The 57,671-nt window shown below is 50.8% G+C and carries 53 protein-coding genes and 1 tRNA gene (1 of these 54 only partly in view); 28 read left to right on the top strand and 26 right to left on the bottom strand.

Annotation, left to right across the window (positions count from 1 at the left end; genetic code table 11):
- On the top strand, positions 1 to 2,993 hold the 3' portion of the coding sequence (locus H8730_RS08310; RefSeq protein ID WP_249289685.1) for a type 1 glutamine amidotransferase family protein. It extends 94 nt beyond the left edge of the window; only the last 2,993 of its 3,087 coding nucleotides appear in the window; the start codon falls outside the window, past its left edge; its stop codon occupies positions 2,991 to 2,993.
- A 77-nt stretch (positions 2,994 to 3,070) separates the two neighbouring features.
- Here the strand turns inward: H8730_RS08310 and H8730_RS08315 are convergent, their stop codons facing one another.
- The 12 genes from H8730_RS08315 to H8730_RS08365 form a co-directional block, all read right to left on the bottom strand.
- Positions 3,071 to 3,388, bottom strand: a complete 318-nt coding sequence (locus H8730_RS08315; RefSeq protein ID WP_249289686.1) for a hypothetical protein — start codon at positions 3,386 to 3,388, stop codon at positions 3,071 to 3,073.
- An 84-nt stretch (positions 3,389 to 3,472) separates the two neighbouring features.
- A complete protein-coding gene (locus tag H8730_RS08320; RefSeq protein WP_249289687.1) occupies positions 3,473 to 3,700 on the bottom strand; it encodes a hypothetical protein in 228 nt (75 codons plus the stop codon).
- A gap of 93 nt (positions 3,701 to 3,793) precedes the next feature.
- The gene (locus H8730_RS08325; RefSeq protein WP_249289688.1) at positions 3,794 to 4,228 is read right to left on the bottom strand and encodes a hypothetical protein; all 435 of its coding nucleotides are present in this window, start codon (positions 4,226 to 4,228) and stop codon (positions 3,794 to 3,796) included.
- A complete protein-coding gene (locus tag H8730_RS08330; RefSeq protein ID WP_249289689.1) occupies positions 4,210 to 4,443 on the bottom strand; it encodes a hypothetical protein in 234 nt (77 codons plus the stop codon). Before H8730_RS08330 ends, H8730_RS08325 begins: the two co-directional genes overlap by 19 nt.
- The gene (locus H8730_RS08335; RefSeq protein WP_249289690.1) at positions 4,430 to 4,657 is read right to left on the bottom strand and encodes a hypothetical protein; all 228 of its coding nucleotides are present in this window, start codon (positions 4,655 to 4,657) and stop codon (positions 4,430 to 4,432) included. Before H8730_RS08335 ends, H8730_RS08330 begins: the two co-directional genes overlap by 14 nt.
- A gap of 3 nt (positions 4,658 to 4,660) precedes the next feature.
- Entirely contained in the window at positions 4,661 to 4,978 is a 318-nt protein-coding gene (locus H8730_RS08340; protein ID WP_249289691.1) for a hypothetical protein, read from the bottom strand.
- An 88-nt stretch (positions 4,979 to 5,066) separates the two neighbouring features.
- Positions 5,067 to 5,192, bottom strand: a complete 126-nt coding sequence (locus tag H8730_RS17605; protein WP_283243913.1) for a hypothetical protein — start codon at positions 5,190 to 5,192, stop codon at positions 5,067 to 5,069.
- A complete protein-coding gene (locus H8730_RS08345) occupies positions 5,174 to 5,620 on the bottom strand; it encodes a hypothetical protein (RefSeq protein WP_249289692.1) in 447 nt (148 codons plus the stop codon). The genes H8730_RS17605 and H8730_RS08345 overlap by 19 nt, the downstream gene beginning before the upstream one ends.
- A gap of 3 nt (positions 5,621 to 5,623) precedes the next feature.
- Positions 5,624 to 5,833, bottom strand: coding sequence for a hypothetical protein (locus tag H8730_RS08350; RefSeq protein ID WP_249289693.1), 210 nt, complete (start codon positions 5,831 to 5,833; stop codon positions 5,624 to 5,626).
- Between the two features lie 3 nt (positions 5,834 to 5,836).
- Positions 5,837 to 5,995, bottom strand: coding sequence for a hypothetical protein (locus tag H8730_RS08355; protein ID WP_249289694.1), 159 nt, complete (start codon positions 5,993 to 5,995; stop codon positions 5,837 to 5,839).
- A gap of 178 nt (positions 5,996 to 6,173) precedes the next feature.
- Entirely contained in the window at positions 6,174 to 6,881 is a 708-nt protein-coding gene (locus H8730_RS08360; protein WP_249289695.1) for a PIG-L deacetylase family protein, read from the bottom strand.
- Between the two features lie 22 nt (positions 6,882 to 6,903).
- Positions 6,904 to 8,661: a hypothetical protein gene (locus tag H8730_RS08365; protein WP_249289696.1), complete on the bottom strand. Its 1,758-nt coding sequence runs from the start codon at positions 8,659 to 8,661 to the stop codon at positions 6,904 to 6,906.
- A gap of 367 nt (positions 8,662 to 9,028) precedes the next feature.
- On the opposite strand from H8730_RS08365, the gene H8730_RS08370 reads away from it, so the two are divergent.
- The 4 genes from H8730_RS08370 to H8730_RS08385 all read left to right on the top strand — a co-directional run bounded on the left by H8730_RS08370 (position 9,029) and on the right by H8730_RS08385 (position 15,149).
- A complete protein-coding gene (locus tag H8730_RS08370; RefSeq protein ID WP_249289697.1) occupies positions 9,029 to 10,654 on the top strand; it encodes an extracellular solute-binding protein in 1,626 nt (541 codons plus the stop codon).
- A gap of 105 nt (positions 10,655 to 10,759) precedes the next feature.
- Positions 10,760 to 11,719, top strand: coding sequence for an ABC transporter permease (locus H8730_RS08375; RefSeq protein WP_249289698.1), 960 nt, complete (start codon positions 10,760 to 10,762; stop codon positions 11,717 to 11,719).
- A 22-nt stretch (positions 11,720 to 11,741) separates the two neighbouring features.
- On the top strand, positions 11,742 to 12,650 hold the full coding sequence (locus tag H8730_RS08380; protein WP_177718132.1) for a carbohydrate ABC transporter permease: 909 nt from the start codon (positions 11,742 to 11,744) through the stop codon (positions 12,648 to 12,650).
- Between the two features lie 234 nt (positions 12,651 to 12,884).
- Positions 12,885 to 15,149 (top strand): helix-turn-helix domain-containing protein, encoded by a 2,265-nt coding sequence (locus H8730_RS08385; protein ID WP_177718131.1) that lies wholly within the window; start codon positions 12,885 to 12,887, stop codon positions 15,147 to 15,149.
- Between the two features lie 20 nt (positions 15,150 to 15,169).
- Here H8730_RS08385 and H8730_RS08390 read toward each other — a convergent pair whose 3' ends face one another.
- Both H8730_RS08390 and H8730_RS08395 read right to left on the bottom strand, forming a co-directional pair.
- Positions 15,170 to 16,525 (bottom strand): MATE family efflux transporter, encoded by a 1,356-nt coding sequence (locus H8730_RS08390; protein ID WP_177718130.1) that lies wholly within the window; start codon positions 16,523 to 16,525, stop codon positions 15,170 to 15,172.
- 160 nt (positions 16,526 to 16,685) lie between these two features.
- Positions 16,686 to 17,759 (bottom strand): uroporphyrinogen decarboxylase family protein, encoded by a 1,074-nt coding sequence (locus H8730_RS08395; protein ID WP_249289699.1) that lies wholly within the window; start codon positions 17,757 to 17,759, stop codon positions 16,686 to 16,688.
- A 124-nt stretch (positions 17,760 to 17,883) separates the two neighbouring features.
- Between H8730_RS08395 and H8730_RS08400 the strand changes: the two genes are divergently transcribed.
- The 6 genes from H8730_RS08400 (at position 17,884) to H8730_RS08425 (ending at position 24,281) form a co-directional block, all read left to right on the top strand.
- Positions 17,884 to 18,762: a helix-turn-helix domain-containing protein gene (locus H8730_RS08400; RefSeq protein ID WP_177718129.1), complete on the top strand. Its 879-nt coding sequence runs from the start codon at positions 17,884 to 17,886 to the stop codon at positions 18,760 to 18,762.
- Positions 18,750 to 19,346, top strand: coding sequence for a GNAT family N-acetyltransferase (locus H8730_RS08405; protein WP_177718128.1), 597 nt, complete (start codon positions 18,750 to 18,752; stop codon positions 19,344 to 19,346). The genes H8730_RS08400 and H8730_RS08405 overlap by 13 nt, the downstream gene beginning before the upstream one ends.
- Before the next feature lie 25 nt (positions 19,347 to 19,371).
- Positions 19,372 to 21,639: a GH36-type glycosyl hydrolase domain-containing protein gene (locus H8730_RS08410; RefSeq protein WP_177718126.1), complete on the top strand. Its 2,268-nt coding sequence runs from the start codon at positions 19,372 to 19,374 to the stop codon at positions 21,637 to 21,639.
- A gap of 148 nt (positions 21,640 to 21,787) precedes the next feature.
- Positions 21,788 to 22,276 (top strand): RNA polymerase sigma factor, encoded by a 489-nt coding sequence (locus H8730_RS08415; protein ID WP_177718125.1) that lies wholly within the window; start codon positions 21,788 to 21,790, stop codon positions 22,274 to 22,276.
- Positions 22,277 to 22,289: 13 nt separating this feature from the next.
- Positions 22,290 to 23,183 (top strand): hypothetical protein, encoded by an 894-nt coding sequence (locus H8730_RS08420; protein WP_177718124.1) that lies wholly within the window; start codon positions 22,290 to 22,292, stop codon positions 23,181 to 23,183.
- 225 nt (positions 23,184 to 23,408) lie between these two features.
- The gene (locus H8730_RS08425) at positions 23,409 to 24,281 is read left to right on the top strand and encodes a sugar phosphate isomerase/epimerase family protein (RefSeq protein WP_177718123.1); all 873 of its coding nucleotides are present in this window, start codon (positions 23,409 to 23,411) and stop codon (positions 24,279 to 24,281) included.
- Positions 24,282 to 24,451: 170 nt separating this feature from the next.
- Here H8730_RS08425 and H8730_RS08430 read toward each other — a convergent pair whose 3' ends face one another.
- Both H8730_RS08430 and H8730_RS08435 read right to left on the bottom strand, forming a co-directional pair.
- Complete coding sequence (locus tag H8730_RS08430) at positions 24,452 to 25,231, bottom strand: endonuclease/exonuclease/phosphatase family protein (RefSeq protein ID WP_177718122.1); 780 nt, start codon at positions 25,229 to 25,231, stop codon at positions 24,452 to 24,454.
- A gap of 110 nt (positions 25,232 to 25,341) precedes the next feature.
- Complete coding sequence (locus H8730_RS08435) at positions 25,342 to 26,247, bottom strand: helix-turn-helix domain-containing protein (protein ID WP_177718121.1); 906 nt, start codon at positions 26,245 to 26,247, stop codon at positions 25,342 to 25,344.
- Positions 26,248 to 26,398: 151 nt separating this feature from the next.
- On the opposite strand from H8730_RS08435, the gene H8730_RS08440 reads away from it, so the two are divergent.
- Together H8730_RS08440 and H8730_RS08445 are read left to right on the top strand one after the other, a co-directional pair.
- Positions 26,399 to 27,484 carry a Gfo/Idh/MocA family protein gene (locus H8730_RS08440; protein ID WP_177718120.1) on the top strand — a complete coding sequence of 362 codons (1,086 nt, stop codon included), beginning with the start codon at positions 26,399 to 26,401 and terminating at the stop codon, positions 27,482 to 27,484.
- Between the two features lie 11 nt (positions 27,485 to 27,495).
- Positions 27,496 to 28,461: a Gfo/Idh/MocA family protein gene (locus tag H8730_RS08445; protein ID WP_177718119.1), complete on the top strand. Its 966-nt coding sequence runs from the start codon at positions 27,496 to 27,498 to the stop codon at positions 28,459 to 28,461.
- A gap of 125 nt (positions 28,462 to 28,586) precedes the next feature.
- Here H8730_RS08445 and H8730_RS08450 read toward each other — a convergent pair whose 3' ends face one another.
- A complete protein-coding gene (locus H8730_RS08450; protein ID WP_177718117.1) occupies positions 28,587 to 28,961 on the bottom strand; it encodes a metal-dependent transcriptional regulator in 375 nt (124 codons plus the stop codon).
- Positions 28,962 to 29,334: 373 nt separating this feature from the next.
- On the opposite strand from H8730_RS08450, the gene H8730_RS08455 reads away from it, so the two are divergent.
- Both H8730_RS08455 and H8730_RS17610 read left to right on the top strand, forming a co-directional pair.
- Complete coding sequence (locus H8730_RS08455; RefSeq protein WP_177718115.1) at positions 29,335 to 29,532, top strand: FeoB-associated Cys-rich membrane protein; 198 nt, start codon at positions 29,335 to 29,337, stop codon at positions 29,530 to 29,532.
- Positions 29,533 to 29,562: 30 nt separating this feature from the next.
- Positions 29,563 to 29,691, top strand: coding sequence for a hypothetical protein (locus H8730_RS17610; RefSeq protein ID WP_283243914.1), 129 nt, complete (start codon positions 29,563 to 29,565; stop codon positions 29,689 to 29,691).
- A 198-nt stretch (positions 29,692 to 29,889) separates the two neighbouring features.
- Here the strand turns inward: H8730_RS17610 and H8730_RS08460 are convergent, their stop codons facing one another.
- The 6 genes from H8730_RS08460 to H8730_RS08485 form a co-directional block, all read right to left on the bottom strand.
- Entirely contained in the window at positions 29,890 to 30,258 is a 369-nt protein-coding gene (locus H8730_RS08460; RefSeq protein ID WP_249289700.1) for a hypothetical protein, read from the bottom strand.
- A gap of 58 nt (positions 30,259 to 30,316) precedes the next feature.
- Positions 30,317 to 30,754 carry a DUF3795 domain-containing protein gene (locus H8730_RS08465; RefSeq protein WP_249289701.1) on the bottom strand — a complete coding sequence of 146 codons (438 nt, stop codon included), beginning with the start codon at positions 30,752 to 30,754 and terminating at the stop codon, positions 30,317 to 30,319.
- The gene (locus H8730_RS08470) at positions 30,751 to 31,299 is read right to left on the bottom strand and encodes an AAA family ATPase (RefSeq protein ID WP_249289702.1); all 549 of its coding nucleotides are present in this window, start codon (positions 31,297 to 31,299) and stop codon (positions 30,751 to 30,753) included. Before H8730_RS08470 ends, H8730_RS08465 begins: the two co-directional genes overlap by 4 nt.
- Positions 31,300 to 31,342: 43 nt before the next feature.
- Positions 31,343 to 31,807 carry a GNAT family N-acetyltransferase gene (locus tag H8730_RS08475; RefSeq protein WP_249289703.1) on the bottom strand — a complete coding sequence of 155 codons (465 nt, stop codon included), beginning with the start codon at positions 31,805 to 31,807 and terminating at the stop codon, positions 31,343 to 31,345.
- Entirely contained in the window at positions 31,807 to 33,486 is a 1,680-nt protein-coding gene (locus tag H8730_RS08480) for an aminoglycoside phosphotransferase family protein (RefSeq protein ID WP_249289704.1), read from the bottom strand. Before H8730_RS08480 ends, H8730_RS08475 begins: the two co-directional genes overlap by 1 nt.
- A gap of 215 nt (positions 33,487 to 33,701) precedes the next feature.
- Positions 33,702 to 35,018 carry an MFS transporter gene (locus H8730_RS08485; RefSeq protein WP_177713641.1) on the bottom strand — a complete coding sequence of 439 codons (1,317 nt, stop codon included), beginning with the start codon at positions 35,016 to 35,018 and terminating at the stop codon, positions 33,702 to 33,704.
- Between the two features lie 234 nt (positions 35,019 to 35,252).
- Here H8730_RS08485 and H8730_RS08490 point away from each other — a divergent pair, with 234 nt between their 5' ends.
- From H8730_RS08490 to H8730_RS08550, 13 genes are all read left to right on the top strand, one after another.
- The gene (locus tag H8730_RS08490) at positions 35,253 to 36,269 is read left to right on the top strand and encodes a LacI family DNA-binding transcriptional regulator (protein ID WP_177713640.1); all 1,017 of its coding nucleotides are present in this window, start codon (positions 35,253 to 35,255) and stop codon (positions 36,267 to 36,269) included.
- 73 nt (positions 36,270 to 36,342) lie between these two features.
- The gene (locus H8730_RS08495) at positions 36,343 to 37,062 is read left to right on the top strand and encodes a 6-phosphogluconolactonase (RefSeq protein WP_177713639.1); all 720 of its coding nucleotides are present in this window, start codon (positions 36,343 to 36,345) and stop codon (positions 37,060 to 37,062) included.
- A gap of 274 nt (positions 37,063 to 37,336) precedes the next feature.
- Positions 37,337 to 38,299 (top strand): ABC transporter permease subunit, encoded by a 963-nt coding sequence (locus H8730_RS08500; protein WP_177719003.1) that lies wholly within the window; start codon positions 37,337 to 37,339, stop codon positions 38,297 to 38,299.
- A 14-nt stretch (positions 38,300 to 38,313) separates the two neighbouring features.
- Positions 38,314 to 39,234 (top strand): carbohydrate ABC transporter permease, encoded by a 921-nt coding sequence (locus H8730_RS08505; RefSeq protein WP_249289705.1) that lies wholly within the window; start codon positions 38,314 to 38,316, stop codon positions 39,232 to 39,234.
- A 74-nt stretch (positions 39,235 to 39,308) separates the two neighbouring features.
- On the top strand, positions 39,309 to 40,952 hold the full coding sequence (locus H8730_RS08510) for a DUF3502 domain-containing protein (RefSeq protein WP_177719001.1): 1,644 nt from the start codon (positions 39,309 to 39,311) through the stop codon (positions 40,950 to 40,952).
- 169 nt (positions 40,953 to 41,121) lie between these two features.
- Positions 41,122 to 43,497, top strand: a complete 2,376-nt coding sequence (locus H8730_RS08515) for a glycosyl hydrolase family 95 catalytic domain-containing protein (protein WP_177719000.1) — start codon at positions 41,122 to 41,124, stop codon at positions 43,495 to 43,497.
- A 44-nt stretch (positions 43,498 to 43,541) separates the two neighbouring features.
- Positions 43,542 to 44,183, top strand: coding sequence for a GDSL-type esterase/lipase family protein (locus tag H8730_RS08520; protein WP_177718999.1), 642 nt, complete (start codon positions 43,542 to 43,544; stop codon positions 44,181 to 44,183).
- Between the two features lie 142 nt (positions 44,184 to 44,325).
- Positions 44,326 to 45,381 (top strand): response regulator, encoded by a 1,056-nt coding sequence (locus H8730_RS08525; protein WP_177718998.1) that lies wholly within the window; start codon positions 44,326 to 44,328, stop codon positions 45,379 to 45,381.
- 3 nt (positions 45,382 to 45,384) lie between these two features.
- A complete protein-coding gene (locus tag H8730_RS08530) occupies positions 45,385 to 47,181 on the top strand; it encodes a sensor histidine kinase (RefSeq protein ID WP_249289706.1) in 1,797 nt (598 codons plus the stop codon).
- An 87-nt stretch (positions 47,182 to 47,268) separates the two neighbouring features.
- Complete coding sequence (locus tag H8730_RS08535; protein WP_249289707.1) at positions 47,269 to 49,764, top strand: right-handed parallel beta-helix repeat-containing protein; 2,496 nt, start codon at positions 47,269 to 47,271, stop codon at positions 49,762 to 49,764.
- Between the two features lie 18 nt (positions 49,765 to 49,782).
- Positions 49,783 to 50,811, top strand: a complete 1,029-nt coding sequence (locus H8730_RS08540; protein WP_249289708.1) for an SGNH/GDSL hydrolase family protein — start codon at positions 49,783 to 49,785, stop codon at positions 50,809 to 50,811.
- 311 nt (positions 50,812 to 51,122) lie between these two features.
- Positions 51,123 to 52,844 carry a hypothetical protein gene (locus tag H8730_RS08545; RefSeq protein WP_177719529.1) on the top strand — a complete coding sequence of 574 codons (1,722 nt, stop codon included), beginning with the start codon at positions 51,123 to 51,125 and terminating at the stop codon, positions 52,842 to 52,844.
- 46 nt (positions 52,845 to 52,890) lie between these two features.
- The gene (locus tag H8730_RS08550) at positions 52,891 to 55,074 is read left to right on the top strand and encodes a right-handed parallel beta-helix repeat-containing protein (RefSeq protein WP_177719528.1); all 2,184 of its coding nucleotides are present in this window, start codon (positions 52,891 to 52,893) and stop codon (positions 55,072 to 55,074) included.
- A 289-nt stretch (positions 55,075 to 55,363) separates the two neighbouring features.
- Here H8730_RS08550 and H8730_RS17875 read toward each other — a convergent pair whose 3' ends face one another.
- The 3 genes from H8730_RS17875 to H8730_RS08565 all read right to left on the bottom strand — a co-directional run bounded on the left by H8730_RS17875 (position 55,364) and on the right by H8730_RS08565 (position 57,620).
- Entirely contained in the window at positions 55,364 to 56,428 is a 1,065-nt protein-coding gene (locus H8730_RS17875) for an ArsR family transcriptional regulator (protein WP_177719527.1), read from the bottom strand.
- A gap of 165 nt (positions 56,429 to 56,593) precedes the next feature.
- Positions 56,594 to 56,666, bottom strand: a tRNA-Arg gene (locus H8730_RS08560).
- 153 nt (positions 56,667 to 56,819) lie between these two features.
- Entirely contained in the window at positions 56,820 to 57,620 is an 801-nt protein-coding gene (locus H8730_RS08565) for a ZIP family metal transporter (protein WP_177719526.1), read from the bottom strand.
- Between the last annotated feature and the right edge of the window lie 51 nt (positions 57,621 to 57,671).

Raw genomic sequence — 57,671 nt, forward strand, 5'->3', positions numbered from 1 at the left:
TGATGACGCGGGAAGTGGACTATTTTAAAGAGATGGGGCTGGGCGGCTTTCACATGCATTGCCGCACAGGAATGGACACTCCCTATCTGAGCGATGAGTTCATGGATATCGTGCGGGCTGTGGTGCAGAAGGCGGAGAAGGAGAATATGCTGGCGTGGCTTTATGATGAAGATCGATGGCCATCGGGTTTTGCCGGCGGCCTGGTCACTAAGGATGAGCAGTATCGCAGCCGGTATCTGGTTTTTACGCCGGTCAATCAGGATACGCGCCATGACAATAGTCAGATCTTGACGTCTGGGATGTCGACTATGTCCAGCGGACATGGAACCCTGTTAGCGCGTTTCGATGTAAAGTTGGAGGATGGGTTCCTCAAGGGGTATCGCCGGCTCAAGGATGGAGAAGACGGTGAGAATGTCTGGTATGCATATATGGAAATTTCCCTGCCGAGTCCCTGGTGGAACAATTATACGTACTTGGATACGCTGAACCCTAAGGCAGTGGAGCGATTCGTGGAGGTGACCCATGAGCGGTATAAGGAGGCGGTGGGCGATTATTTCGGCACTGTGATCCCCGCAATCTTTACGGATGAGCCGCAATTTGCCCATAAGACGACCCTCGGTTTTGCTGGGGAGAAAAAGGAAGTTATCCTTCCATACACAGACGATATTCCAGATAGCTATCAGGAACAGTACGGCGAGGATTTCTTTGACACACTGCCAGAACTATTCTGGGAGCTGCCTGATGGAAAGATTTCCGTCGCTCGGTACCGGTACCATGATCACATAGCGGAGCGGTTTTCCAGCGCCTTTGCGGACACCGTTGGAGGATGGTGCAAGAGGAACGGCCTGGAGTTGACGGGGCATTTGATGGAGGAGCCGACACTGGAATCTCAGACCCATGCTCTCGGGGAGGCCATGCGGTCCTACCGGAATTTCCAGAGACCAGGAATCGATATTTTGTGTGACAACCGAGAGTATTCCACGGCGAAACAGTGCCAGAGCGCTGTCCATCAGTACGGTTACGCCGGTATGACCAGCGAGCTGTACGGTGTTACCAACTGGGACTTTGATTTCCGCGGCCATAAGCTTCAGGGAGACTGGCAGGCGGCTCTTGGCGTTACCACCCGAGTTCATCATCTGTCCTGGACGAGCATGGCGGGAGAGGCGAAGCGGGATTACCCGGCCTCTATTTTCTATCAGTCGCCGTGGTATAAGGAGTATCCGCTTATTGAAGATCATTTTGCCAGAGTCAACACTGCATTGACCAGCGGAAAACCGGATGTTAAAATTGGGGTGATTCACCCCATCGAGAGCTACTGGCTGTACTGGGGACCGAAGGAGCAGACGGCGGCTAAGCGCCAGCAGATGGAGCAGCAGTTCTCCCAGATTATTGAATGGCTTTTATTCGGCCTTCAGGATTTTGATTTTATTGCGGAATCCCTGTTGCCGTCCCAGCAGCCGGAATTGATGGAGGGGAAGACCTTTGACGTGGGCGAGATGGCCTACGACGTGGTCATCGTGCCGGGCTGCGTCACCCTGCGGTCGACGACCGTTCAGCGGCTGCAAGCCTTCGTCGAGGCGGGTGGTCAGGTGATTTTCATGGGGGAACCTGCGAAATATATGGACGCGGTTCCGTCAACGGTTCCCGCCCAGATTGCAGCCCAAGCGGCGCGCATTCCTTTCGACCGGACAGCGCTGATGGAGATGCTGGAGCCAGTTCGGCAGCTGGACATCCGGACTGAGAGCGGGGCCAGATCCAATCGATATATCTATCAGATGCGGACAGATGCGGAGGGGAAATGGCTGTTTATCGCAAACGGTAAAAAGGCGGAGAAACCAGACCGTCCGCTTGTCAACCAAATCCATATTCTGTTGAATGGCGTGTATACACTGGAGGAATATGACACACTCCGCGGAACCCACCGCACCGCTGCTGTTGGCTATGAGAATGGAAAGACAGAGCTGATTCGGGATCTCTATGAGCATGATAGCCTGTTGCTCCGCTTAGAGCCTGTGACCAAAGCGGCGGATTGCCCGGCGCCCGCTCCAGCAAAGAGCCAGTGGACGCGCCTGGAAAAAGTGTGGGGACCGACACCTGTTACCTTGTCGGAGCCCAACGTGCTGTTGCTTGACATGGCGGAATACTCACTGGACCAGGAAGCGTGGCACGATACGGAAGAGGTACTCCGGATCGACAATATTTTGCGGGCGAGGTTGGGCTATCCGCTGAAGATGGAAGCCTTCGCCCAGCCCTGGTCTGTGGAGAAAACGCGGACCCCAGAGCATTCACTTCGCCTGCGGTTCCACTTTGACGCCAAAGTTGCAGTGGATAAGGCTCAGCTGGCACTGGAGACGCCAGAGCTCTGCACAATCACCTTCAATGGTAAACCGGTGAGCAATACGCCAGTCGGATATTTTACCGACATGTTCATCAAGACTGTGGAGCTGGGCGCCATTCAGAAAGGGGACAATACCCTACTTCTGGAGATGCCCTATATGCAGGAGTCTAATCTGGAGTGGTGCTACGTGCTGGGGGATTTCGGCGTGGAAGCGCGCGGCGCTAGAGCCTGGGTGACGGAGCCGGTGCGGAGTTTGGATTTCAGCGATTGGACCCATCAGGGACTTCCCTTCTATGGAGCGAACGTGACTTATGAGTGGACTGTGGACGTGGAGGATGGCGAGTACGCCGTGGAGATCGATAAGTTCCGTGCGCCGGTCATCGCAGTGGCGGTGGACGGGAAAGATGCAGGTCGAATCGCCTTGCTGCCCTACCGAGTTGAACTGGGGCATCTCAGCGCAGGCCGCCATACCATTTCCATCAAAGTGTTTGGAAATCGGTTTGGCAGCTTTGGACAGCTTCATTGCAGCATGGATACCGTTTACTGGTGCGGGCCAGGCGCATGGCGGACCAAGGATGCGGAGTACAGCTATGAGTATCAATTCCGTAGGACCGGATTGCTTATGGCGCCGGTGCTGTTGAAGAAGTCCATATGAATGCGAAGGGGCTGTCAGGAAAAGGATAGTCCTGCCCCCCTACATATATTGGAAGACTGCCCGTCGGCGTGCATTTTTCATTCAGTATCCCCGCCGGCATGATCGTTTTGGCGCTGGCGGCGGAAAATTTGGCACCGTGTGCCCGCTGGTCGCTGCCGTTGTTCGCCATGCCGGCGTGCATTTTTCGTTTTGTATCCCCGCCGGCATGGTCGTCTCGCCGCTGGCGGCGGAGAATTTGGCACCGTGTGCCCGCCGGCCGCTGCCGTTGTTCGCCTCACCGGCGTGCATTTTTCGTTTTGTATCCCCGCCGGTGTGGTCGTTTTGGCGCTGCCGGCGAGGAATTTACCACCGTGTGCCCGCCGGCCGCTGCCGTTGCTCACCTCGCCGGCGTGCATTTTTCGTTTTGTATCCCCGCCGGTATGGTCGTTTTGGCGCTGCCGGCGAGGAATTTACCACCGTGTGCCCGCCCGTTGTTCGCCTCACCGGCGTGCATTTTTCGTTTTGTATCCCCGCCGGCATGGTTGTCTCGCCGCTGGCAGCGGAGAATTTGGCACCGTGTGCCCGCTGGTCGTTGTCGTTGTTCGCCTCACCGGCGTGCATTTTTCATTCAGTATCCCCGCCGGCATGATCGTTTTGGCGCTGGCGGCGGTAAATTTGCCACCGTGTGCCCGCTGGTCGCTGCCGTTGTTCGCCATGCCGGCGTGCATTTTTCATCCCATTTCCCCGCCAGCTAGTTTGTCTCGCCGCTGGCGACGGAGAATTTGGCACCGTGTGCCCGCTGGTCACTGCCGTTGTTCGCCTCACCGGCGTGCATTTTTCGTTTTGTATCCCCGCCGGCATGGTCGTCTTGGCGCTGGCGGCGGAGAATTTGGCACCGTGTGCCCGCCGGTCGCTGCCGTTGCTCGCCTCACCGGCGTGCATTTTTCATTCAGTATCCCCGCCGGCATGATCGTTTTGGCGCTGCCGGCGGGAATTTGGCACCGTGTGCCCGCCGGCCGCTGCCGTTGTTCGCCATGCCGGCGTGCATTTTTCGTTTTGTATCCCCGCCGGTATGGTCGTCTCGCCGCCGGCAGCGAGGAATTTACCACCGTGTGCCCGCCGGCCGCTGCCGTTGTTCGCCATGCCGGCGTGCATTTTTCGTTCAGTATCCCCGCCGGCATGATCGTCTCGCCGCTGGCGGCGAGGAATTTACCACCGTGTGCCCGCCGGCCGCTGCTCACCTCGCCGGCGTGCATTTTTCGTTTTGTATCCCCGCCGGTATGGTCGTCTCGACGGTGCCGGCGGGGAAATTTGGCACCGTATGCCCGCTGGTCGCTGCCATTCCTCGCCATGCCGGCGTGCATTTTTCGTTTTGTATCCCCGCCGGTACGGTCGTCTCGCCGCTGGCGACGGAGAATTTGGCACCGTGTGCCCGCCGGCCGCTGCCGTTGTTCGCCTCACCGGCGTGCATTTTTTATCCCGTATCCCCGCCGGCATGATCGTTTTGGCGCTGGCGACGGAGAATTTGGCACCGTATGCCCGCTGGTCGTTGCCGTTGTTCGCCATGCCGGCGTGCATTTTTCATTCAGTATCCCCGCCGGCATGGTCGTTTTGGCGCTGGCGGCGGTAAATTTGGCACCGTGTGCCCGCTGGTCGTTGCCGTTGTTCGCCTCACCGGCGTGCATTTTTTATCCCGTATCCCCGCCGGTATGGTCGTCTCGCCGCTGGCGGCGGAAAATTTGGCACCGTGTGCCCGCCGGCCGCTGCCATTGCTCGCCATGCCGGCGTGCATTTTTTATCCCGTTTCCCTGCCGGTATGGTCGTCTCGCCGCTGGCGGCGAGGAATTTACCACCGTGTGCCCGCTGGCCACTGCCGTTGTTCGCCTCACCGGCGTGCATTTTTCGTTTTGTATCCCCGCCGGCATGGTCGTCTTCGCGCTGGCGGCGGAGAATTTGGTACCGTGTGCCCGCTGGTCGCTGCCGTTGTTCGCCTCACCGGCGTGCATTTTTCATCCCATTTCCCCGCCATCTAGTTTGTCTCGCCGCTGGCGGCGGTAAATTTGGCACCGTGTGCCCGCTGGACGCTGCCATTCCTCACCATGCCGGCGTGCATTTTTCATTCAGTATCCCCGCCGGTATGGTCGTTTTGGCGCTGGCAGCGAGGAATTTACCACCGTGTGCCCGCTGGACGCTGCCATTCCTCACCATGCCGGCGTGCATTTTCCGTTTTGTATCCCCGCCGGCATGGTCGTCTCGCCGCTGGCGGCGGGGAATTTACCACCGTGTGCCCGCCGGCCGTTGCCGTTGCTCACCTCGCCGGCGTGCATTTTTCGTTTTGTATCCCCGCCGGCATGGTCGTCTCGCCGCTGGCGGCGGGGAATTTGGCACCGTGTGCCCGCTGGTCGCTGCCGTTGTTCGCCATGCCGGCGTGCATTTTTCATCCCATTTCCCCGCCAGCTAGTTTGTCTCGCCGCTGGCGACGGAGAATTTGGCACCGTGTGCCCGCTGGTCACTGCCGTTGTTCGCCTCACCGGCGTGCATTTTTTATCCCGTATCCCCGCCGGCATGATCGTTTTGGCGCTGGCGGCGGAGAATTTGGCACCGTGTGCCCGCCGGCCGCTGCCGTTGCTCGCCTCACCGGCGTGCATTTTTCATTCAGTATCCCCGCCGGCATGATCGTTTTGGCGCTGCCGGCGGGAATTTGGCACCGTGTGCCCGCCGGCCGCTGTCGTTGTTCGCCATGCCGGCGTGCATTTTTCGTTTTGTATCCCCGCCGGTATGGTCGTCTCGCCGCCGGCAGCGAGGAATTTACCACCGTGTGCCCGCCGGCCGTTGCCGTTGTTCGCCATGCCGGCGTGCATTTTTTATCCCGTATCCCCGCCGGCATGGTCGTCTTCGCGCTGGCGGCGGAGAATTTGGCACCGTGTGCCCGCTGGTCGCTGCCGTTGTTCGCCATGCCGGCGTGCATTTTTCGTTTTGTATCCCCGCCGGTCGCTGTCGTTGCTCGCCTCACCGGCGTGCATTTTTCATCCTATTTCCCCGCCAGCTTGTTTGTCTCGCCGCTGCCAGCGGTGAATTTGTCTTCCGCTGGCCCCCTGCCTTTTCTCATCTCGGCGGCGTGCAAAAAGGGGGCTGCCGGGAAATCGATAGCTCTACACAGAGGGTGTCCCAAAAGTCATGAAATGACTTGAGGGACACCCTTTATCTCGGAAGAAGCCTGTAATCGGCCACAAATCCCAGGGCTTGAAACGCGATAAACCCTTCGGCATAGTGACAGCCGCACTGGTATCCGCGAAAGCGCGATTGGGCCCGCATGGAATCCAGATACTCGTCCTTCAGGAAGCCCTCCATCCAGGCCATTTGACTCTGGTGACAGGCAATCGCCGCGAGCTTTTGCTCCATCATAGGTGTGATGTCCACATAAACCTGTGGTTCAAACTTAAAGCCGCCTGGAATGTCCCAGAAGAAGAGGGCCGGCATTTTATTCATGGGAGGTTCCGCAGTGGGGACCAGCTTTGCTCCCACAACCAACAGGACTTCGGTGATGAGTTTGGAGGTCGCCGCATGGTCCGTGCTGGTATCAGCGGGAGAGTGGGTCAGGATGACATCCGGATTCGCCCAGCGGATGGCGTTGAGAAAGGCGTTTCTAGTCTCCGGTGTATCGCGGAGTTCCTCGTCATCAAAGCGCAGGAATTTGACCTTGGCCTCTAGCGGAGCCGCTGCCTGGAGCTGCTCCTTTTCCCGAATCGCCGCGATTTCTTCCCGGGAGGCGTGACAATTGGAGCCAATGTTTCCGCTGGTGGAGAGGGCAATAAAGATGGTATCTCCCTGGGCGCGGTATTTCATCAGCGTACCGAAGCACATCTCTTCCACATCGTCCGGGTGCGCTCCGAATGCAAGAATATTCATCAAATGTCTCCTCCTTTGCGCTTCAATTCAAAAATGAAAATATCAATATGTCCCCGGGGGCAAGGACAAAGGTGAGACTGCGGTCATCCCGTTTCAGGGATGCGGGGTCGCCAACCAATACATGAATTTGGGTGTGCGAAGAGGGCAGGGTCGCGGTGACACGGATGGCAGCTTCCGGAAGGGTGTATTCGCCTGTGGCGACGGTGCGCTCAACACCCTCGTTGTTGAAGAAGGTGGCAATCCAGCGGCTGGAGGACTTGTTCAGCATCCAAAACGGCGAGCCCTCCACTTGGATCGGCGGCAGCGTCTGGATACGTTCCTTAAGTTCTCTGTGCAGCCGGCCCAAATCGCCGGACGGTAGAATCCGGGACGAGTGTTCTCGGTTTCGGCTTAGGAAGGCGTCGCCCCCGGTCAGATCGATGAGATACGCATAGCGGTGGAAAAGGCCAGGGTCATCCTCATAGACGAGATCAAACAGATCGCCAAATTCCGAATTTGTGATGGCCCTGGCATCGTAGTGCCCCTCTGGGCGCGAATCCACCCTTTGATATACCATGCGCAGGACATCGTACACGTGCTGTTCGATCCGCTGATCCTCCATCAAGGGGAACTCTTCGTAAAATCGGTAGAAATTGCTGCCTTTTGCAATCTGATTCAGATTGACGATTTTCATTTCAGCGGGGAGCACAAAGGCAAAGGGGGTGTAGGGATCTCCAGGCTCCGGGTATTTCTGTGCAAAATCGATGAGTTCCTTTTTGATCAGGCCGTAGGGGGTCAGTTCAAAGTCGTTCCAGTCGTAAAAGGTGTTGCAGGCGCCCCATTCCTCTGCCAGAAATTTCGCCCCCGCCAGAAAGGCGTAGTAAAAGATGCGGCGCAGCAGGGACATGGAGCTGCCGCCGTTTTCTCCGGCAGGGCCATAGGCGGAATTCTCCCGCTCCGTGACGTTCCACTCATTGACTAGCTGCGCCGGCGGATCCTTTTTATAGTAGCAGCAGCTGAAGGGCGTGCCTCCCCACGGCTCCTGGTAGGCGCCGAAGGGGATCCCTCTTGATTTTGACATGCCGCGGACAAGAGCAAGCTGAACCCGCACAAAGGGAGCCTGCGCACCGATCTCGGGCATGGAATGGCGCAGTCCGTTTTCATATTCTAACCGGCTGCACATAAAGCAGGAATCGGCCGCCAACAGATGGCCGTCCACGGAGGCCTGCCGTTTGCGGAATAGTTCGCGGAGGACGGCGATCATAGTGCCGGAGTCTGTGAGCAGCGGCGCGGCGGTCCACTCCTCTGCGGTCAGAGCTTCCAGATAAATCCTTCCATCTTGATCAGGAAAAGCTGACAGGACGGCCTGCTCTATATTGGACACGGTCCACTCCATCCTCCTGGCGGCGGCCGTTGAGGCGTCGAAATTCTCATAGGAATGGAAATCTCCTACGATCTTGTGATAGTCGGAGAGCAAGTTGGAGGCCCACTCGTGCATCTGAAATCCAAGAAACCGTTCCCCCAACAGGAGGTCGTAGTACTCGATCAAATTTGTATCATACTGATAGGGATAGAGAAAAGTTCCGCCCTGTAGGCGGTCCACAAAAAAGGGCCGGTTGGCTTCCTGTATGATTTCATGTAGCCGGCCACCGGGGGAGGCCAGCACATTGAAGCGGTGTTCCGGCGCAATGGTATCGCACTGGATCATTTTGACGCCGCTGGCATCGTTTATCAAGCCCCGTTTAATAAGCCCGTCCCAAAAATTGGTTTGGGGGATATATGTGTGAACAAAATGAAACATGGATGTGATCATTCCTTTCTTTGCGGTTATTTTCTATCCTTTATCTGAAAACCGAAGGTTCTTCTCCCGCCTCCATTATAAAAATTCCTCTTCTAAAAAGAAAGGGAATTTTTTTTGATTTCTGGGACGATTTTTAATGCATTTCTGTCAAAAGGCAGGGATAAAACGACTCAATATAGAGAAAAATAAAAAATGACATAGAATAAATTAAAATATGGACTAGACCAGTTGACTAAATTTTTGTAATATGAAGCCATGTTTTTGTTATTTTTTGTGTACGCATAAGGGCCCAGCCGTAACTCAAAATGCAAAAATTATTTCAATCACAGAACAGAAGATTTCTCAATTTAGGAGGTATCGTTGTACTATGATGAATATGAAAAGGCATCATCGCATACTTGCGGCACTGCTGTGCGCTCTTATGGTCTTGGGAGCAGGAGCCTGCGGCAAATCATCCGACGATAGTTCGTCCGCGTCATCATCGGAGGCATCCGGGACCCAGTCCTCTTCCCCTGATTCTGCCAGTTCGGATTTGGCGTTCCCTCTCACAGGAGAGGGTGAAACCCTGACCTATTATGCCGCATTTGGCGGTAACAATCTTATGACGGGATATGCGGAGTCTGAGCTATACAAGGAGTTGGAGGCCAGGACCAATGTTCATATTGAGTTTGAATCGCCCTCCGGGGATGTCCAGCAGGCCTTCCAACTTCGCATCACATCAGATTCTCTGCCCGATATTATGGAAAATGTTATAGGTTATTATACAGGAGGGCTACAGGGGCTCATCAACGATGAGTATGCTATTAGGCTCAACGACCTGGTCTCCCAGTACGCTCCGGACTACCAGAGGCTTCTGGACGAACACGAGGACTTCCGCAAGGATGCCACACTGGACAGCGGCGATATCGGGGCCTTCTACATGTGTGCCTATGACTATACGGAAACGAAGCTGGAAGATCCATGGGCCGGCCTTAAGGTTCGCTCCGATTGGCTCACGGAATGCGACTTGAAGGTCCCGACCACCATCGAGGAGCTGACCAATGTGCTGCGGACCTTTAAGGAGAAGAAGGGTGCGTCAGCGCCAATGAGCGGGTTCCCTGCCTATGAACAATACTATGACTTTATCCTCGGGGCATGGAATATCAGCCATTCCTTTTTCCAGAGGGATGGTAAGGTTGACTATGGCCCCATCACCGAGGAATTTAAAGAGTACATTCTACAGATGAAATCCTGGTACGATGAGGGATTGCTGGACAAGGAATACCTGACCCGGGATAGCGCCGGCATCGATGTTCTGATTGGCCAGGATCAGGTGGGAGTTTTCCAAGACACCGAAATCCCGGAGGTTGCGGAAGTTCAGCAGGCGATCCCCTTCCCAGCGCTGGAAAAGGGTGCGACCCGCGCCCTGGGTATGTCGCAGTCTGCGGCCAGAGACGGTGTGTACGCTGCATTCATCACGACCTCCTGCAAAAATCCGGAGCTGGCAACAAAATGGCTTAACTATGCGTACAGCCGGGAAGGTGCATTGCTCTTCAACTACGGCATCGAGGGAACGACCTACACCCTCGACAGCAACGGCGATCCGCAGTACACAGACTTGGTGACGGTGGAGGGGGTGGAGGATGCCAAATGGTGGTCCTACTGCAATGGATATTATAGCCGTATCAACGGGCCCATGCTGAAATGGTTCGACGCCATCCCCTCGTATCACATTGAAAGCAATCCAGCGAGGGAAAATGGCGAAGTGTGGGCTACCGGCATCAGCTATGAGACGCAGCTGCCCAACCTCACCTTGTCCATGGAGGACTCCCAGCGCCTAAGTACCATCATGGCCGACATCGACACCTATGTTGAAGAGCAGAACCATCGGTTTATCATGGGACTCAATTCCATGGACGACTATGATGCATTTGTAGCCCAGATTAAATCCTATGGCATTGACGAAGCCATCGAGCTCTATCAGAAAGCGCTAGATGCCTATAATGCGCGGTAAATTGCCGGGCTAAAGGCTAGGACTATTGAAATATTCAGTGTGCCGGTGTTCCATCCGCTACCGTGTGTCGGTGGACACCGGCCTTATGAAGGAGGTGTTTGGGCCATGTCCAATGTGAAAGCCGCACGGATCCCCAAGGGGCAAATGGGCGGGAAGAGCTTTCAGCACAGGCTGGGGCGCGATGTATCGGTCAACAAGTATATATATCTTATGCTGGTCCCCGTCGTCGCCTACTATATCATCTTCTGTTATGTCCCCATGTATGGAATCTTAATGGCCTTTGAGGACTACCGCCCCCGGACTGGAATCATAGGGAGTCCATGGGTAGGATTGAAGCATTTTCGAGCCTTTTTCTCCAGCGATTATATAGGCCGGTTGATTCGCAATACCCTGTTGATCAATATTTATTCCTTGCTGTGGGGATTTCCGGCGCCGATCATTTTTGCGCTGCTCTTGAACGAGTTGAAGGGTAACGTATTAAAACGGTATGTACAGACGGCGTCGTACCTGCCGTATTTTGTTTCCACCGTTGTCATCTGCGGTCTGTTGCGCAGTTTTTGCGCATCCTATGGCCTGTTCAACAGTATCGGGGCGCTTTTTGGCGCGGAGAGAGTGGACTTGCTTTCCAAACCGGAGTATTTTCGGACAATCTACATAGGGTCCGATATATGGCAGGGCGTTGGCTTCAGCAGTATCATTTATATTGCGGCGCTGACCAATGTGGATCCGGAGCTCTATGAGGCGGCGACCATTGACGGCGCCGGGCGGTTTCGCAGGATGCTCAATATCTCCATTCCGGGGATTATGCCGACCATCACCATTCTCCTAATCATGAATGTAGGATCGCTGATGAGCCTTGGATATGAAAAAATCATCCTGCTCTACAACTCGTTGACCTATGAGACGGCGGATGTCATCAGCTCCTTTGTATATCGCCGTGGCATTGTGAGCGGAGATTACAGCTTCAGCACCGCCGTGGGGCTCTTTAATACGGTTGTCAATTTCGTTCTAATTTTGCTCGCCAACACAGTCGCCGGCAAAGTTTCAGAGACAACGCTCTTTTAAAAATAGGGGGAAAGGATGTAGTATGTTGATTCGATCCAGGCATAGAGAGACGTCAGCAGAGGTGGCGTTCAATCTATTCAACAGAATATTTTTGTTTCTTCTCAGCCTCATTTTTTTATATCCCTTTTGGTATGTCGTCATCTGTTCCATCAGCAGTCCGTCAGCGCTGCGGGGAAGCGTTGGGATCATTTTATGGCCAAAAGAGATTACCTGGGCCGGGTACCGGGTTTGCTTTAATAACCCCAACATTTGGATGGGCTATAAAAACACGTTTCTTTATGTTCTGATGGGTACATCTATCAGCATGGTTCTGACCACTCTGGGAGGATATGCCCTTTCCCGTCCCAATTTGATGCTGAAAAAGCCTGTCATGATTCTCATCACCATCACCATGTTTTTTGGCGGGGGATTAGTCCCCACATATATGCTGATCCGCAACCTTGGGATGATCAATACCCGCTGGGCCATTGTCCTTCCGGGGGCGCTGAGCACCTACAACATGATCGTGATGCGGACCTCCTTTCAGGGAATCCCCGTGGGCATGATCGAGTCAGCGAAAATCGACGGCGCCAACGATTTCCGTATTTTATGGAGCATTGTTCTCCCCACCTCAAAGGCTCTGCTGGCAGTTATCGCGCTGTTTTACGGGGTGGGCATGTGGAACAGCTGGTTTTCGGCCTCTATCTACCTGCAGGATCGGGAGCTTTTTCCGCTGCAGATTATATTGCAGGAGATCATCATCAAAAACAGTCCGATCAGCGCCGCCACAGTGGGGGGCGCACTGGATAACATGAATCAGGATGACTATTATACGCGCACGCTGTTGCAGTACAGTACCATTATTGTCTCCTCGCTCCCGATTATCTTACTGTACCCCTTTTTGCAGAAGTATTTTGTAAAGGGCGTCATGATCGGCTCCATCAAAGGGTGAGAAACACTATAGACGTAGGCTCTCGTTACAGCCCAAGCGAGAGTTTGCGTTGTTTTTATTGTGTTTCTTCACAGAACGGTCATTCCAGTTGCAAGGTTTGATTTTTCGCTGATTTGATGGTATACTTTTTTTGTGTCGGCGAGGTCGCTCGGCCGGTAAATGCCGCCTATGCCATTTGGCAAGAATCTATAAATCTGTTGCGATCGAAGCAGGACGGAAATGGGAGAAGGAGCGATGAACGTGCAAGGTAAGCCAAAATCCAGAAGTGTCATCCGATTTTTTTTGACGGTTGGCATTCCAGCGACTTTTCTTTTTGTCATAGCGGTGTGCATTTTTTTTTATTATATTCTTTTATCGCTGCAAAAAGAAAGCAATAACCTGTACAGCCATTATGTGCAAAACGTTGGACAGGAATTTGACAATGCGCTAACGCTGCTATATAAACAGTCTTACAGGCTCAAACACGACGGCGAGATTGTCTCCTATGTATCGGCGGCGGAAAAAAGCTCAAGCCAGTCCATCTACTCCTCGTATAAAATCATACAGAAATTTAACGCCCTGAACTCTCTGTATCAATACGCCGACAATACGTTTTTGTATGTGAGGGATAGCGATTCCGTCATCGGGAATGGGTCACACAACAGCAGCGGCCTATACTATGGTGAAAATTACGGGGATACGGGGATCAGCCTAGAAGAATGGCATGCCATCATTTCCTCCGGCTCCGCCAACGGGATCTTTTGGAATTACAATCCCAGCGCCAACAGCATGATTCTCGTGGATTCGCTGGGCAATTTGTCCGGCAACATTGTAACATGGGTGAGCATGGATCCGATTGAGGCGCAGTGGCTTGAGGCGCTGCCGGATCATTCCAGTGTGCAGATTGTTTCAAGGAAGAGAAATATGGTATACTCCAGCGAAAAAGACGGCGATAATGTGGACTATTTTGCCCGCTTTGATAGCGAGGAAACGGTAAACTGCCAGAAGACTGTCATCGGAGGCCGTAAATTCGTTCTATTTTCATCGCGCTCCGCCATCTATGATTGGAGCTATATTCTGGCGATCCCCTCCAATATGATCTATCAAGCGCCCCAGATGCTGGCAATCATGGCAATCTTCATGCTTGCATTTCTGATTTACATCTGCCTGATGAGTTACCATATTTTACACAATAATTATCATCCCCTCAAGCGGATCGTGCGGCTTTTAGGCGATAGCCGGGTATCGGAAAGCAGAGAAACCCAGAATGAGTACGCAGTGATTGAAAGCGCCCTTCTCCAGATGATTCAGGCGAATGAGGAGATTTCCAGTGTGGTTATCAAGCAGGAAAAAGACCTGCGAGAATACTTTCTGACAGGTTTGCTGCTGGGAATGTCGCAACAGTGGAGTAGCCGGCAATGGCAAGAATTTGCCACTCTTTTCCCAAATTTAAAGGGGCCGGGGATCTTGCTTTCCCTTACAGATTGTGTGCAGGAGGATCTTGTAGGCAGTTTTTACACGGCCTTTCTCTCCCTCCCCTCCATTCAAAATGCCGCGGGGATCTACCGCGTCTCCGTTGGCAGTGCCATTGTGTTTTTACTGGTGGGCCAGGAGAAGGGCGCTGTGTCACAGCTGGAAGAGGACGTGGATACTTTGCTAAGGGGCGTCAATGAGGACAATGGCTCCCATATGAATTGTATGATCAATTTCTGCAAAGATTTCCAGACACAACTGGCGGAGTCCTACAATGAAATCGTCGTTATGCAGAAAATATGCGATAAAACGCCGGATAAGTTCGCCTATTCCTATTCCTGTGATAAGGATGATTTTAAGAAGGTGGTGCAGCAAAACTGCTCCCTTTCACTGCAAAACGAACTTATGGAACTTATGGATAAGGGAAAGTGGAAAGAGGCGAGATACCTGGTCTCTTCCGCCGTGCTCAAGATCGTCAATTCCCCCATCGCATCCGCTAAAGAAGTGGCAAACAGTATGATGTTTATTGTTTTCAGCAATGCGTTTGAAAGGTGGGGCGAAGAAAAGGGCGTTACCTTTACGGCGATTTTGGCGGGCTCCGCGGATCATCTGATCAAGAACATATTGTCAGCGGATACAGTCGAAACGCTGTTGGAGAGCTGTAATGACTGCCTGCGCTGGTTTCAGGATAAAAGGGCCGAACATGATCAATATGAACAGTCCAAGTATGACAACAGTATGATTTCAGAAATCTGTACGTACATACAAGACAACTTTAAAACGAGGGACTTAAACGTGTCGATGCTGGCGGATACCTTCCATCTGAGCTTGCCCTACCTTTCGAAGCTATTCAAGGAGACAACGGGCTATAACGTTCTGGAATATATCTGCCTTGCCCGGTTAAATTATGCCAAATCTCTGCTGCGCAGCACGACGTATAGCATTCAATACATAGCGCAGGAGGCCGGATTTAACGATTCAAAACGGTTGGTACAGCTGCTGAAAAAGTATGAGGGTGTCACGCCCAGCGAATTTCGAAAACAATAGCCGTCGAATGCTATTGCCCCTCATCGCGTCACATTCCGCAGCCATTTCTTGCTTTTATACCGGAGTGTCGTCAGGGGCACTTTGATCAGCTCGTCCCCCATGATGACCACATATACGGCGGGGACGCTCCAGTGGAACACGAAGGCAAAAATTGCTCCCAGGAGGATGGATCCGCCCCACATAGTGGACACATCCATGATTAAGCCAAACTTTGCATCTCCCCCTGCGCGGAAGATGCCCACCACCATGGTGGTATTGTAGGCTTGCGCGATGACGTAATAGGACATGATGAGCATCATAATGGACATGTACCGGTGTGCCTCCGGCGTCACGTTCATGGTGGCCATGACGATGGGACGGACCAGGAGAATAATCAGGCCTCCGGCGACGCCAGCGACCAAGGTCAGCTTTACAAACCGATTGGCATAATCCTCTGCGCGCCCATAGTCATTTTCTCCGATTTTTTTCCCGATCATGATGGCAGCCGCGTTGGCAATGCCAAAGGCCACGACGGTGGCTAGGTTGCGGGTGACCTGGGCGACAGAGTTGGCCGCAACGGCGGAGCTCCCCATGTGGCCGATGATAACAGCATTCATGGAAATGCCGGCCCCCCACATCAATTCGTTGAGCGTGACGGGGAGGGAATACCGGACAAAATCCGATAGAAGTGGCTTGTCGCGGACGAAGATGTCCCTGGCGCGAAAGCGCACCACCTTATTGCGGGCGGAGTAGAGCAAAACAATGGCCAGCTCTGCGCCGCGGGCGATGGTGGTGCCCAGGGCCGCGCCGGCAATGCCCATTGCGGGGCATCCCAGGAGGCCGAAGATAAAGATAGCGTTGAGGATGATATTGAGGAAAAGGGATACCAGATATACCACCGTGGATATGATGACCCGCTCCACACTTCGCATGATGTTGAGATAGATGATGGTGATGGACATGAACAGATAGGAGGGCGCTACAACGCGAAGATATCGGGCTCCCTGCTCAATGACCTCCTTCTCGGGGGAGAAGATCCGCATGATTGGATATGGGAAGAGCAGAACCGCCGCCGTAAAGATAATGCCCACGATGAGGGCAAAGCGGAGGGCGATGCCCATGACGATTTCGATGGTGCGGGTATCGCCCTTCCCCCAGTACTGGGCTGTCAGAATCGCGGCTCCGGATGTGAGACCGAAGAAGAATAGGGTGAGAATGAACTGCACCTGCCCGGCCAGGGAGGAACCCGATAGAGCCGTTTCACCCACCTTACCCAGCATAATGACATCGGCCGAGGTGACGGCCACGTTGATGAGATTTTGAAGCGCCATGGGAAGGACGAGGGCAAAGACAGATTTGTAAAAGACTTTCGATTCGGTGGATAGGTTGATTGACATACTGAATCTCCTACATATAAAAGACTGAGATACCATACGTTTACAAAAGTTCCAAACATATGCATAAACGTCATTATATCACAGATTCATTGTCGTGTGCAATGGGTTACCCTCAATATGTGGAATCAAATCCCTTTGGCGGTGGTGTCTGGGAATTCAATCAGTAGGTCCCTAGCTCTAGCCCTCGTTTGATGAAGTATTCGTAGGTTTCATACTGTACAGTTCTCGGGATGGAGTGATCGCTGTGGAGGACATAGTTGTACCCCTCCTTGACAAGCGGTATCTTGCTTTCCAACTCTTGGTCGATGACCGCTCGGTCGTTGGTGTACAGCGTGCGCACATCGATTCCACCCATGAAAGCAATTTGATTGCCATAGGTCCGGTGCAGCTTCAGAAGGTCCATCCCGGCTTTGACCTCGATAACCTGTAGGCAGTCGATGCCGGCATCGATCATGCCAGGCAGCAGGGGCTCCACATAGCCGCAGGAGTGCATGATGACGGGGAGGCCGTGTTCCTTCGCGAAGCCTATGGTATGGGTGTGGCTAGGCTTGATGATTGCATCGTACATGGCGGGCGACATAAAGGGGCTTCCCTTGTAGCCCATGTCCTCATAATACCAGATTCCGTCTGGATAGCCTTCCTGATCAAACAGCATAGTCTGCAAATCGACGGTGAGCTTGGCGTAGGTCTGTGCCATGTCCGTGATCCAGTCAGGGTCCAATGCCATGCCCACCAGCATATTTTCATGGCCGCAGACGGGATGGATGCTTTCAAATACGTTGATGCCACTCCAGACAAAAAATCGCCCTGCTTTGGCCGCCTCAGCTTTTGCATTGCGGTATGCCTCAAAGTTAATCCGGCGCGGCTCCGCCTTTAAAAGGGGCTTGATCAAACGCTCCCAGTCCTCCCGCTCCTTAACTTTAAAATCCACGTGTTCCGGAGTCGCATCGTGGAATTTATGCTGGCGGAGGGTGGCTCCGTTGCCGTCCAGATAGGTGATGGTGTCCTCTGTTTCCGCTACGGTCTGCCGCTTAAAATCCAGGTCTGCCACTGTGGTGAATGGCCAGCATTCTTGCATATCAAACTGAAAATGCGCTTCGAAGGATTCATCCTGCCGAAGATAGCCCTTTTCGTGCCACTCTCTGTGGGTGTCGCCCCAAAAATGCTCGTATAGTCCGATGCGGTCCACAGGCTCATGCCTGAGAATCCGCGTCATTCGCTCTTTTCCCGTCATTGTCTCCGCTCCTTTGAAAAGGGATTTATTTGTAGTATGATAGCACAGAATTCGAAAAAACAGTATAAATATTATGTTGACCATATGAAAAAAGTATGGTAACTTGATAGGGAGGGGGATGTCGATGAAGCTGACCACACAATATCTAAATCCTATCGTTCTGCGCTGTGCGCACTTTGATGGGTACAGGTTTCCCAGTAAGGCCAAAATGGGAAGCCGGATCGTGTATGATTATGAAATCGAGCTGTATCTGCGCAGCGGAGGCGGAATCGAGATCGATGGCCGTTTTGTTCCCTTCCAGGCGGGAGATGTGAATATCCGCAAGCCAGGGCAGCAAGTCAAAGGCGTGTTGCCCTATGAGTGCATTACGCTGTGTATTGATTTTTTTGGCAATTATGAGCGGTCCAAGGGATACCTTTTTGGGTGTGAGGAGGAGGCGCAGCCTGTCTATGAGAATCCGTTGCTCCTTCGCCTGCCCGATAAGCTGACGCCAAGCAATTTCGATGTCCTCCGGCATGTGATGGCGAAGATTTGTCAGGATAGCGTTAAGAGCGATGATCTCCACTGCTTTAGCGTGAAGTCGAATCTCTATTTTTTGTTAAATGAGCTATTTCATGACAGCAGCTTGACCTGTGCATCGTCCAGGGGCAATCGGCACATATCCAAGGCGGTGGACTATATTATGCAGCATTTTAGCGAGGATCTTGATGTAGAGGAGCTGATCCGGCGCTCTGGACTCAGCAAGGCATATTTTCACAGTTGCTTTAAGAACATGACGGGAACGACTCCGGGAAAGATGCTGGCGAGTTTGAGGTTGGACAAGGCCAAGAATCTGCTCTGCATAACCCGCAGCCCGGTGGGAGAGATTGCCGCGGCCTGTGGCTTTACCGATCACGTCTATTTTAGCAGCGCCTTTAAAAAACATACGGGCTTGACGCCGACGGAGTACCGAGAGTGCCAGTTGAGAGCGGGGGGAAGGGAGAGGACGGCATGGAGCAGCTGAAAATGTATTGGAGGCGTCAGCCCATAGGCAGACCGGTCTGGCCAGATGGATTTCATGCCCGGTCCTTTGACGGTTCAAAGGAGGATATGGGGAGGTGGCTTCTCATCTGTAAGGAAGGCTTGCTGGCGCCAGATGCAGGTGAGCCGGAGTTTCGCCAGTATATGCTGGACTACCCTGATTTGGATACACGCAATATACTTTTGATTGAAAAAGATGGAGAGCCTGCCGCGACCGTCACAGCGGTGGTCCATCCCCTGCAAAGTCTGGGATACATCCACATGGTGGCGTGCCGGGAAAAATTCAGAGGGCAGAAGCTCAGCCAACCCATGAATGCCGCGGCGCTTGGCGTGATCTGGGAGGCTGGCTGTCACGGCGCCTACCTCACCACAGACGATTTTCGCGTGCCAGCCATCCGAAGCTATCTGCGTGCCGGTTTTCTGCCGGTCCTGTACCAGGAGGATATGGCCCAGCGGTGGGCGGCGGTCTTGCAAGCGATGGGAATCCACAATGTCAGGGCGCTATCGGAGACAGGAGAATTTTTGCAGTTGCTTTTGCCCGACGCCCATACGGCATCCGATTTTTAGTGAAGAAAGGAAGAGGAACAACACAATGAAGCAGTACGGATATTTTCAAAAGGATGGTCAGGAGTTTGTTATCACTGAGAGGGATATTCCGAGACATTGGTATAATTATCTCTGGAATGACGAGTATGTAACCTTCACTTCCCAGGTGGGATTCGGGGAGGGATTGGCCCAGGATGATATGGGGCGCCGGATCAAGTTAGTGAAAAATCGGAATCTTTACGTCATCGACGTCCAGGATGGAGAGTGGTGGACTGCCAATGGAATGCCCATTGAAAAGCCCTACACTGGATACGCCTGTGTACATGGACAAGGATACTCCACCATCCGGCAGACCTATAAGGGGATCGCCACGGAGTATACGATGTTTGTGCCGGAGACGGGGCGCTGTGAGGTGTATTCCCTCACGGTGACAAACCAGCGGGATACGGCCTCCACCCTAAAGCTCATTCAGTACCTGGCCACGGAGCTGGATGGCGCCTATGTCCCACAGGCGTACAATGTATGCAGCGGCGGATATGAGAAGGAAGCGGCGGCGGTCTACGGCAAGTGCTACTCGCCCTTTGGGACTGGGGAGCGGCGGCAGGTGCTGGGCTATCTGACCTGCGATCAGGAGCCCACAGCATATGATGCGCAGAAGAATGCATTTATTGGCACCTATGGAGCCGAGATCGCGCCCAAAGCCGTACTGGGCGGCGGATGCACCAACAGCGATTGTATTGCGGAAAAGTTATGTCTCGCCCTGGAGAAACAGGTTACGGTTGCGCCAGGACAGACGCTGTGCCTTCATTTTATGGCCGGCGTAGAATATGATGTCTGCGGCATACAGAAGGCCCGCCAGCGTATATTCCAGGAGACCGGCGTGGAAGCCGCCCTGGAAAGTCTGATCAAGACCCGTTTGGAGCAGATTGAAAATGTTCAGATTCACACGCCGAATGAGAATCTGGACCGGCTTCTCAACTACGGTCTGAAGCATCAGGCGAATATGGGGAGCCGTTGGGCGCGGGTTCGCCACAATGGATATCGGGATCTGACCAGCGATTGCGAGTGCTTTGGGGCTGTCAATTCCCGACTGGCCTGGGAGCGGATCAAACGGGTGCTCTCCTATCAGTACAGCAATGGGTATGCCCCGAGAACCTTCCTGGACGGGGAGATCCGTGACAATAATTTTGCCGATAACACGGTGTGGTTAACGTTCACCGTGTATACCCTGGTCAAGGAAATGGGAGACCTCCGCCTGTTGGATGAGGAGGTGGCATTCAATGACGGAACAGTAGCCACGGTGTATGACCATATCAAACGATCCGTTGAGTTTTTGTGGAATTTCCGTGGACTGCACGGCCTGGTCAAGGTCTGGGGCGGCGACTGGAACGATGGCCTCAACGCGGCCGGCCTCAAAGGCAGAGGTGTCAGCGTGTGGCTTTCCATTGCCTGGTATCGCGCCAATTCTCAATTTGCGGAGATTGCGGCCTGGAAAGGGCAGAGCGCAGATGAGCAGGCGGCGAAAGCCCGCGGTGAAGAGATGCGGCGGATTGTGGACGAATTTGGATGGGATGGGGAGTATTATCTGTGCGCCTACACCGACGAGGATGAGAAACTGGGCTCCTCGTCCTGCCAGGAGGGGAAAATCTACCTAATCCCGCAATTATGGTCTGTCCTGTCGGGAATTGCCATGGACGGAAAGGAACAGAAAGCCATGGCCGCTGTGGACCGCTATCTCGACACGGAATTAGGCTCCCTTGTCTCCTATCCGCCCTATTCCACCTACTACTCCAATATCGGCGATATGACACAAAAACCGCCGGGCGTCCATGAGAATGGCGGTGTCTATCTGCATCCTATGGCCTGGAAGCTTGCAGTGGAGTGCATGTTGAAGCGAAATGAAAAGGTGGAGGCGGATCTGGACAAGATCCTGCCCTTCGATAAGCTGTGTGAGCCCTATGTCATGTGCAACTCGTATTTCCCGCAGATTACAGGGTACCGCTACAGGACAGCGGGACAGAGCTGGAGGACGGCCAGCGGCTCCTGGCTGCTCAAATCCGTTCTACAATTTATTCTGGGCTTACAGCCTGAGCTAGCGGGACTGCGATTGGATCCCTGTCTGCCTCCCTCTTGGCCGGAGTGCCGTGTTGACCGGGTCTTCCGCGAGGCGGTCTATCACATCACGTACCGCCAGGAGGGCAGCGCGGAGAGAAAAACCGTTGCGGAGATTAAAGTCGACGGGGCGATCCACAATTCGGATATCCTTCCCTGCGAAAAGGGGCGGGAGTATCAAGTCGACGTGGTGCTGCGATAGAGGGTGTCTTTGTTTAAAGGAAAAAAGTGCCGGATTTCTGTATGGATTCGGCGCTTTTTCTTTTGTTGGCTTCGGGTGTAAAAAATTTAAAAAATCGGTGGCAAATGGCTGGAGTCAACGGTTTATATAAGTGAAAGGAGGTTTTGCGATGAACAACCCGTCGTTTGGCGCCGACGACCCAATCGAGACGATAATACAGCGATACGCGGATCTGGTATATAAGCTAGCATATGCCAAGACGCGGCATCCTCACGATGCGGAGGACATTTTTCAGGAAGTTTTTTTGCGGTATATTCAAAAACAGCCGAAATTCCAGAGTCCAGACCATGAGAAAGCTTGGTTTATCCGGGTGACGGTCAACTGTTCCCTGTCGGCGTTAAATTCCTCCTTCAAAAAAAAGACTCAGCCACTGGAGCTGGATCTGCCGGCCGAACCGCAGGAGGAAGGGGTCGATCTGTCTCCATTTCTGGACCGCCTGCCGCCGCATTACCGCGTTGTCATTCATCTTTTTTATTATGAGGACCTTTCGACAGCGCAGATCAGCCAGTATCTACATGTGAAGGAATCCACTGTCCGAATGCGGCTCACAAGAGCGAGGAATATGCTGCGTGACAAGATACCATATGATTTTGAATAGAAGGAGTGATACGATGAAGTCATTTAAATCTGCATATCAGGAAGAGTTCTCGTCCGTCGTGCCGGATGGGACGCTTCTCTCTGAGACAAAGAGAAGGATGCGAGGGGCGCAGAACAGGTGCCGGCAGGGTCGTCGGATTGGCTATGCAGCCGTAGCGGCCTGCCTAATTCTAGCCTTTTCGGGGGCGGCTGTTTTGTTGAAGGATCGGGGTGCTGTGAACCCTCAAGGCACTCAACAGAGTCCAAATGGGATCACGGCGCAAATCCGTACACCAGAGGAAGTGTCGCGGCCCGAATCCTTGGATGAACCTTCGGAATCTGTCAAATCGGAAGACTCTCAGGGGGCTCTGCCAATCCAAAGCGATGTGGAGGGAGTCAAAGAGGGGGAGCGGCGGGCAATTGCGCAGAGCGAGCTTTACAGCGAAGCTCTGTACGCCAGCTACATTCCGACAAGTTTTTTGCCGGGCTATGCATTTGAATCGGCCTCTGTCAGCAAGAACCACGATTTGGAGGCATTCATTCTCAGCTACACCGATGGGGGCTACGATTATATCCGCATCACCATACGGCCATATATTGAGTCGGACGCTTCGAGGATGACGGCGGCGGCCGCCATAGAACAATACAACATCTGTGAGTACTCCATTCCCTTAGCGGATTCTGTCCCGCATGAGCTCTATGAGACAATGCACTATCCCATATTCCAGGCGCGGGAGATCTCGGAGGATGTGCTGCGGCTCCGAATTCTTGCGGTATCCGAACAGGGAGAGGACCAAACGCAAAAGGAAAGCATGAGCTTTTCCCTGCTGTGCGGCGATACGGTTGTGGAATACTCCATCAAGGGAGCGAAGCTGGAGCCAGGGGCCGTCCTGGATATGATCCAATCCGCCTCCTTCTACCGATCCTAAAAAGGTCGCCGCCTGCATTTTGTCTAGGCTCTATTTCAGGAGTCGATGCATATCTTGTATGCACCGGCTCCTTTTTGTCCTATGGGAAAGAGGCGGATCTAGATCCGAAGAGTCGAAGGTTTGTATCTCAGCCATGATAGGTATTGAATCGCTGTCTAAAATGTGATACTATTAGAAAAATAACCGGAGGACAGGGCAAGCGCTCCGGCAACATGGAGGGTAAAGATGAAGATTGGTGTAGGGCTCACAATGATGGACCGGCAATATCCCGGCTATCTTGACTCGCTGGTTAAATACAGTGAGATCGGGTATGATGTTCTAGATTACAGTATGTATTCAGAGGGGGAGGGATCGATCTTTTTACAGGATGGATGGCAGGCGTACGCTGAAAAGCTCCGGGAGGTGGCCGACAAACACAATTTATGGTTTGCGCAGATGCATTCCCCCGGGATGGGGCCTGTGGGCCGGGAGCCAATGGAGGAGGTTAAGCTTGAGCTGACAAAGCGAGCCTTCGAATTCTGCAGCATTTTGGGGACAAAGCATCTTGTGGTCCATCCGAGAATGTTCACAGATGGAATTTACGGACAGAATCAGGAGCGCATTCTGGAGTATAACCTCCAGTTCTATGGGAGCTTGTTGCCCTATGCGCGAAAATATAATGTGACCATTGGACTGGAAAACATGTTTGCGTGGGACCCACAGAAACGCCAATACTGCCCCACCACATTCAGTGATGTGGAAGAGATGCTGGAATGCATCCGGCGGCTAGGAGATGAACATGTGGCGGTGTGCTTCGATACAGGGCACTATAATGTTCTGGGCAAGAATCCTGCTGAGGGGGTGAGAATCCTAGGCGATAAGCTAGAATTGCTCCATGTCCATGATAACTTTGGCAATGGGGATCACCACCTGGCGCCGGGCTACGGAACGATCAATTGGACAGAGTTTATGCAGGCTCTGAAAGATGTGGGATACAAGGGTACCTTTACGGCGGAGGCGGAGAGTATGTCCCGAAAGTTGCCGGCGGCGGCCGAGTATGACGCGGCGAAGCTGACGTATTCCATCTTAAAGGCTTTAGTGGAGGAGGCAGGAATGTGAGGGAGAGGAGAACGTTCCTCGCCATTGATGCATAGATCTGCAATCCCCACAGAAAAAGGGGCAGGGAAAAGATTCCCTGCCTCTTTCTGAACCCGGCAAACGCATGGCGCTTAGTCGGGTTGTCCCTGGGCCACCTGGCGGAAGACCCATGAGGGTTGTGGTACAGTTGATTAAATCATGACTTGAGCGCAGATGGGATAATGATCGGTCAGATAGACGCCTTCATGGCATTCATCCCAGACAACGGCCGGCTCTGCGGTCTCTGCGGTTTCTGCATCGACGTAGATATAGTCAATTTTGAAGTCATCGTTGCGACGGCCATATTCAGTGCATGTGGTTGGAAGCGCGGCTGCCAAATCCTTGAGGGCAAGTTCAGGATACTGATCAACCACTTTGATCTGCGGCTGACTCGGAGTAAAATTGAAATCCCCGGTGAGAATGACAGGGAAGCGGCGGACTGCCTGATCCTGCGAAATTCGATTCAAAATCTGGGTTAGCCCCTTGGCCTGTGCAACCTGCCCGATATGATCTAGATGGGTATTATAGAAGCGAAAGGGCTGAGAACTCTGCTTGTGCTTCAGGAGGGAGGCGACACAGATTCGAGGGCAATCGCTCTGCTCCTCGTAAACGGTGCCGGGCACGGTCGGAGTGGGGGAAAGCCAGAATACGTCCAGCCCGTGAAGCTCTAGAATATCCCGGCGGTAGGCGATGCTGTTGTATTCATTGTCATAGGTAGCGCTTCGGCCGCAGCCAACGAAGTTGTACTCGGGAAGATAGCGGCCCAACCAATCTTGCATAGTGGCCGTAATTTCCTGGAACCCGATAATACCGGGTCGCTCCGCAGCCAGCTTATCTAGAATATAGGCTTTGCGGTGATGAAAGTCATTGAGACCATCCCGTGCAGCGTCAGAGCGAATGTTGAATGACACGACTTTAATTTTATTTCTCATACGATCCTCCATTATACAGTTGCTTTTTATTGCGTATGCAATAGACTGATGTTGCCCGTTGCTTTCGCGATTATTATATCACATCGGCGGTGAAAGTCAATGCTTTCATTTTACAGGACCCCGGAGCCTGTGACGAGCAGTCTTTGCCGGAAGCGTTTTGGAGATATGGACTTAAGCTGTTTGAATTGTTCTATGAAATAACTGGAGGAGGAGAAGCCAACTTCCATGGCGATCTCCGTAATATTTAGATCTGTGTTAAGTAGCAGTTTTTCTGCCTCAGAAATGCGGACAAAGTTCAAATACTCCCGGAAGGTCTTCTGCATGGCCCTCTTAAAAAAGCGGGAAAAATAGCTATAGCTGACGGCGCAGAGGGAAGCCATGTCTTTGGCCGTAATGTCTTCCTGGTAATGGGTTTCCACATAAGTAAAGACTGTCCGGAGCCGGTTCATGGCCCCTTCATCCAGGCTGCGGTCTTGGGTGGGCATCACGCCCTTCCGATTCCAGCTGCGCAAAATCCAAAGAAAAATTTTACATATGGCGGCCCGGATGGCCAGCTCGTATCCGTAGTTTTTGTCAGAATACTCCTGAGAGATTTCGCGGAGTGCGTGGGGGATGAAGGTCTCCTGGATTTCATCGCGTGTAAATACTTTCTGATGAGTCGAGTGGCTGTTGGTGAAAGGCAGGAGGTATTTCGCCTCAAAAATGGTCTGCGTCGTGGTGTATAGCACGTCGGGCTCGAATTTAATGACGAGGTAGCTATTTTTGCCGGAGGACAGTGCGGTTGTGGAGTGGATCTCGCGGGAATTGATCAAAACCATATCGCCCTTGGAGAATCGATAGCTCTCCCCGTCGAGAATAATCTGCACCGTGCCGCAATCGCCATACAAAATTTCGATATAGTCATGATAATGCGCTCCTGACATGGGGCCCATTCCCATCTGGCACTGATTATGGCATTCATAGAGGCATTTTATGCCATCCACAAGCCTTTTTTTCTCTTCATAGGCGGTTTCCATTGTGATAACCTCCTCCTACAATAGGACAAATAATTGTTATTTTTCTGTAGCTTCATTATATCACGGATGCTTGCGATATGCTATACTTTCTTTGTAAAGAACTTGCCTTCGGCAGTGAAGACTTACTATTGGAAAAGGAGCGATCGTCAGAATGGATAAGAAATTGCGGGTCGGTATCATCGGCTGTGGTGGTATCGCAAATGGTAAACACATGCCTTCATTGAAGGCAATTGGCAGGGTCGACATGGTCGCCTTCTGCGATATCATTGTGGAGAAAGCAGAAAAAGCCGCCAAAGAGTATGGCACGGCGGATGCAAAGGTGTATGTGGATTATCGTGAGTTATTGCAGGATTCCACCATTGATGTGGTCCACGTCTGTACGCCGAACAAATCCCACGCGCAGATTAGCATCGACGCTCTGCACGCTGGTAAGCATGTTATGTGTGAGAAGCCCATGGCGAAGACGGCAGCCGATGCCAAGCGCATGGTGGAAGCGGCTAAGGAGACGGGCAAGAAGCTAACCATCGGCTATCAGCACCGCCATAAGCCGGAGAGCACGTATTTGAAAAAGGTCATCGATCGCGGCGACATTGGGGACATTTATTTCGCGGAGGCCTTTGCTGTGCGCCGTCGCGGTACGCCTAACTGGGGCGTGTTTCTCAATGAGGAGGAGCAAGGGGGAGGCCCTCTGATCGATATCGGAACCCATTCCCTTGATTTGACACTGTGGATGATGAACAATTACAAGCCGAAAATGGTTGTGGGAACCAAATATAAGAAGCTGCCGAATCCGGACTGTGCCAACCCCTGGGGCGGCTGGGATGTCAATCAACATACAGTGGAAGATTCTGCGTTTGGCTTTATTGTCATGGAAGATGGCGCGACGATCATCCTAAAGACGAGCTGGTGCCTGAACACCATCGAGCCCGTCCCTGAAGGAAGCTTTGCCATCTGCGGAACGAAGGCTGGGGCACAGATTAAGGACGGAGTGAGCATTAATAAGGATGAATTTGGAAAATTAGTTGATATCCGTCCGGATATGAAAGCCGGCGGTGTAGCATTCTACGACGGCGTGGCGGAGAATCCGGCCATCACGGAGGCCAGCCGCTGGATTGATGCGATCGAGAATGACACGGACCCGGTTGTGAAGCCGGAAGAAGCCTGCGTTGTATCCCAGATTCTGGAAGCCATCTATGAGTCGGCCAAGACGGGAAAACCTGTATATTTTAACGAATAGAGGTGCATTCCATGAATATCGCAATGATTAGTTCCTGGCACGTCCATGCCAGAGGATACGCCAATGATTTTGCGGCGATGCCAGAATGCCAGATTACTGCTGTGTGGGATGAGAACGAGGAAGCAGGGAAGGCGTGGGCTGCCGAACTGGGCTGTCCGTTCGTGGCGGATTACCGGGCAATCCTTCAGGATCCCGCTATCGATGGCATCGTTATGACGGCTCCCACATCGATGCACGGCGAGATGTTGCTGCAGGCTGCTGTCGCGGGAAAACATATTTTCACAGAAAAGGTTCTTGCGATTACCACGGAGGAGGCGCTAGCCATTGCGGAGGCGGTTAAGGAGGCAGGCGTGCAGTTTGTCATCTCCTTCCCGCATAAGTGCAGAGCGGATCTGAACTTTGCCAAGTCCATGGCGGCGAGCGGAGAGTTGGGGCAGATTACGTACGCTCGAGTCCGAAATGTGCATAACGGAAGCAGTGCCAACTGGCTTCCGGATCATTTCTATGATGAGGAACAGTGCGGCGGCGGTGCGATGATGGATTTGGGCGCGCATCCTATGTATCTTCTGAATTGGATCCTGGGCCAGCCGAAAAGTGTTGTTTCCGCCTTTACAAAGGTGACCGGCCGCGCTGTGGAGGACAATGCGGTCAGCGTCTTGGAATATGAAAATGGCGCCATCGGGGTGTCGGAGACTGGGTTTGTGGCGCAGGATAATCCTTTTACTATGGAAATCTGCGGGACAAAGGGCACGCTGCTGGTGAGGGACGGAGTCTCCTATGCCAGCACAGAAACCGATGACAAATGGGTTTGCGTCGATACACTTCCCACTGCCCCTGCGAGCCCGCAGCGGCAGTGGGTGGACGCAGTGACGAAGGGCACGCCGGTCACGGTGGGCATCGACGAGGCGGTTGCGCTCACTGTTGTGATGGAAGGCGCATATCGGGCGTATCAAACGGAGCAGCGGTATAGTTTTTAGACAGCAAAAAGACTTGCTAAGGGGGAGATCCCGGAGCAAGTCTTTTTCTCCTAAAGGAAAGTCCGCCGTGAGGTGGACCTAGATAAGTTCGGGAAGGCGAACAGGTTTTTCAGCCAGCCCATCGATTATGGTTTATTCGTCATCCCCACATGCCGCTTGATTGCCTCAAAACTTTCTGCGCTGATCACATGCTCAATTCGGCAGGCGTCCTCCACAGCGGTTTCTTTATCCACGCCGAGCTGCGTCAACCAGTCGGCCAAAAGAGTATGGCGCTCGTAGATCTTTTCAGCGATGGAACGCCCGCTTGGCGTCAGTGTAATGTAGCCATCGGCGTCCATGAGAATATAGCCGCTCTCGCGGAGCTTCTTCATCGCCACACTGACGCTGGGTTTGGTAAAATCTAACTCATTCACAATATCGATTGAACGGACGAAGGATTTGGAATGGCTCAAAATCAAGATAGTTTCCAGATAGTTCTCCGCCGATTCATGGATTTTCATAGCCCTTCAATCCTCCTTTTCGTTAGTATATCGCAACCATACCATTTTCTGGCATGGTCGGGGCCGCTGTGCTCACCGCGCGACCGGCGCGTATAATAGGTATTATACCATATTTTTAGATAATGCGCAATGAATTGCGTGCGTTATTTTTGTGCTGAGTCTTAGTATCGGCAGGAGATATCTTTTGTATGCACAAAAAAGCCGCCATGGTTATGTCTGCGGCCTCTGGTTTTCCTTTGCCTGGAATATCTGTTAGAATTAACACTTGACATGATGGTTAGTTTGTGCTAACTTATAGTTGAGACAATAAGAGATGAAGATCTGCACGGATCCTCATCTCTCACATAGACTAATATGAAAAGGAGTCTTGAGTATGCTAGAATGGCTGGCTGCAAATGCAGCGACAATTGTTGTCTGTGCTGTATTGATTGTATTGGTTGCCATGGCGATTCGACAGATCATCAAGGCAAGGAAAAAGGGAGGCTGCGCCGGCTGCAATGGCTGTAGCGGCTGCGGAGGCTCTTGTATGAAACAATTTGAGGTGGGCGAGAAGGCGAAACGTCCCAAATAGCTCAGCCCAGGAGAGGGGAGGCGCATTATCATGACAATTGCAATTTTGTGCGCCTTATTGCTTGCAGTCGCAGTATTGGCGATTCAAAGTTGCTGTAGAAGGCTTGCAAGGGCCATCTGCGGTAAAGGCGGCACACCGAATTCCGGCACCGATAGTTAGGATATGCGGAATGGAAGTCACAAAGGGTGAAACCTATTGAACATCTTGCGGCTGGAACAGCGGGAACACGCACCCCGCAGGGCGCAGGATATGGAACGATAACAGACAGAGCGACGGGATAGTCAATACTGATTCCGCCGCTCTGTTTTGGCTTTTCATTCGCCCGATAAACTGGAATTTGTATCTTCGGTGTATATATCATTTATCTTTACTTGAAGAACTCTTTTTCTTTGTTGTCCGCTTAACGAATAAGCATTTTGTTGTCTGAAATACTCCTATGAGTATGAATAATAATGGAATAGCGGCCCAAATTTTCAAACATTTTACTGTTTCTAAAAGAGATGGCGTTGTGCCATTTTGAAGAAAAATAGCACCTGTTCCTATTATTAAAAGAACAATTCCTAAATACAATCCTATTACATCAATTTCTATTTTATCGAAAGTTCCCTTTATCTGTAATGCTACAAGAATAAATGCAACAGAGCCAAGAATAAAAAATGTGCCCAAATAAATCAAAAAATTATTACTGTTTGTACCAATTAAGAATGTAGGTATCTTTAATCCCAATGAATAAAAATATAATTCCCAACAGCAGAATGTAAACTCACATTTTTATAGGTGCTTATCACGCCTCTTTGTGTCTCAATAAAAGTCCTCCAGCTTCAGATACTGTTCGTGGCTGATCGCAGGAGCAGAAGTCACATCCTTTAATCATTTCGATTATTTCTTCCTCGGTCTGACACTTATCATAGTCGCCGACAAGCTGACCTTCGTAGTGATAGACAATGCCTTTCTCCTTATTTCTGAGGAGGCATTTCTCAAGCTCATCTACACCGTACCTTCTGGCAAATTCTGCAAAGGCGCGGATGCGGGGCTTATCAAACATACATCCGGTGCAAGGAAACTCTGAGCATTCCCAGCAACCGTTCAAGCCTTTCTCTCGGCAGCAGTTATAATTCTTACACCAACCGTGAATATTACAACCACCATTTTGGCAACCAATGCATTTGTCATTTTCGGAGCATACACAACAGGCAAGCCCGCAATAAGCAATCGCGTTCATTCATGTCCCCCATAAATCAATTGATTATTAAGTTTTTTTGCAATCAACTCTGCGTTAGTATCTATCGGCAAAGTGCCGTCAACCCTGATAATCGGGCAAGATATTGAAGGCAGCCAAATTTCAACTGTGTTTTCATCTTTGGATTTAACAAAGTCGAAGAATGCCTTTTCTTTTTCGTATAAATCTCCGCCTTCAAGCATTCTATCTCCGAATTTGTTGTATGACCGTTCATAAACTCTCTTAATTCGTGTTTCTTTCGGAGCCTCGATGTAAGCCGCGTACTTGAAGTGAGATACTATATCATTATTGAAATTTCCTTTAACCGACGCCAAAACAACGTTGTTATTTTCCGAAATAATATTCGACAGAATGCGCTCCACTTCCTCAAAAGGTCGTGGATTTAAATACATATACTCTGGATTGTCTTTCGGGAAATATATATCTTCAATGTCAATAAATCGGTAATTCAATTTTTCGGCAAGAGCTTTTCCCAATGTGCTTTTACCTGCACCGTTCAAACCACAAACAATGATAACATTTTTCATATTTTGTCCCCCAAGCCGCTTTGAACTGCTTTTTGAACGATGATTATTGTCGCTTACACTTTTCGCTCTTGGCAAACACATATTGCAGTTCTTTCATTCCGTTTTCAACGAGTCCAGTTAATTGAAAGCCCACAGATTTATATAAGCGCTCTGCAACCTCGTTTCCAAGAGATACCCCTGTGTACATTTTCTGAATGTTATGTTCTTCCTTCATTCGTTCAATGCCTAAAAGCAACGCGGTTTTTCCGTAACCTTTGTTCTGGTGACACTTATCTATGAGGAACTTCCATAGTGTATATTGGTTTCTTGATTCGTAAAATCCGAACATAATAAAGCCCACAAGTATATCATCGGCATATATTGCAAAAGGATAGGCATTTTCTTGATAAACGTACGCTTGCGCCAAAGAATAAGCTGTAGTTGAAACAAAGTTCTCTTGATTTTTCGACACCTTAAGTTTTAATACATCCTCAAGATTATCCGCTGTTATTTCTTCGAGTTTTATCATCAATAATTCCTCCACTCATCGATAAACTGCCTTATCGATTGCTGTCTCTTAGTTCTATCATCGCTTACGGCTTTTGCTGCAACCTCAAAGAGTTCATCTCTGAGCTGCCATTTATCTCGTGTGCGGTTATACTCGCCAAAGAGGGCAAAGGCTGTTGCTCCGACAGTATAGACGTTCGTAATTTCATCAATGACTGCTCCAAGCTGGAATTCCTCTGGAGACTGAAAACGAGAACTGCCCCACATACGTCCCATATCGTTGGAGCAAGGCTGCTTACTGAAAAAGTCAATGTCGCAGATCGTTGTCTTACCACTCTCAAAATCATACATAATGCTTCCATCATAAAAGTCGATGGCCACGTAGTTCTGAGAGGCGATGTATTCAAAGAAGCTCAGTATATCACGGAACACTTTCAGTTTTGCATCAACGGGCAGTTGCATAAAACGACGGTGTGCTGCAGGGTACATTCTTCCCATACAATCACCCGAAGCCCACTTGAATACCATAGCAAATCCGCCGCCAATATCCTTGGCTTCAACCAGCTCGATAAGGTTCGCATGCTGCAGTTCGCTGTATACCGGCAAGGTCGCTTTCAGTCTGGCAATGGCATCTGCAGGATCACCGTTATACTGCTCGGTAGGAGCGCCGGCGAACTTGATGAAATAATGCTGACCATCCTTTTCTGTGCCAAAGCAAATATTTCCGGAATCTTGGTCATCATAGACTTTGAATACTGTACCATACTCACTCAGGAAACTGAAATCGAAGGCACTCTTCAGCTTAAAAGGTACCGCGTCAGCATACTGCAGATAATATCCTTTGAAATACCAAGTCGGTATGGGGTTACGCATATTGTCATACCAGGACAGCACTTCCTTGGCCTGGTTCAACATGGTATCTACTTCGTTCTGGCCGAAAGGAATGGCCCAGTATACAGAGGAGAGCGTATTGCTCGAAATATAAAGAGCGAGCAACTTCCAGAACTCCAGCGGCACATCGCCATCAAAGTAGCCATTCACCATACCGGAAGCAAAGAGAGGGGCTTTCTGGGCACACCAAACAATACGGTTGAACTCCTCCCAAGGATCACCATAGTCATTACGGTTAAAATCAATAATATATAGCTTTCCGCCCCTGCCGATCATCATATTTCCGATATGATAGTCGCCATGCTGATAAACCTGCGGTCTGTTTTTCAGCAAATGACGGTTCTCGTTTATGTAGTCGAGGAATGCCTGTCCGTTCTCATACTTGATGGGGCACTCACTGTATTTCTTGATTTTATAGTCCATTTTGCGGTTAAAACGGATTTCCCAATCCTCCTGTGTTGCAGGCGCAGGGATGGAGTGGATTTTGCGAAGAATACGTCCTGCCTCCAAGCCATATACATACTGTTCGGTATCAGAATAACCCGACATAACCTGTTCAGCATCTTCGCCGTCAATCCAGCTCTGAATGGAATAAACACCGTCCTCACAAGTGCCAAACTCGATTGGCTGGCACATAGGTACCCCAAAGGAAGCCACTTGTTTCATCATATTAAATTCAGACTGTTTCGTGTCGTGCTGAGCAATATCAGAAACGCGCAGAAGATACCGTGTACCATTCTCATCAGTGACACAGTATTTTTTATCGCTTGACCAGCCCTTGTTTATTGGTTCTTTCGTTACAAAATTCATCTGTTTATCTCCATGTTAATCCTTATTTATCGATTACAAGTATACCATATCTCACCGCCGCAAGCAATCAGCGTTTTATGTCCGTTTCGACTATCCACACCGTCAAGGGACGAGTCGTATTTTTTCGCAAAGGGCGCGAAAAAATGGCGCTCCATCATCTCATGTTTAGGCCGGTCATCTGCCTAGGACTGCATGATAATGGGAAGATCAGGCTGCTATACCGTGCCATGGGGATTTCGATCCTCCAGCGCCCATAGTTGTCGATCGCGTCGAAAGATCAGGCAGACCATCACACCGAGGACGGCGATAATTAGGTATAGAATGGCGGCGCCGGAGCCTTTTCCACTGCCGACTAAAGCGACAAGTATACTGTCTTGCGCCTGCGAAGCCATAAGGGGCTCAAGTATGGTGTCTACCAACAAGCCCCCTAGGAAATAGCCCAGCGGAATCGTAAAAAATTGCAGCGCATTTCGAGCAGAGTAAACCCGGCCCTGGACTTCTACGGGAATATAGGAACGCAGAAGGGCGTCCATATTGGCATTCATGACCGGTATGAAAATCCAGCCGAGGATGGCGCCGATACACCAGGCGAGCGGCGTTCTTCCCAGGGCAAGCACCAAATTCTCTGTACTCATAGAAAAAAGAAGAGCATTGCATATGACGCGGACCCGGCTTCTGGGCGGTGGAGCCAGCGATACCAGCACGCTTCCCACCAGGGTAGCGAGCCCAGCACAGGTGTTAACCATTCCCAGAATGGCCTTTCCCCCGTTTTTCCTGGACAATAACATGGCGGGCAGCGCAGCGTTATACATGGAGGCGACAAGATTAATCGCCGCCAGGAATAAAATTAGATCGAGGATCCCGCGGTTCCTATGTAAATACTGCAATCCCTTTTTTGCGGAAATAAAAAGAGGCTCCGCTTTTGAAGTCTGCCCTTTTCCCGTTTCTGGAATTGTAATCAAGAGGGCGAGACAGGAGACGGCGACGATACAGGTTGCTAAATCCAGGAGAATCACTGTGTCGATACTGCTGAAGGTCAACAGCGCCGTGGCGATAACAGGCGTCAGAACCGTAATCAAGGAGTTCGATAGCGAGTTGAGAGCGCTTATCCTCTGATAATACTTCCGCGGCGTGAGAAGACTGACGGACACGGCGGAAGCCGGCTGTTGGACCGTATTCATCAGACCGTTTACTGCATTCAACAGATAGAGGTGGCCAATGCGGAGTTGACCAGATTTTAACAGAAACAGGACGGCCAAGGTCGAGAGGGCGGCAAGAGTGTCGCTGACCAGCATGGTATACTTTTTGTTCCACCGGTCGCTCAGCGCGCCTGCAAAAATGCTCATGGCCACATATGGCGCATAGGAACAGATGGACAGCAGAGAAGTCGTCAGCGCGGAGCCATTTTGTTGATAGGACCAGATGACCAGCGCAAAACTGGTCATAGCGCTGCCGAGAGATGAAAGGGATTGGGTTGACCACAGGATCAAGAACATCCGTAAATCTTGTATTGCTTTCCTGTAAGATTGCATTTGACATTGCCCCTTACGAAACGAATGTATTCTATAATAGTGTAGCAGGAGTGACGGCACAAGAATAGAGAAAGAATAAGTATAAATAAAAAATCCACAGTCTTGTTTTAAGATTTGCGGTGGTATGAGAGAGCACAAGTTGTCGACAAATCACCCCATCAACAAATTAAGATCTTGACAGGGACGAACACGTGTAGTATCATGGTGTCATAAAAATTAGAAGGGGGAAAGCGAATGGCCAATGTAACAATAAAAGATATTGCCATAGCGGCAGGCGTCAGTCATCCGACGGTATCAAAGGCGTTGAACAATGCCCCCGGGGTTAGCGACGAGACGCGGAGAAAGATTCTGAAGCTAGCCGCACAGATGAATTACACCCCCAACATGGCGGCGAAAAGGCTGGCCAATAAGGGAAATCGAAGCATAGGGTTTATTTGGCCGAAAGCGGAAGGTATCTTTTTCTATCATTTGGCGAATGCCCTCCAGGAAGAAGCGGGAGCGCGCGGCATCGATGTAGTGGCATCCATGTCCGATCCGGTGACAGCACTGCGAACCTTTCGGGAACATTTTATCGATTTCGTTATGTGTTGGTTCTTTCCAGACTGGAGGCCCTCCTTGGACTTTCTCAAGGAAAGGGAGCGGTATCCTGGGCAGATCGTCGTCGTCGGCGGAGGCTCATTGGAAGGAGCGCATCAGATCGCCATTGATCGAAAGCGCGCCGTTTATAACGCGGTCACCTATCTCGCTGGGCTAGGACACCGGAGGATTGCTTTTATCGGGGAGGAGACGGACAAGAGCAACGGCTACCTAAAAGGGGTTTTTGATGCAAAGCTGGACTTTGATCCCTCTTATTTCGTTAAACTAGAAACGACATATTACGGCGGTTTTTTGGCAAACCATAGGGAATTGAGCCAAAAATTTGCTGCCCTTTGGGATAGCCCTTCGAGGCCCACCGCTCTGCTACTTGATTCTCAAGATGCCGCCTTTGGCTTCATTAATATTCTGCGGGAGTGGAATATCTCCATCCCTAGGGATGTTTCCGTTATCGGCTATGATGATATTCCAGAGATGTCAATCTATGAAGTTCCTCTGACTACCTGTGGACCCACGGTGCGCATGGTCGTTGATGGAATCCTTGATCTCTATGAGACACAGATGACGGAAGATGCAGATCATAGAAAGAGAGTTTACCGGCAGATTATTCCGGAGCTTACTCTTCGTGAATCTACGAGGGAGCTTAACTCCGAATAATTTTTTTACTTGTTGTATTACACGTGTTCGTAAAACTTTATAGTTTTATAATATAATAGAAGGAGACACAGACATGGAGATTTTTGTATGTAAGGATTCTAAGGAGTTGGGCCAGAAGGCAGCTCAGCACGTGGGTAAGGTATTGAGAGAGTGTATTCAGGAGAAGGGAGAGGCTAGAATCGTCCTTTCCACTGGGGCATCGCAGCTGGACACACTGGAAGCTTTAATTCAAGAAAATGTGGATTGGAGCAAGGTCGAGATGTTTCATCTGGATGAATATGTGGATCTGCCGGAAACACATATTGCAAGCTTTAGAAAGTATTTAAAGGAGCGCTTTATCTCCAAAGTGAATCTGAAGGGCGCCTATCTAGTGGATGGGGATCTTTCCCACATTCCGGCCCTGACGGAGAAGCTCCGCGAAAAGGTAGTCGATGTGGGATTGATCGGCATCGGAGAAAATGCCCATATCGCGTTCAATGATCCGCCTGCGGACTTCGATACCCAGGACGCCTATCTATTGGTGAACTTGAATGATACCTGTAAGCAGCAACAGGTCCGCGAAGGCTGGTTCAAGAGCGTGGAGGAGGTGCCTAAGCAGGCGATTTCCATGAGTGTATCTCAAATCATGAAATGCAAGCGAATCGTCTCCTGCGTGCCCTATGCAGTGAAGGCTAAAGCTATATATGACACCCTAAACAACCATACGACCAATACAATCCCGGCTACTATTTTAAAGGAGCATGAGGACTTTACTCTGTTCTTAGATCAGGATTCTGCGTCAATGATCCAATAACCGTCAAGCAAGAAAAGATGTGCGCGGAGGCGATTAAAAGGCCTCCGCGCCTTTTGTTATACGAAAGTCCGCCGAGAGGACAGAATTCAAAAGGTAACCTGTACTTATAAATATATACCAAATGCTGCCTATCATTTTGGATAGTTTGATACCGTATCCGTGCAACATGGCATGATTTTATCCAAAAATGGCAACAATTTCGGTTTCAAAGAATCAAAAAACAGGTTAAAATACTAATATAAGTTTCGAGTTTAAAATAAAAGGTGGAGATCATATGGCGCAATTAGGGAAATTGCAAAAGTCCAAGACTTCAGTAGTTCCCAAACGAAAAAGTATTCTTAAAGATTTTTCCAGCCGGGAACTGCTCTTGCTCTGCATTCCTGGTTTGATCGGACAGATTCTGTTCTACTATATTCCCACGGGGGCATCCATTGTCATGCCCTTCAAGGATTACGATTACAAATTGGGCGTGTGGGGAAGCCCCTGGATTGGATTGAAGAATTTTACCTGGATTTTTAAGTCGATTTCCCTGGGCCGGGTTATGCGCAATACGGTTATGTATGGGTTCTGGTTTTTGTTTGTTGGCCCCATCTGTAATATTATCATTGCCCTGCTTCTCTTCGATGTAAAAAAGAGATCGGCCTTGAAGCTTTACCAGACGGTGATGTGCTTCCCGAACTTTATGTCCATGGTTGTCATAAGCTTTATCACCTATGCCATATTGAGTCCGAGGTTCGGGGTGCTCAACGACATTCGGAGTTTTTTGGGGATGAGTCCCATTGATGTTTATACAATTTTACCCATATGGCCGCTGATCTTGACCATCGTGAATGTCTGGCTGGGGATTGGCATGGGAAGTATGCTCTACTTCGCGGCGCTGATGGGTATCGACAGCACGCTCTATGAGGCGGCACAGATTGATGGGGCCAGCCACTGGCAGCAAACCCGGTACATATCCATACCGCATCTGGTCCCCATCTTCTGCCTTATGTTGATTCTCGGTTCACCGGGATTGATCGGAGGAAGTTTCGACCTCTTCTACTTGATTCCCCGCGATGTTCAGACTCTCTACCCTGTAACGGATATTCTGCCGACATATCTGTTCCGAGCGCTGAAGGAAGGAAGCTATGCAAAAGGCGCGGCAGTGGGATTCTTGCAGTCGATTTGCAGCACGATTCTCATCTTGAGTTCGAATTTTGTCGTCAGAAAAGTTTCGCCGGAGAATTCGCTATTTTAAGGAAGGAGTCTGTCATGAGCGCTATAGCTGTAAAAAAGAGGAAGGTTCGGCTGCCGGCAGTCTTGCTGAATACTTTTTTCATCCTCTTATCCCTCTGTTACATACTGCCGATGCTGTTGGTCATTGCGACTTCGTTGACCAGCGAAGACGCAATTCTTACGGCGGGATTTCATATATTCCCCGTTGAGTTTTCCTTGGAGGCATACCGCACGGTCTTTCACAATCCCTCCACGATCATCCGCGCATATGGCGTCACCTTTTTCACGGCGACCGCCTCGACGGCGCTGGGCCTTGTCATAACCGGACTGTCCGCATATCCCCTGTCGAGGAGCAATTTTCGGTTTAAAAAGATTTTTATCACGTCCTATCTGCTGTCCATGCTCTTTGGCGGAAGCATGATTCCGACGTATATCATTTATTCCAAATATTATCACCTCAATAACACGATTTGGGTCTATATCGTGCCGGCTATGTGCGCCAGCGGCTATAGCGTCTTTATGTTCCGCACCTTTTTCCGGAGTATTCCGGAGTCGCTGTTTGAGGCTGCGAAGCTGGACGGAGCGAAAGAATTGTATATATTCTTTAAAATTGTTATACCGCTTTCCACAGCAATTTTCGCCACAGTTGGCTTTCAGGGCTTCGTGGGAGGATGGAATAACTATCAGACAGCGCTGATCTATATTCGGGACAGTAAACTGTACACGCTGCAGTACTTGCTGAATCGAATCCTCAATGAGAACGAGTTCCTAAAATCCCTGCAGACCGGCCAAAGCGATCTCTCGCCCATTGCCCAGGAAGATATAAAGAAGGCGGCGCCGACGGAGTCACTGAAATTTGCCATGTGCGTCGTTGCCGCCGGGCCGATGATCTGTATCTTCCCATTTTTCCAAAAGTATTTCTCAAAGGGAATGGTCGTCGGGTCTGTGAAGGGATAACCAACCGATCACATTGTCTGGCGGGCGTCTGCCAGATGATTGATAAATCAATTTGAACTAGGAGGAGACATAACATGAAAAAAGCAATGTCTTTATTGCTCGCCATGCTGATGGTCGTAGGCTGCTTCGCCGGCTGTAAGAAAGACGACGGGGCATCCAGCGATTCGGGCAGTGGCAACAGTTCCACACCGGTGAACAACAGCAATGAAAGCCAAAGCTCTGGCGCTGAGGAACTGAAGGATGTAACCCTGCAAGTTTGGGTGGGCTACGGCTCAACATACCAGGATACCGACATGGTGTACGAGGAATTCAATAAAGAGCTGGCCAAGTACCTGCCCAATACCAAGGTAGAATTTACACAGATCAGCAACGATGATTATGGTACCCGCTGGGCGCAGATGCTTTCAACTCAGGAAGCGGTCGATCTGGCCTGGAGAACAAGGGATCCTGAGGATGCCAAAAAAGGAAACGTCCTTGCCCTTGACGATCTGCTTGCCGAGTATGGCCAGGACATCGCCAGTTTTCTCGGCGAGGCTTCGCTTGACAACCACCGCGCTCCCGACGGAAAGCTGTACTTCATTCCCACATGGCAGGGATTGACCAGCGTAAACGAGGGAATCGCGTTCCCCAACGAGCTGCTCCAGTATGTACCGGATACGTGGACGAGCGAGTTGGAACAGGCATACCGCGACTTTGCGAAGAACTCTTCCACAGAGACAACCAGAGCGATCATTGAAAAGATGGAGGAATACCTTGCGGCTCTGAAAGCCAACGATAAGATGTACCTGGGAGTCTACAACGTTCAGAATATCGCATTCCCCTACCGCTATCAAAATATTGAGTGGATGTGGTATATTGACTGGACCGATGACACGTTCACGGTGAAAGATCGCTTTGCCGAGGACAGTTATTCTCATCTGTGGTATGAGTATGCCGCGAAATGGTTTAAGGAAGGATATATCCGCTCTGATATCGCCACGAGCATGGAGAGCAACGAGTGGAATGGCACTCTGGACAACACCAACTATGTAACGCGCTGGGTCAACTACTATTGCAGCGTTGAGGAAGAGGAAGAGATTCTGAAGACCCGGTATGGTGGATTGGACGTCACAGTTGTTCCCATCACCTTTGACAACTATATGAATCTTGGCGACGCCACAGGCGTTAGCATCCCCTACACGGCGAAAAATCCGGAGCGCGCCATGATGTTCTACAATGAATTCTGGAAAAACGCGGAACTGTACCAGCTGTGGTGCTACGGCATTGAGGGAACGCACTACAACAAGAATGACGACGGCACGATCACTCTGGTAAAAGACAAGGATGGCAATACCAGCTACCAGCAGTATAAATGGGTTATTGGAAACTGCTACAACAGCCTTCTTGAGGATGGCAACACGGTCAACGATTATGCGCTGGCCTATGAAATCGAAAAGAGTGGTAAAGTGTATTCTTCGCCGCTGATGTCATTCGTTGTAGACCGCGATGTCAATGACGTGGACGATACTCTGATCAACATCAACGAGGTGACCGGACAATATCTGAAGAGCTTGGAGTACGGCTACATCGGTGACAAGTGGGAAGAGACGTATGCGGAGATGCGCGCGAAGCTTGACCAGGTTGGAATGCCGGCTTTGACGGAAGAGATCCAAAACCAGGTCAATGACTACCTCGCAGAAAACGGAATTACAAGCTGGAACTATCCCGGTATCGAATAATCTGTGATTGGAATCGCGGATGTTCAGCACCCGCACGTTGAAGGAAACAATTGATCGATAAACACGGCGTCAACTATGGATAAAGAAACGCTGAGAGTCTCAGCGTTTCTTTACCTGCGTCTGGCCGTATTTTAAAAACAAATACATCAGGATGTAAGAGGATCGTTCTATGAGAAAGTTAGCATTGTGGTATGATCGAGAAGCGCCGTATGGAAATGAACACATTGAAGCCGACGGACAACAGCCCCTCTGTGATGATGATGGCTGGGAAAAGTGGTCGCTTCCCATCGGAAACGGATACATGGGCGTGAATGTGTTCGGGCGGACCATGACGGAGCGCCTTCAGATTACGGAAAATTCACTGTTTAACCCCTATGAGCTTGCGGGGCTCAATAATTTTGCTGAGGTCTATATCGACGCCGGCCATAGCAAAACCGAGGCGTACCGGCGGGAGCTGGATCTAAACCGGGGGATTGCCAAAACAGAATATGACTGGGAGGGCTCGCGCTATACCCGAGAGCATTTTGTGAGCTATCCGGACCGGGTTTTTGTGACGAGAATGACCGCATCCCGCAAAGGGACCTTGACCTTTGGTGTACACGCCGAGGTGCCGTTCCTCTGTGCCTACCAAAATAAAGCTGGAGACCACGGCGGAAAGGACGGTACGGTGCGCTCAGCGGGCGACCGGATTATCCTGGAAGGGAGTATGCAGTACTATAACATCCAATTTGAGGGACAGATCAAAGTCATACCGACCGGCGGCACCATGGAAAACAAAAATGGCATGATTGTGGTGGAAAACGCCGACGAGGCTTTGATCGTCGTGGCTATCGGCACAAACTACCATCTGGAAAGCCGGGTTTTCACCGAGCCAGACCGGCTAAAGAAGCTAGCTGTATATCCCCATCCCCATGAGGATGTTACGAGGATTCTCGATGAGGCGTGCGGAAAGACCTATGAGGAATTGTACCAAAGACATGAGGCGGATTACCAGGGGCTATTCGGACGGGTTGAGGTGGACTTTGGCGGGGAGGAGAGCGATATCCCGACGGACCGGCTGCTGTATGAGTATCAGCGAGACTACCGGCGGTATGAGGATATTCCCTATTTTAAGGACAAAAAGAAAGATAGCTTCAAATTAGGGCGCTATCTGGAAGAGCTCTATTTTCAATACGGGCGCTATCTCCTCATCAGCTCATCCCGCAGGGGAACCCTCCCGGCGACGCTACAGGGCGTGTGGAATCGGTACCGCAAGCCGCCGTTCACATGCGGTTTTTGGCACAATATCAATGTGCAGATGAACTATTGGCCAGCCTTTTCCACCAATCTGGCGGAGACGTTTGAGGCCTATGCGGCGTATCATCAGGCGTATGTAGCGTCCGCCGAGGAACATGCGGCAGACTATATTAGAAGGGAATATCCGGAAAACTATGTTGAGGGGGAGACAGGGTGGTGTATCGGAACCGATGCGTACCCCTATTCTGTATCCGCCACCATGATTGGCAGGGATCAGGCCGACCATTCCGGGCCGGCGACCGGCGCCCTGACGTCAAAGCTATTCTGGGAATACTACGACTTTACCCGGGATGAGGAGATCCTCAGGAACGTGACATACCCGGCGATTTCGGGAATGGCAAAATTTCTGTCCAAAACAGTGGAGCTCCACGGGGAAAACTGGTTAGTCACCTACTCTGGGTCACCGGAACAATTTGAGGACCATGAGTATAAGCGGTATCATCCCACGATGGGATGTGCCTTCGACCAGCAGCTCATCTGGGAGAATCACCGCGACACGTTGGAAGCTGCGGATATTCTAGGCATTTCTGATCAGCTGACGGACACGTTAAAAGAACAGATTGACCGGCTTGATCCTGTGCAGATCGGAAAGTCCGGACAGATCAAGGAATACCGGGAGGAAGAATACTATGGTGAGATCGGCGAAAAAAATCACCGGCATGTCTCACACTTGGTAGGATTGTATCCGGGGACTTTGATCAGCAGCCATACCCCGGAGTGGATGGAGGCCGCAAAGAATACTCTTGTATATCGGGGCGATATCTCCACCGGCTGGGGGATGGCGCACCGCCTGAACCTCTGGGCACGGACAAAGGATCGGGAGAAGGCGTATACCCTGTTGAAATGTCTGCTCCAAAAGGGCACAATGCCGAATCTGTGGGATGCCCATCCACCTTTCCAGATTGACGGAAATTTCGGCGGAACGGCCGGTGTGGCGGAAATGTTGTTGCAGAGTCACGAGGGGTACATTGATCTTCTGCCGGCGCTGCCGAGAGCCTGGAATTCAGGGAGCTTCCGAGGTCTGGTGGCGAGAGGCGCTTTTGAGATTTCCTGTGCGTGGGACAATGGAAAGGCGCGAAAGGCGGAGATAAAGTCAAAGGCCGGAGGCCCGTGCCGGATTTTGCTGAAGGGCAGCCTCAAGTCCGTCCATGGGAAGGATGGAATTCATACAGAGTATAGGGTGGAGGGGGACCGGATCCTATGCTTTGATACCGAAAAAGGGCAGCAATATGACATAGAGTTTGCGTGATGGAGTGGAAGAGGACAAAGAATCCTATAGGGAGGAAGGGCGCAATGAAACTGACAAAGGGCGATATTGTTTTATTTCAGGGGGATTCCATCACCGATGGGAACCGGGGGAGGAGCGAGGATCCGAACCATATTCTTGGCCACGGCTATGCCTGTATGGTTTCGGCTAGACTCGGCGCGGATTATGTTACAGAAAAACCAGTATTTGTCAATCGGGGCGTGAGCGGAGACAATCTTATTGGAATGTATGCCCGGTGGCAGGATGATACGATCGGGGTAAAACCCACCATACTCAATATTCTCATCGGGGGCAACGATATGGGGTGGACTCGCACCGCCACTCCCTCTAAATTCTTTGAGCGCATGTACCGCTTGCTCCTGGAGGATACGCTGGAGCTGCTTCCGGGAGTCAGAATCATTCTCTGTGAACCATTTTTTCTGCCACTTCCGGAGACGAGGATCGAGCAGGCCGCAAAGGTGGAGAGGGTGTGTGCGCATCTGATAGAACTTCAGCAGATTGTGCGGAGATTGGCAAAAGAGTTTCAACTGACGTTTGTTCCATTCCAGGATATGTTTGACTCGCTGGCACGGCAGGTGGATTCCGCCTATTTGGTGTGGGATGGGGTCCATCCGACCATGGTGGGCCATGAATTTATGACCCGTCGATGGCTGGAGACTGTGGAGTAAGGGACATACGGGAAAGAGCGGGGGAAACTCCGCTATTTTTTTCAGAGAGGAACGATAGGACGCTTACTGTATTGAGAGTCGAGGCTCAATGTGGTATACTCTAAGTATAGTCACGGACAATATGAAATGGAGGCGTTCATTAATGTTCAAGCTAATTATTGCAGACGATGAGCCAATCATCCTGAAAACCATGGAAAAACGGTTCGATTGGCAATCCATGGGGTATGAGCTGATGGCGCTTTGCAATGACGGCGACGCAGTCATCGACTATGTGAAGAAAAATCCCGTCGATGTTGTATTGACCGACATACGGATGTGTAAAATATCCGGTATGGAGGTCGCAAAATTTGTCCATGAATTCTTCCCCAACGTCAAGGTGGTTTTCCTCAGTGGATACCAGGAGTTCGCCTATGCGAAACAGGGAATTCAATATAATGTGTTTGATTATCTCCTGAAGCCTGTCAAGCCGCAGGAGCTGCAAAATACTTTCATCAGTCTGCGGGAAGAGTTGGAAAAGGTTGAGCGGTCTAAGAAATTCGTTGTGTATAAGCCAGAGGACTATAAACGGATCACCATGCTGCTGCGGAACATCGGAGCCTTGGTCGACAACTCCACGGACAAAAAAATTTGGACTAGCATCGCACAGGAAAAGTATCTGGCCGAGACGGCGCCCGCGGAGGTTAAATGTTCCATCATCAGTGAGATGCACAGGGAGATTCTTGCCTGTATGCGGGAGCAGGAGTTGTCCGTGACTCCCAGGATGGAACAGCTGACAAATTCCATCGGCGATCTGTCGGTAGGGGAGATGATCCAGCAGCTGGAAGCCATTGAGAAAGAGCTGGCCGAGTCCTGCCGAAATGAGAGGATTTGGGTTCGGGATACGGTCATTCAAGAGGCGAAAGACTATATGCAGAAACATTTGGGGGAAGCATTGACGGTGGAGAGCGTGTCACGTTGGGCGAACCTGAGCCAGCGCCAGTTCATGCGTAAATTCACCATGGAGTCCGGAGAATCCTTTGGAAAATATTTGAACCGGATTCGGATGGAGAAGTCGCTGGAACTGCTCAGCCAAGATGGGACTGTAGATTTAGAGACGGTATGTGAGGCCATCGGCTTCAGCGATGTGAAATATTTTAAGTCGGTCTTTAAAGCCTATTTTAACTGTTCTGTAAAAGAATACATGGCCCGCAGGATATAAGTTATGAAAAAAGACAGCAAAGCGCGAATTCGAACGTATTTGAGGGATTACCGGTTCCAAAGCATTTTGATACGGTATTTCGTCATCAGCATCCTGTTTATTACACTTCCGATGGTGGTTCTAAACATAGCGTACGGGAGGCATCTGAGCTCCAACGCCCGGGAAGAGCTCTTCAACGTCAACCAGACATCGATGAGGAACAGCGTTGAGGAATTGGATTCTTGTTTCCAATCCATAAAAAATATGACGTATGGCATAACGCAGATCAACGCCTTAAACTATCTGAAGATTCAGACGAGCGAGGAGGCGGTGTTGAACAGTCAATCCTACCTGAGCAGTATCTTTTCGGTCAACCAGGTGATTCGGGGTTCGTATCCGTATGTGGATTCGATCTATGTCTACCTGGAAAAGTCGGGTTCCTTTGTGAAAAATACGGCGCTCACCAATTTGGACATCCTGGAAGACACGACGTGGCTGCCATTGTATGAGGAGCTTCACACGTCAAGGGGGATTTTGCAGGTTCGCTATATGCAGAACCGGTATCCGTATTTCATGACAATGATCTGCCCTATCATGGGGAACGACCAGGTTAAATGTGGCGCGGTGGTTTTTAACATCGATATGGTCGAGTTGAGCGAATACTTGGGGAGGGGAAGTTACCGGAATGTCTCGAACCAATCCACTCTGCTGGCCATCGACGTGCAGAGCGGATTGCTGGCGTACTCAGATGAATTTCGGCTGTTTTCCAATGAAAAGGAAGAGCTCGATAATCTCCTGGAATACCTGGACCAGCGAGAGGAACTCACAACCATCGCGAACATGTGGGGCCAGGATTATATCATATCGGAGATGGCGTCTGACGATGGGGCCATGCGGTATGTCTATCTCACGCCGTTTAACAACGCATACAGCAATAATGTCTATATTAACGATTTCTTAGTGAAAATGGTCATCCTCTCCATCTTTCTGGAACTGGTGATTGCCGCACTGCTGGCCAGATCCGCGTATCACCCCATTGAGAGCCTGATGGAGATCGTCAATCAGAGTTCCACCCTGACCGCCCAGAATTCAGAGAAACGGCTGAACGAGATCAGTACGATCAAACGAATTATGCTGGATACCCAGTCGAAAAACGAGAGCCTCGAGCAGGAGGTCGAGGAGCGCATGGCGAGCCTGCACAACGCCCAGATACTCGCGCTGCAAAGCCAGATCAATCCACATTTTATGTACAATACCCTGGAGGCGATAGGGGATACCATGGTTCTTTTGCTGGGTCGGGAAAACGAAGCGACCGATATGATTCAAAATCTAGCGATCCTTCTCAGAATCAGCTTGTCGACGGATACGTACATAGTGCCGCTGCGGGATGAGCTTGAGCATGTGAAACTCTATATGCAGCTCATGGAATTTCGGTACCAGGGGGACATTCACTATTCCATCGAGGTGCCGGATGCGATGCTGTCACTGCCCGTCATCAAGCTGACGCTACAGCCGTTGATTGAAAATGCGATTCAACACGGCCTGCGTCCAAAGCAATATCATGGGACAGTGCGAATTGAGGGCGAGACCTTAGAGGATGCAGTGTTAATTCATGTGTCCGACGACGGTGTCGGCATGACGGATGATGTGATCTGGGAGCTGAACGACGCCATGCGGCAGATGGATTTTCAGAAGATACAGCATATCGGGCTGCGGAATGTATATCAGCGAATCCGGCTCATCTATGGAGACAGGGGCAAGCTGACAGTCACAAGGGGTAAAACGGAGGGCACGATTGTCACGATCCAGTACCCCAAATAAGGAGCTATCCCGCGAGAGTTGGACTAAGCCTACAAGCGCGGTGCGGGATAGAAAAAAATAGAATAGCAATTCAAAGGAGCAACAAGCATGCAGAATTTTAATGATAGAGTCATAATTCGACACATCACAAACGCCGTTCCGTCTGGAAATCTGGCGGTGATCACTGGGGACGGTTTTGAAAACGCAAAGGTTTTCATGAGAAGGCTGAGCGCCGGAATCGATGAGGTTAAAGCTTTCCTTTCGGCTGGAAAGGCGATTTCAGAGATGACGTTTGCGTCCGGGGAAGAGAGCGAAGCAGAAATCGTGAAGAATGCGGACGGACATATTCTCACGGTAAAGACGCCGGACGGTGAATTCAGCGGATGGCAGGTTACCGTCAAAAGCGGTGGGGAAGTCAGTGCGCCTTATAACATGAATGTTCCAGAAATAAAGTGGCTTCAGAATGATATGGTCATAGCGGGTGAGGAGCTCCGTATTTTTGGACAGTGCTTTGCAACGCCTGACTGCTTTGATCTCAGCGGCGAAGAAGTTCACGGCTACGGGAAAATGCTCACCGCGGGACACGGTGTCAGCGCCTTTCTGCGCGACAGCCAGGGAGAACTGCATGAGCTGTCCGTTACCGCGGCGAGTTGCTATGAAGTGCAGGCGCCTGTTCCGGCCGGCGTTCCGTGCGGAGCATGCACGGTATATATACTGAACGAAAAAAGCGGCGTGCCGGTTGCGCTTGAAACAGAGGTGTTCCCCTGCGGCTATCTGGACGCCGTAAAGGATGACAGCAAAATTTTCAATGTGCGTGACTACGGCGCTGTGGGCTTTGTCGCAAATTCCTCAGATTACGTCTATGATAAAACCTATGAAAACATTCCGGACAGCGCTCCAGGGTTCCAGAGGGCGCTGGATGCGGCAGCCGCGGCAGGTGGCGGAACGGTTCTGATTCCCGTGGGCCGGTACCATTTCTATGGCTCGATTTCCATTCCCCGCGGCGTCAAACTTAAGGGTGAGGATCCCAACAGGGTATGGCTTGAGCTTCCCCTCGGCATGAATCCCCGCGACGGCTGGGGGACATACCGGCAGGGGAGTGACATACCTGTGTTCATCAAAGGGGACGGGGATTTTGCCATCGAGGATATCAATATCATGAGTGTGTATTCCGCGGTGGTGATCGGTGCACCGATCCGTGATGGCGCGCCAAAGCTCGGCGATGATGCCTACAATCGCGTTCCCTGTTATGCCAATTTGATTGACGACGACCGGGATGCGGACAATGTGGTCATCAAGAATTGCCATATCTATCAGTCTCCGACCTATATTGTCCACCGCAAAGCAGACAGGACGGAACCCTTCTATGTGGGGGAGTATGAGAACTCGAAAAAATATGCACAGCCCATCTCGAATTATCCGTCGGTTACCTGTGTTTGGGTGGCGATTGCGATCAAAGGCAGAAACATAAAGGTTTTGGATAATGTCATCGAGGGCGGTGGCAACTGCCTTGCCATTCTTGGGGGCCAGAATGTCGTCATCAGCGGCAACGATATGACCGGCGGGGACATGGCGGGAGGCATCGACTTCTTCTCGACTTGCTACAATCCGGACAGCACTTGGAGACGGCAGTGCCGCAATATCATTCTTGAAAACAATGTGTTCGGAAGCGCATCTAAGACAAGCCGGGGCGTTTTCTGGATTATGGAAGAGCACGCCAATTACTATATGGCGAACAATCGGATCAAGCCGTTCCTGTGGCACTGTGATTCGGAGGGCTTCTGCTTCCACATTTGGAGCAACCATATGGAAGTTCCAATCAAGAAATGCGAGGGAGACCGGCTTACAATCGATATGGATCAGCTATACACAAACTATGGACAGGATTGCCTGCGAGGGCTGTTTGAGAATCATGAGGTGGTGGCCGGAGCGTTTGACCGTGGCTGTATCTATGTAACCGGAGGACGCGGAATCGGGACCCGCATACCCGTCAAGGAAAGCGGTGGCGACGGAGTGACACTGGAAAAGCCGCTTGACTGTGAGCTGGATGAGACCAGCGTTGTCTGCCTATCGGACTTTAAAAAATTTGAAAATACATTTGTTGTGGAAAACAAGGTCGGAGCGCTGGGCCGTGGGATTTACCACTGGGGCGGCACATACTCCAACATTGTGGACGGAAATGATCTCTGCGACAACGGCGGCGTTGTGATGGAAGATCTCAGCGGCTGTGGACCTACGTGGAACAGCGCCGGAGAGATTTTCGCGCAGATCCTCAACAACCGCGTAACCCGCGGGCGCGGCTTCTACTCCAACAGTGCTGCAATCGGTCTCCTCGGCGGGGAGACACACGATAGCACACTCTCTGTGGTGATCCGCGGCAACACGTCGGAGGACGACTGCACTTTGACTGCGCTTCCACGCCGCAAGCACGAGGATGGCAGTTTCAGCTATCGCGGAGTTGTATTTGAAAACAATGTAAGCCGCAATTGTGCCTACGGGATTGAGCTCGGCGACGGTGTCAGCGCTGTCCTGCGCAACAATACATTTGAAAACGTTGATCAACCCATAGTGGATGCCGGCGCGGATTTCACGGTGCTTGACTAAGAAAGGAGAAGATGGACGATGAAAACTATCTCAATCTATGAAGCGCCTGTTGTCATCAGCGGGCTGCTGTCAAAGTACCAGAAGGGCCACCTGTGGAAGGCGCCTGAGGAGATTTTTGGGAAAGTCAGCGAGTGGGTGGACATCATGCGCGTGCGCTCCACAGGAGGGCGCGTTCGTTTCCGCACCGACACGAAAAAGTTGTGGATCCGAACGACGCTGAAGGCCTGCACGCCCGATGTAAACTTCCCCATCGTCGGTTCCGCCGCCTGCGATGTCCTCCGCGGCAGAGGGATGGAGGCGGACTACGTGGGATTTGTGGTCCCACCGGAGTTTGGAAAGGTTGTGGGAGAGCGGGAGATTTCACTTCCAGGTACCATGGAGGATATTGCGATCTATATGCCGAGAAATGAAGAGGTTGAGGATATTGAGATCGCCATCGACGATGACGCGGAAATCCTGCCGCCGACGCCCTACACGTTTGAAGATCCCATCCTATATTATGGTTCATCGGTCACGGAAGGCTGCACTGCGACCCACCCCTCCTGCAATTTTGTTGCGTACACGGCGCGATGGGTTGACGCAAACTTCGTCAATTTTGGATTTTCCGGCTCCGCCATGGGGGAGCCGTCCATGGCGGAGATCATCGCAAAGCAGAAACTGTCGGCCTTTGTCATGGACTACGACCACAATGCTGAGACGGCAGATCATCTCAGAAAGACCCATGAGAACTTTTTCAAAATAATCCGCGCTGCACAACCGGATTTGCCAATCATTATGCTCACCAAGGCAAACGATTACTGGCACGAATATGAATTGCTGGAGCGCCGCGATATCATCCGCCAGACTTACGAGAATGCAGTTGCCGCCGGCGACCAGAACGTATATTTCGTCGACAACAGCGACGTCTTTGGAGCGGTGGGGCGCTTTGCATGCACAATTGATATGCTGCATCCAAATGATATCGGCTACCGTCTCATGTCGGAACGGCTCTATCCAGTACTGAAAGAGGCTCTTGAAACAAGATACGGGAAAAAGATAACCATCTGATGTTCCCATGACAGAGTTTCCCTTCAAGCGAACAGAGAAAATCCCCCTGCGGAATTTATGAATTCCACAGAGGGATTTTTTGCTATGTCGGGCGACCGAGGGAGCGGAGGATACCGCGGCCTATATTCCCTTGGGCCAAAAGTATCACTATAGGTAAACTAAAGTATTCCAATTTAGCAAATATATGTAAAAAATGTCATCATTTTGGCCAAAAATGGCAAGAATTTGGTTCCTTTTTCAAGGAAATATATGGTAAAATAAGGACATGTATTTTATGAGTAACCATTTTTATGAAAGGGGAATCAGAGAAAATGAGAACAAGAAAGAAGCGCAAGGCCGCTATGCTCGCAAGTATTCTTGCAGTTATGCTTGCAGTGCCGCAGGTGGTATCGGCGGCACCGGCGCAGGAGGATGCGCCACTGCTTGTCGTCAACGAGAGCACTGTCGCCTTCGCCGGGCATGAGTGGTGGGTCATCGGTGACGGGACAACCGGCGTCTATCAGCAGTCTGACAGTGTGACGCTTTTGGCAAAGCAGGATGAGTTTGGCAAGAGTGTATTCCGCACAGGTCATGGCAATGAATTCGAAGGCTCCACCTACGACAGCGGAAACAAAATGTACTATGCTAATAACCCCGATGGGACAAGCTGGGTGGCGCCCACTGAGTATGCGGGAAGTACGCTGCAGTTGAAGATGGATGCCATCGCGGCCGAGTTTTCGGCGAAGGAACTTGCGGCGGTTAAGGATCGGACTTTACAGGGAGGCGGTACTGTCGATAGCCCAAGCCAAGACGGAATCGCGGGGCCGGCGATTACCCAAAAGGTATGGTCCTTGTCTAAGACCGAGTGGGAGGTTATCAACGACAATACCATCCGCAGCTATGGGGATCAATATCTGCTCCGCACACCCCATCCCTACTATGGCAGAGCCAGAAAAGCCAGAGCTGACGGCGCGACGAACTATATTGATTCTGCGGCTTTGGCGGAACTTTCTGTGCGGCCTGCACTTGCGTTAGATCTCTCCAATGTGCTCTTTACCTCCGCCGCGGATGCAACAAGCGGCAAGGCGGCGGCCACGGTGGGAGCCGGCCTCGTCAGTGTAGGAGAGACCACCGGCACGGTGAAGTTCACTATGCAGGATGAATCGCAGACGCTGACAGTGGTGGCAACGAATGAACAGAGTGTTCAGACGGGAACCACGCTTCAGTTTAACTACTCCGCCGCTACCACAGGCGAGAACCAATACATCTCCTGTGTACTGACGGATGCAAATGGCAATGTAAAATACTATGCTAAGCTGGCTGACAGCGCAAGCGCAGCAAGTGGAGCGCTCTCCATCCCGCTGGCAGGTGTGGCAGATGGAACCTATACATTGAAGCTCTTCTCCGAGGAGGCCAACGGCAACCTGTATACCGATTTTTGCAGCGCGCCTGTGACCATGAATGTGCAGGTAAGTGCTGGGACAGGAACCGTGAGCGAATACGGCGGCGCGGTCGTCCATGGACACCCTCTTGTCAAGACCGACGCCAAGGCGGCGACTTGCACGGAGGATGGCAACATGGAATATTGGTATTGCTCTCAGTGTGATCAATATTTTAGCGATGCGCAGGGAATCACCTCGATTACAGAGGAGCAGACAGTGATCGCGGCGGGCCACAACTATGTGGAGGGCGAGTGCACAGTCTGCGGCGCGGCCGATCCCAATTATATACCGCCCGATCCCGCAACCACAGACGATCCCGCAACCACAGACGATCCCGCAAACACGGACGATCCCGCAAACACAGGTGATCCTGTAAATACGGACGATCCTGCAACCACAGATGATCCTGTAAACACGGATGATCCCACGACGCCGGCGGATCCTACAAAAACGGTGGATCCCGAAAAAACGGCCAATACCACAGTATCTGCTCAGAAGCCAGCCACAGGGGACAATAGCAGCCTTTGGATCTATGGTCTGGTACTCGCGCTCTGCGGAGGCGGGATTGCAACGGTAGGCGTCATGAAAAAGCGGAGCCACAATACAAAATAAGCATTTCTGTCGGCAAAACAGTCACTGTGAAAAGGAGATGAAGGTTTTGAAAAAGGTATTTTCATGGATTTTGATGCTGACCCTCGTTTGCTCCGCGTTTCTGCCCAGCAAGACGGCCGCGGAGGCAACCACCACGACAGCCAAAACCTATTATGTGGCGCTCAGTGGGGACGACAGCAACGATGGGACGATAGATAACCCGTTTCAGACGTTGGAGGCTGCCCGCGACAAGATACGCCAAGAAGGCAGCGAAGGCGGTGTGACCGTCTATATACGCGGCGGCGAGTATACAAGGGGCTCCTCTTTTGAACTGACGGAGGCTGATTCCGGCACAGCGGAGAACCCCATCATTTACGCGGCCTACCCGGGGGAAACGGTTACGTTCACCGGCCAGGCCACGCTGGATAACAGCAAATTCCAGGCGGTTACAGATTCGGCGATTCTGGCGCGTCTGCCGCAGGAAGTCCAAGATAAGGTCATGGTGTACGATTTGAAGGCGGAGGGAATCCCCTCAGGCCAATTGCCAAAGAGAATTGTATTCCAGGGTACGGAACCCGCCGCTCCGATTCTATACGTGGACGGCGTCAAACAGATGGTCGCGTCCTACCCCAACCAGACAGAAGGCCAGTCGTCCACGTATATACAGGCGACCTCAATTGTTGATAGGGGATGGCAGGATCTCAGCCCGTGGGATCCGGATCTGCCCAACAGACCCGGCCCGGTTTTAAGCTATGCAGGCAGTCCTGACGAAGCGCGCATCGATAAATGGGCGCAGGAGGATGAAGTGTTCATCATGGGCAGTCTGGCTTGGGAGTGGGAGGTCAATACCCTGCAGGCCGTCGTTGACGCCACGCAAAAGACGATCACAGGTCAATATCCTGTAAGCATTACGGACCGCGTCCTATCCGGCGGAGGATTTTATGGATATAATCTGCTGTGCGAGCTGGATACCGCAGGCGAGTACTATATTGACAGAACGCTGGTCAACGGCGAGAAGACCGACAAGCTGTACCTGCATGTGGGAGATGGGCTTGGGGATAAAACCATTAAGCTGGACGTGCTGGGTGAACCGTTTGTAGCCATGACCAATGCATCCTATGTATCGTTGGAGGGGCTCGACTTCCACGGAACCTTGGATACGGCAGTCACCATGATAAACTGTGAGAGCTGTGGAGTCTATGACAGTGATATCAGCGGGTGCAGTCTATACGGAGTTTACATCGATGAAGGTCACAACAATATTGTGAGCGGATGCTGTATTCATGATCTGACTTCGGAGGGCGTCTATATGGACGGTGGCGATTTTGAAACCCTGGAGCCTGCCGGCCATATAGTTGAAAACTGCGAAATCTATAACTGCAATAGCGGACTGGTAGTGTACGGCGTGGGACAGATCGTTCGCAGAAATTATATCCACGATCTGCCCTTCCAAGCGGTCGGATATTTGGGAAATGATTTTCTCTTTGAATTTAACTATATTAACAATGTGTGCTACAATACCTCCGATGCCGGCGTTTTCTACAGCGGGCGCAACTGGACGGCCAGAGGAACGGTGATCCGCTATAATTACATGCGTGACATATCAAGAGGTACTGGCGTCACCTTCGGCATATACTGTGACGACGCGCTGAGCAGCATCGAAGCTTACGGAAATATTTTTGATAATTTCGGAATGCAGGGAGTTGCCCTGGGCGGAGGACGAGAGAATATCTTCCACGACAATATTTATATTGACGTCCCAGGTTGGAAAATCAATTCTGACGCGCGTACCCTCAGTTATGATTGGTTTAACACCACGGACAGCGTGAGAGGGTATAATGAGAAACCCATTAACAATGAATATTGGTCAGCGAAGTATCCGGAATTGGCGGCAACCTATGGTCACCTGGTGCTGGATGCGGATAACCCAGCCATAGCAGACAAGACGGTGAAAGAGTCGCTGGATCCTGATCTGTTCAACCCCATGTTCCCTGCCGGAAACAAAGTATACGATGAGATTGTGGTGGGCAGTTCTGATTGGAATATCACGTATTTGATTAGCTACAACGATATTGATATGATCCATGAGTTTGGCGATTTCGAAGACCCGGTGACCTACTGGCAAGTGGAGGAAGCGCTGGAGAGCTACAGAGACTCCCTTGTCAACGGTGTTCAGACAGCGACGCCTGAGCAGATGGAGGCCTGGAAGGCGGCCTACGTCGCCCAGCTGACGCCTGTGAATAATAATTGACGGTTGCCTTGGAGCCGTGATGAACCGGCGGCGGGAGTAAACAACCGCTCAAAAACCGTGTGAAAATGTTTTTCCTTTCGCTCTTAACCAAATAGCCCCCCTGGAGTCCCAGGGGGGCTTTAAATGGGGTGTATCTATCTGCCCAAACCGAGCATACACATTGAACGAGCAAAAATTTGAATCAGTTCACTCACTTGTCCAATTTGGTACGAGTTTAAAACAGGTCTTGTCCAATTCATAGTAATTCCCTCCTTTATAAGCAATTTGTATATCTAGATTAGGGTATATATCATGAATTTTTTTGAAGTGCAAGCATCAATTCATCAATAAAGCAGGCAAACGTCTTTTGGGCCCGATAAAAATATTCGGCATTGAGACGATAATAAATTTCCACTCCAGACTTCTTGACCTTGATAATAGCGACTTCATGTAGAAGATCGTCAATGCAGTGTCCGATAGAACTCCTCGCAATATGTAAGATACGTGAAAGTTGAGATATCGTTCTGTCCTGAGAACTCAATTCTTTTAATATTTCTAACTTCAGCTCATTTCCAAATGTTTTAATGGTAGATTCAATGGTCACATATCGATAATCAATTGCCTGAGATAGGAGAGCAATAGATTCGCACCCTAGCAGGAATGCGTATGGATGATGCCCGTTTGTCGTTCGTTTGACAATGATATACCGCGCCAAAAGGCTTACAGAATAAGTTTGTTTTGTCAAATTGACAAAGTCATCACCTACAAATCTTTTTTTGAGCTGTAGTGTTTCGTTATTAATAAAAGCCTTAACAACCTCATCTATGTGACTTCTATTTTTTTTGTGATAAGCTTTTATAAGAGGAATCAGCTCATTTATGTAGTTAGCCAACTCATTAACTAAGTCGCTAAAGTGATATATCATATAGATAAAAGAGGTTATGTCTACAGTCTCACTTATAAGGGCAAGGGCTTTAGCGACAGTTTCACCATCTAAATGTAATAGTTTATCCATATCAATGGTATCTTTGTATTTTGCAAAATAGTATTCAAATACATAAACCTTAAAATCTCTTTTATTTGAAATTTTTTGTAAAAAATCTTCTACAGAATCTTGAAAAAAGTCAATATGAGTGATAAAGTAATCCATTAAGACGCAGGAACCACTCTTATCATAGTAGAATAGTGAGAATAATGAGGCAGGAGGATCAATTGACTGCTTTGAATCTCGAAAAGTATTATAATGATAGAGAATTGTATCTTCATTTTGTTGTACCAATGTCTGAAAGCGGAATACGACTTCCTTTTTGCAGAAATGAATACAGGTATAGAATATCGAATCAAATAAGATGCCTAGTGATTCATTAATATTCACATTATCCACTCCAATCCGTATAATATATAGTTAGATTACCATAAAAATGTGAATAATGCAAGGAGATTTACATATTTTCTAATTAATGGGAAATGGAGATTGCGGTGCTGTAGGCATACGCTCCCAGAGATACAAAAAAACCCGCCAACAGGCGGGCGATCAGCCTACACCTGAGAGGACTCGAACCTCCGACACATGGTTTAGGAAACCACTGCTCTATCCTCTGAGCTACAGGTGTACAGAACGATATTAATTGTATACCAAACCGAATGTTTTTGCAACCCCTTTTTAAAAAACTGGAAGAATTTCTTCCCCTATTGGAAAGTCCGCCGAACCGAAGATTTCTCCAAAGTTGGCGGGACGCCAACTTTTTAAAGCCCCTTGCGATTCTCTATCCCAGGGCAATATCCAGTACCATCATGATTAAAAAGCCAACCATGACGCCGATGGTCCCGGCGTGGGAATGGGCGTCGAGATGCGCTTCTGGAATCAGCTCCTCCACAACCACGTAAATCATGGCGCCGGCGGCGAATGTGAGCAGCCAGGGCATAATCGAGGTGATGGACCCGATCAACAGAACCGTCAATACGCCACCGATAGGTTCCACAATGCCGGATAGGGCGCCGTATACAAACGCCTTCCAATTTGGCAACCCTTCTTTTTTCAATGGAAGGGAGATGGCAGCGCCTTCAGGAAAATTTTGTAGCCCCATCCCCAGTGCCAACGCCATGGCGGCAGCCAGAGATACAGTCGAATCACTGCCGGCGGCGAGAGCGAAGGAGAGGCCTACAGCCATTCCCTCCGGAATATTGTGAAGTGTGACAGCAAAAACCAGCATGGTCGTCCGCTTAAGGGACGAGGGGAGGCCTTCCGGCGTGTCGCTGTCCGAGTGAAGGTGAGGCAGAAGTTTATCCAGCAACATGAGAAAGAGACCGCCCAGGGCAAACCCGCCGGCGGCCGGTATCCAACCCGCCATCCCCTGGGACTCCGCCATTTCCACCGCGGGAACGATGAGAGACCAGACGGATGCCGCGATCATAACGCCGGCCGCAAACCCTAGAAAGACTCGCTGATAGATGGGTTTGATTTCGCCGCGAAAGAAAAAGACGACGGCGGATCCGGCAGCTGTCATGAAGAAAGTAAAGCCGGTACCCGCCAGAACCATGCCCAGCGCCGGCAGCAGATGAGTCATCAAACTTCCCCCTTGAACTTACTTGTGTAGCCTTCTTTTATTATACGATGG

It is taken from the genome of Bianquea renquensis (assembly GCF_014384895.1).
GTDB lineage: Bacteria > Bacillota > Clostridia > Lachnospirales > Bianqueaceae > Bianquea > Bianquea renquensis.

Bases quoted from the DNA above. Each gene is read 5' to 3' on its own strand.
- H8730_RS08315 (WP_249289686.1), bottom strand. From the start codon at position 3,388: ATGCACGCCGGCGAGGTGAGCAACGGCAGCGGCCGGCGGGCACACGGT.
- H8730_RS08320 (WP_249289687.1), bottom strand. From the start codon at position 3,700: ATGCACGCCGGCATGGCGAACAACGGCAGCGACCAGCGGGCACACGGT.
- H8730_RS08325 (WP_249289688.1), bottom strand. From the start codon at position 4,228: ATGCACGCCGGCGAGGTGAGCAGCGGCCGGCGGGCACACGGTGGTAAA.
- H8730_RS08330 (WP_249289689.1), bottom strand. From the start codon at position 4,443: ATGCACGCCGGTGAGGCGAACAACGGCAGCGGCCGGCGGGCACACGGT.
- H8730_RS08335 (WP_249289690.1), bottom strand. From the start codon at position 4,657: ATGCACGCCGGTGAGGCGAACAACGGCAACGACCAGCGGGCACACGGT.
- H8730_RS08340 (WP_249289691.1), bottom strand. From the start codon at position 4,978: ATGCACGCCGGTGAGGCGAACAACGGCAGCGACCAGCGGGCACACGGT.
- H8730_RS17605 (WP_283243913.1), bottom strand. From the start codon at position 5,192: ATGCACGCCGGCATGGTGAGGAATGGCAGCGTCCAGCGGGCACACGGT.
- H8730_RS08345 (WP_249289692.1), bottom strand. From the start codon at position 5,620: ATGCACGCCGGTGAGGCGAGCAACGGCAGCGGCCGGCGGGCACACGGT.
- H8730_RS08350 (WP_249289693.1), bottom strand. From the start codon at position 5,833: ATGCACGCCGGCATGGCGAACAACGGCAACGGCCGGCGGGCACACGGT.
- H8730_RS08355 (WP_249289694.1), bottom strand. From the start codon at position 5,995: ATGCACGCCGGTGAGGCGAGCAACGACAGCGACCGGCGGGGATACAAA.
- H8730_RS08360 (WP_249289695.1), bottom strand. From the start codon at position 6,881: ATGAATATTCTTGCATTCGGAGCGCACCCGGACGATGTGGAAGAGATG.
- H8730_RS08365 (WP_249289696.1), bottom strand. From the start codon at position 8,661: ATGTTTCATTTTGTTCACACATATATCCCCCAAACCAATTTTTGGGAC.
- H8730_RS08370 (WP_249289697.1), top strand. From the start codon at position 9,029: ATGATGAATATGAAAAGGCATCATCGCATACTTGCGGCACTGCTGTGC.
- H8730_RS08375 (WP_249289698.1), top strand. From the start codon at position 10,760: ATGTCCAATGTGAAAGCCGCACGGATCCCCAAGGGGCAAATGGGCGGG.
- H8730_RS08380 (WP_177718132.1), top strand. From the start codon at position 11,742: ATGTTGATTCGATCCAGGCATAGAGAGACGTCAGCAGAGGTGGCGTTC.
- H8730_RS08385 (WP_177718131.1), top strand. From the start codon at position 12,885: ATGAACGTGCAAGGTAAGCCAAAATCCAGAAGTGTCATCCGATTTTTT.
- H8730_RS08390 (WP_177718130.1), bottom strand. From the start codon at position 16,525: ATGTCAATCAACCTATCCACCGAATCGAAAGTCTTTTACAAATCTGTC.
- H8730_RS08395 (WP_249289699.1), bottom strand. From the start codon at position 17,759: ATGACGGGAAAAGAGCGAATGACGCGGATTCTCAGGCATGAGCCTGTG.
- H8730_RS08400 (WP_177718129.1), top strand. From the start codon at position 17,884: ATGAAGCTGACCACACAATATCTAAATCCTATCGTTCTGCGCTGTGCG.
- H8730_RS08405 (WP_177718128.1), top strand. From the start codon at position 18,750: ATGGAGCAGCTGAAAATGTATTGGAGGCGTCAGCCCATAGGCAGACCG.
- H8730_RS08410 (WP_177718126.1), top strand. From the start codon at position 19,372: ATGAAGCAGTACGGATATTTTCAAAAGGATGGTCAGGAGTTTGTTATC.
- H8730_RS08415 (WP_177718125.1), top strand. From the start codon at position 21,788: ATGAACAACCCGTCGTTTGGCGCCGACGACCCAATCGAGACGATAATA.
- H8730_RS08420 (WP_177718124.1), top strand. From the start codon at position 22,290: ATGAAGTCATTTAAATCTGCATATCAGGAAGAGTTCTCGTCCGTCGTG.
- H8730_RS08425 (WP_177718123.1), top strand. From the start codon at position 23,409: ATGAAGATTGGTGTAGGGCTCACAATGATGGACCGGCAATATCCCGGC.
- H8730_RS08430 (WP_177718122.1), bottom strand. From the start codon at position 25,231: ATGAGAAATAAAATTAAAGTCGTGTCATTCAACATTCGCTCTGACGCT.
- H8730_RS08435 (WP_177718121.1), bottom strand. From the start codon at position 26,247: ATGGAAACCGCCTATGAAGAGAAAAAAAGGCTTGTGGATGGCATAAAA.
- H8730_RS08440 (WP_177718120.1), top strand. From the start codon at position 26,399: ATGGATAAGAAATTGCGGGTCGGTATCATCGGCTGTGGTGGTATCGCA.
- H8730_RS08445 (WP_177718119.1), top strand. From the start codon at position 27,496: ATGAATATCGCAATGATTAGTTCCTGGCACGTCCATGCCAGAGGATAC.
- H8730_RS08450 (WP_177718117.1), bottom strand. From the start codon at position 28,961: ATGAAAATCCATGAATCGGCGGAGAACTATCTGGAAACTATCTTGATT.
- H8730_RS08455 (WP_177718115.1), top strand. From the start codon at position 29,335: ATGCTAGAATGGCTGGCTGCAAATGCAGCGACAATTGTTGTCTGTGCT.
- H8730_RS17610 (WP_283243914.1), top strand. From the start codon at position 29,563: ATGACAATTGCAATTTTGTGCGCCTTATTGCTTGCAGTCGCAGTATTG.
- H8730_RS08465 (WP_249289701.1), bottom strand. From the start codon at position 30,754: ATGAACGCGATTGCTTATTGCGGGCTTGCCTGTTGTGTATGCTCCGAA.
- H8730_RS08470 (WP_249289702.1), bottom strand. From the start codon at position 31,299: ATGAAAAATGTTATCATTGTTTGTGGTTTGAACGGTGCAGGTAAAAGC.
- H8730_RS08475 (WP_249289703.1), bottom strand. From the start codon at position 31,807: ATGATAAAACTCGAAGAAATAACAGCGGATAATCTTGAGGATGTATTA.
- H8730_RS08480 (WP_249289704.1), bottom strand. From the start codon at position 33,486: ATGAATTTTGTAACGAAAGAACCAATAAACAAGGGCTGGTCAAGCGAT.
- H8730_RS08485 (WP_177713641.1), bottom strand. From the start codon at position 35,018: ATGCAATCTTACAGGAAAGCAATACAAGATTTACGGATGTTCTTGATC.
- H8730_RS08490 (WP_177713640.1), top strand. From the start codon at position 35,253: ATGGCCAATGTAACAATAAAAGATATTGCCATAGCGGCAGGCGTCAGT.
- H8730_RS08495 (WP_177713639.1), top strand. From the start codon at position 36,343: ATGGAGATTTTTGTATGTAAGGATTCTAAGGAGTTGGGCCAGAAGGCA.
- H8730_RS08500 (WP_177719003.1), top strand. From the start codon at position 37,337: ATGGCGCAATTAGGGAAATTGCAAAAGTCCAAGACTTCAGTAGTTCCC.
- H8730_RS08505 (WP_249289705.1), top strand. From the start codon at position 38,314: ATGAGCGCTATAGCTGTAAAAAAGAGGAAGGTTCGGCTGCCGGCAGTC.
- H8730_RS08510 (WP_177719001.1), top strand. From the start codon at position 39,309: ATGAAAAAAGCAATGTCTTTATTGCTCGCCATGCTGATGGTCGTAGGC.
- H8730_RS08515 (WP_177719000.1), top strand. From the start codon at position 41,122: ATGAGAAAGTTAGCATTGTGGTATGATCGAGAAGCGCCGTATGGAAAT.
- H8730_RS08520 (WP_177718999.1), top strand. From the start codon at position 43,542: ATGAAACTGACAAAGGGCGATATTGTTTTATTTCAGGGGGATTCCATC.
- H8730_RS08525 (WP_177718998.1), top strand. From the start codon at position 44,326: ATGTTCAAGCTAATTATTGCAGACGATGAGCCAATCATCCTGAAAACC.
- H8730_RS08530 (WP_249289706.1), top strand. From the start codon at position 45,385: ATGAAAAAAGACAGCAAAGCGCGAATTCGAACGTATTTGAGGGATTAC.
- H8730_RS08535 (WP_249289707.1), top strand. From the start codon at position 47,269: ATGCAGAATTTTAATGATAGAGTCATAATTCGACACATCACAAACGCC.
- H8730_RS08540 (WP_249289708.1), top strand. From the start codon at position 49,783: ATGAAAACTATCTCAATCTATGAAGCGCCTGTTGTCATCAGCGGGCTG.
- H8730_RS08545 (WP_177719529.1), top strand. From the start codon at position 51,123: ATGAGAACAAGAAAGAAGCGCAAGGCCGCTATGCTCGCAAGTATTCTT.
- H8730_RS08565 (WP_177719526.1), bottom strand. From the start codon at position 57,620: ATGACTCATCTGCTGCCGGCGCTGGGCATGGTTCTGGCGGGTACCGGC.